The following is a 45,745-nucleotide window of genomic DNA, read 5'->3' as shown; positions in this document are numbered from 1 at the left end:
CCAGCCTGGACAATTCACGCATGACCAGGGCATTCCCGTTCTGATCCGTGATCGCTACGGGCGGCGATCGTGACCGTCCCGAGATTTCGACCAGACCCTGGTTCAGCGAACCGTCGTAGAAGAGCCGGCCGCGCTCGACGTCGAGCTGCCGGTTCCAGCCCCGGGCGGTGTTGACGTGCGCGGCGAGCACGGCCGCCTCGCGGTGGTTGCGGGCCGGGACCACCTCGACGCGGTTGCGGTCCGCGCCGAGGCGGCCCAGCTCGGCGACGACCCCGCCGGTGCTCGCGGCCCAGGCGGGCACGGCGGTCGACACCCGGAGATCGGCGATCGTCTTGTCGCCCAGCCAGAGGAGGGAGACGAGGCAGGCGAGGGCGAGGGCGGTGCGGCGGAGCCGGTGGGCTCGGCGAGCCTTGTCCGGGTGGGCGCCCGGGGCCGGGCGGGCGTCCGGGGCGGCGTCCGTCTTCATGGTGCGCTCGACGGGCCGCGCCAGGGCGGCGGCCAGCAGGACCGGCGGGCCCGCGAGGCCGAAGAGGCGCTCCACGTTGGTGCCGACGGGGGAGGCGACGAGGTCGGTGAGCACGACGCCGAGCCCGTACACGGCGGCGCCGAACCGCACGACTCGCCAGCCTCGGCCGCGCGGCGCCGCGCACGCCAGGACGACGGAGACGGCCAGTGGCATCCATACCTTGCCGAGCCACATGGGCTGTTCACCCTCGAAGGGGAAGAGCAGGGTGGTCGCCCCGACGATGACGACCGGAGGGAGCAGCAGCGCCGCCGCCTTGAGCCACCGCCGGTCGAGCGCGTACGCGGCGCCGCCGACGACGAGGAACAGCCCGGCGACGGGGCTGGCGGCGGTGGCGAGAGCGGCGGCCGCGGCTGCGAGCAGGGCTCTGAGGCGAGGGCGGCGCTCTGGTGCGAGAGCGGCGCTCTCGGCGGGTGTGTCGGGGTGCGGGCGCCGGTCCGGCTGTGGGCGCCGCCTCGCCCCGAGGGTGCTGCGCAGAGAGCCGCGCCGCTCTGGATAGAGAGCGGCGCTCTCGCCCCGGAGCGCTGCTCGCCCCCAGCCGCGCCGCGCTCCCCGCTCCACAACAAGAGCACCGCTCTCCCGCACCCACAAGCAGGCCCCGAGCCCGAACGCCACCCCCACCGCGAAGGTCGTCCGGCCGGACGCCACGTCGCACCACAGCGTGAGCGCCCCGAGCAGTGCGGGCCAGCACGGGTTGCGCACCGACTCCGCACGTACGAACAGACGGGCAAACAGCCAGGTCGAGGCGACGCCCGCCGCCACCGTCACCGCGCGCACCCCGAACCAGGACATCAACCACGGCGTGAGGAGGCTGTAGTTCGCGGTGTGGGCACCGCCGTACCAGGACAGGTTGTACGCCGACCCCGGGTGCCGCGAGGCGAAGCCGGACCAGGCGAGCTGCGCCGCCAGGTCGCCCCCGCCGGTCGCGAGGGCGGTGGCCCACCAGACGTACGCCGGGATCGTGAGAGCCGTGACGAGCGCGGGGACGGCGGCGCGGGCCCGCCACGACCCCTTCCGGATGGGGGCGGTCACCCGCGTGCCCCGCCCCCGCGACCGACCCGCCGGCTCCGGCCCGCCCTCCGCCGCCCCCTCCGCGTCGCGGATGCCGGTGCGTACGCGCTCCCCGATGCCCATCCGGTCACCCTATGAGGCGGGGCCCTGATCCCTACGGCGACCGAGCACTCCCGGATCGTGGTCGTCACTCCCGCCCGCCGGCGGCCGAGCTCTCGCGCGGGGCCGAAGTCGTCGAGCTGGTCAGGGAGTTCGGGCGGACGGTGGTCGAGGGGCAGGGACTTCCGGACGGGCCGGCGTGGCGCCGGGCCAAGCGGGGGCCGGGGGTTCCGGTGGCGGCCGGTGCAGGGCGTGCAGGCAGAGCCCGCCGACGATGAGCGCGAGGCCCGTCCAGGCGGTCGGGGACGGGGTCGCGACGCCGGTCAGCAGGGCCTCGCCCGCCAGGGTGAAGGGCACCTCGGCGGCCTGGGTCGCCTCCACCGCACCCAGCGCGGCCGGCCGGTCCCGTACGAGATCGGTGGCGCGGAAGAACAGGGTGGTCGCCACCACGCCCGACGCCAGCGCCACGATCAGGCACTGGACGACCTGGCCCCGCCCCGGCGCACCGACGCGCAGGCCCGCCGTACCGGCGAGGACCACCCACATTGGCAGCGAGCCCAGCGTCATGGCGAGGGTGCGCTGCACCCCGTCGAGACCGTCGCGGCCGAGCAGCTTCCGGTTGCCGAGCGGGTAGGCGACGGCCGCGACCAGGACCGGGACGACGACCCGGGCGATCGTGCCCGCGTCCATGCCGTGCGCGTTCTGGGTCTGCGCGAGCACGACCCCGGCGACGATGAGCAGCGACACCGCGAGGGTGTGGCGCGGCACCCGCCCGCCGATCACGATCCCGGCGACGATCACGAGCTGCCAGGTCGCCGCGAGCAGCCAGCCCGCGCCCTCCTGGCTCGCCCAGGTCAGCGGCGCGTAGAACAGCCCGAACCCTACGGTCGACCAGCCCAGCCACGGCCCCGGCCGGGCGCGCAGACTCCGTACGACCCCGGGCAGCCCGCCCCGTACCCACACGAGGAGCACGAGCGGCGGCAGCATGAACAGATAGCGCAGGCTCGCGCTCCACAGCCAGGAGCCGCCCGCCAGGCTCATCTCGCGGTTGAGCACGAAGCTGGTCGCGAAACAGGCGGCGGCGAGCACGCCGAGCGCCATGGGCGCGGCGGCCCCTCGGTTCCGGTTCACGGCCGTACCACTCCCCTCGTACTCCTCGCGGCTTCCCGCACTCGGTCACAAACTAAAATGTTAGTTGTGACCGCAGATCAGCCAGCACCCGCCCCCGCTGCCACCCCCGCCGCCGCGGCCTCCGAGCCGTCCCGCCGCCTGCTGCGCGATGTCGCGTACGAGGCGCTGCTCGCCGCGATCGTGTCGGGCGAGCTCGCCCCCGGCGCGAAACTCGGCGACGTCGAGCTCGCCGCCCGCCTCGGCCTCACCCGCGCCCCGGTCCGTGACGCCCTTGCCCGGCTCGCCACGGAACGCCTCGTCGTGTCGAAACCGCAGAGCTACACGCGGGTCGCCCCGCTGGTCGCCGAGGAGATCCGGGGCGCGCTCGCCGTGGTCGGCGCGATGCACACCCTCGCGGTGCGCGAAGCCCTGCCGCGCCTGGAGCGGGACCACCTGGCCCGCATGCGCTCGGCGAACGCGGAGTTCGTACGAGCGGTGGGCGCGGGTGACATCGCGGCGGCGATCAGCGCGGACGACGCCTTCCACGCCGTCCCGGTCGCGGCGAGCGGCAACCAGCCCCTTGCCGACACGGTGGCCCGCTACACCCCGCTGCTGCGCCGCCTGGAACACCAGCGCTTCTCCAGCACGGCGGCCCGCGCCTCGGCCGCCCGCCACGAGGACCTGATCGCGGCGTGCGAGGCGCGGGACGCGGACCGGGCGGCGGAGATCTCGTACGAGATCTGGGCGGAACTGGAATGAGCTACCCGGCCCGGGGATAGACCCGCTCGTCGGGCAACAGGGCTTGGGCTGCGCCGAGTTGACCGTCCCGCACGAGCGCGTGGACGCGGTGCGCGAGCGGGGTCACGTCTTGGATGCCGACGATCCACTCGTCCGCGTACCGCCGCACGGCCTCCCCGGCGAGGCCGAGCTGCAGCGAGCGGCACGGCAGCGGCTGAAGCCGCAGATCCCGCTCGGGGTCCCACTGCACCCGGGCGGGCGCCTGCCTCAACTCCCGCTTCCAGTCGGCCGGTTCGCCGTGCAGCTCGCGTACGTAATGCGAAAGGCAGGCGTGATCGAGCGCCCAGTCGAACCCGTCCCGCCGGATCTCGACGGCGAGCACGGTGCGCTGCCCGTCCTTCGTGCCCCACCCCGAGCGGTACATCATCCACAGGAACGACGGCTTGACCCAGGTCATCCGCTCCCGCTTCCAGGCCGCCGGAAACCGCCCCTCGCGCGCGGCGGGCAGCCCGAGCGCCGGGTCGTACGCCTGGTAGACGGTGACCGTCGACTCGGTGTGCAGCGCGCGGATCTGCTGGCGGGGCGGGGTGGGGGTGCGGTCGTGCGCGCCTTCCGTGGCTTCTGTGGCTTCCCTGGCTTCCATGGGGGAAGCGTGGCCCGGCGGGGCGGGGTGTGACCAGCGAATATCGGGCTGCCGGCCGGCGGAGGCTGGCCGGCGCTCGACGTACTCGGACGCTGCTCCACCCGGCGGCCGGCGCGGACCCGATCCTGGTCCGGCGGCCGGGCCGACCCGGGGTTCGTCGACGGGGTCAGCGCCGCCGGGCCTGATGAGGGTGGTGCCGGATCTCCACATCGGCATCGGTGACCGCCGAAAGGTCCCCCCGCGCCCGAGCCGCCCGCCGCAGCCCGGCCAACTCCGCGCACACCGCACAGCCCTGAGCGGGCTGGGGCGGCGCATGCGGCAGCGCCAGATGTACGGGGTCCCCCATGGTCGTCCTCGGATTGCTCACGCCTACCGCCTGTCAGGCCGATTGCTGATGTCCCCAGCAATTCACCCGAACCCGCACCCCCGTACGCCAGGAACCGCTCGGACTCCCCCGAACGGACCCTGGCCGACAGCCGGTCGCCTTACGAAGCGGGCCAGGAGGTGCCCGACCGTGAGACGGGAGCGGGCCCTCACCTTGCCGGAGGCCGCAGTTCGACCGACCTGCGCAGCGCAGCGGCCAACTCCTCGACACGACCGGCGTCGATCACGCCGACGTGCACCTGAGCGGTGCCCCGGTAGTGCACCTGGGGGCGGATCGCAGCCCGCACGGGCTCAGGGAATCCGAGCGCCTCCAGCACCTCCGTGAGTGCGTTACAGGCGCCCTCGGCCCGGGTCCACGCATCACGCCATGCTTGCATTTCCACTACCGCCCCCCGAGGTGCTTCTTGGGGTGCGAGGCCAACTCGACGTTGCAGTCCGAGACGGCGGACAGGTCCCCGGCGCCGTACGCCGCCGTGCGCTGCTGCGCGAGGGCGGCGCAGACACCGCAACCCGGCTCAGGTGCGGGGGGTGTGCGGGGAAGGGACAGTTGGACCGGCGGGTCCATCGTGGTGCTGGGGCTGCTCACTGGGATTCCTTCCCTCGGGTGTCGGCAGCACTGATGCTTCACCCGGTGGGCAACTCGTTCTAGGGCCTTTCCTGTTGGGGCAAGAATCTGTCCCGGACGCCCTCGACCAGGGCTCTCATGGCATCGCCGTAGACCGCCACCGCGGCGAACCGCTCGAAGGTGTCGAGGTAGAGCTCGACGTCCTTCGGGTCGCGGGTGGTGACCTCGGAGTGGAACGTTTCCACGATGACGAGCCGGTCGTCGTGCAGGCTGAAGCAGGTCATGGGGAAGTCCGGCATCCGGCGGTCGGACGGCAGGACACCGAGCGAGACGTTGGGCAACCTGGACACGGACACGAGCCGGTCCAACTGGAGCGCCATGATCACGGGCTCGCTGATACGCCACCGGAGTACGTGCTCGCAGATCAGGAAACAGAAGTGCCGGCCTGGCTCGTAGAGGACGGACTGCCGTTCGAGGCGGGCCGCCACGGTCTTGGCCCTGGTGTCCTCCGGCAGGGCCGGAGGCAGGGCGAAGACGGCAGAGGCGTACTCGGGTGTCTGGAGGAGTCCGGGGACGAGCTGGCCTTGGAAGAGTCTGAGCGTGGTGGTGCCGGCCTCGATGGCGCGGATGGTCTTCTGGTGCTTCCACGGGCCCGTGCGACGCAGCAGGCGCCAGGCGGTGGCTTCGGTGGCTTCGGCGCGGGCTGTCGCCAGGAACTCTTCCTTGACCTCCTGGCTCACGCCAATGGCGGTGAGGACCAGGTCCACGTCCTGGACGGTCGGTCGCACCTTGCCGGTCTCGATCTTCGACAGCTTCCCGGCAGACATGGAAGCCCTGCGGGCCACCGAGTCACCCGTGAGTCCGGATGCGTCGCGCAGTGCCCGCAGGGCTTTCCCGATCGAGTCGTTGGTCAGCGGTGCCGCTCCCAGTAGTCCGCGAACGCGACCGCTGCGGCCAAGGCGCGGTCCCGGTAGCCCTGGTACTCGGCAAGTCTGTGGGCAGGAAGCAGTTCGGCGCCGATGAACGCGCCATCGGGTGTGTAGTGCATCCGGTACACCTTCTGGTCGTCGAACAACCAGAAGTCGTGATCAGGCAGGTTGGTCACGTCTTGCTCGGCCCGGTCGATGATGCCGATGGTCTCGCCGGCCGTGATGTTGCCCGGGTAGGCGGCGAGTTCGTACCGCAGGTAGTCGGTCAGCGGAGAGCTCAGCACATGGACGCGCGAGACCTGCTTGCCCTTGTCGGTCATCGACCGCACCCAAGGGTTGTCGTCCCAGTCAGGGCCCATGTCCCCGTCGGCCAGGAAGCGTTCGAACTCCTCGCGCTCCTCCTCCACGCTGTAGACGGAGAGCGTCTCCAAACGGAAGGCGGTCCGCTCGAAAGTCTCGAAGAGACGGCTGAACTCCTCACCGCTGAGCACGGAAGTACTCCTCCAGCACTGCGGCCGGGACCACGACGGCGGTCTCGCCCTCTGGCAGATCGAGCTGCGCCAGCCGCTCGGGGTCGGTAATGACGTAGCCCTGGACCACGTAGTCCGTGGCGTCCTCGGTGCCCCACAGCGTCGGGCACGTTCCGTTCCTGCACTCCGGGTCACCGGACAGCTTCCGCAGCATTCTTGGCCCCCACACGTCGGTGCAGCGTGTCGCGTTCGATGCTCCCGAGCCGCTTGCGGCCAGGTCAAGCGCCGGTTCTTTCCAGAACAGGAAACGAGTCGTCCTCCGGGGCGTCGGAGGACACGACGCGCCTCGGCTCACGGCCAGGGCCGACGGCGACACCCGCCGACCCCGCAACGCGAATCAGCCGGCCTCGGCAATGCCGACCGGGCAGGACACCCCCGTCCCCCCGATCCCGCAGTACCCCGCCGGGTTCTTGTCCAGGTACTGCTGGTGATAAGGCTCCGCAGCGTAAAACGGGCGCCCCTCCGCCGGGAGTAGCTCTGTCGTGATCGTGCCGTGGCCCGAGGCCGTCAGGACCTTCTGGTAGGCCTCGCGGGAGGACTTGGCGATGGCGGCCTGGGCGGGGGTGTGGGTGTAGATCGCCGAGCGGTACTGGGTGCCCACGTCGTTGCCCTGGCGGAAGCCCTGCGTCGGGTCGTGGTTCTCCCAGAACACCTTCAGGAGCTGCTCGTAGGAGACGAGGGCGGGGTCGTACACCACCCGGACCGCCTCCGTGTGGCCCGTCAGGCCCGAGCAGACCTCCTCGTACGCCGGGTTCACCGTGCTCCCGCCCTGGTAGCCGGCCAGCGTCGTCCAGACGCCCGGGGTCTGCCAGAACTTGCGCTCGGCGCCCCAGAAACAGCCCATCCCGAAGTCCGCGACCTCAAGCCCCTCGGGGTACGGGCCCGCCAGCGGGTTGCCCAGGACCGTGTGCCGGGACGGCAGGGTGAATTCGGGCTCCGGGCGTCCCTTGAGGGCCTGCTCGGGGGTGGGCAGCTCGGGCGTGCGGCGGCCGAAGATCATCGGGGGCTCCTCGGAAAGGTGTGGTCCCTCTGTGGGTGCCTAGTGGCTCCCTCTGTGTGTGCCTCTACGGAACGTACGGCCGGGCCGAGAGATTCCGGCCCCCCCCCAATCGGCCCCCCCAATCGGCCACCCGAATCGGCCACCCGAATCGGCCTCGCGCTACGGCCGCCGCAGCGTCGCAGGGCTGCCCCCGTTCGCCTCGTAGCCCGCCACCGCCAGGGCCCGGCACAGGGTGTAGTCCGCCGCCGGGTCCTCGGAGACCGTCCAGGGGAGGGCGCCCACATAGCCGTCCAGGGCGACGAACTGGTCCATCGACTCCGCCCAGCGTTCGGCGCGCACCAGGAAGAAGACCAGGAGGTGGCGGACCTGGGGCAGGACCGGGTCGTCGGGGCGGGCCTGGTGGACGGCGTGCAGGGCGCCCTCCATGGCGCGGCTCACCACCGCCGTGCGGTAGAAGTCGCTGACCATGACGACGTCGGGGACGTGCTCGTACACCGCGAAGAGGGGGAGCGCGGAGAGGAGGGAGCCGCGCGGGGCGCGGGCCGCCGCCGACGTCGCGAACTCGTCGGCCTGCGTGCGCGAGCCGTGCCACTTCTCGCAGTGGTAGTGCAGCGCCGCGAGGTGCGCGCCCATGTGGTGCGGGGCGCGGTCCATGACCTTGGCCCACAGCTGGTCGAACTCCGGGCGGGGGTAGGCGAGTCCGCGGGCCACCGCGAGTTCGGTGATGTACGGGACGGGGTCGCCCGGCGCGAGCAGCGCGGCCTCGCCGCACACAGTGCGGGCCTCCTCCAGGATGATGCGGAAGTCGTCCTGGCCGACGGACGAGGACCGCCAGGCCTGCTGGACCAGGAACTCCGCGTGCACCTGCGCGGCCCCCGCGTCCTTCGGCGCCTCGGAGCGCCACTTGCGCAGCCAGGCCCCGCCGACGCCCGGGCGCTGGGCGAGCTCCAGGGAAGCCGCGCCCGCGAAGGCCTGGACGCGCTGCCAGCGCCGCTCGCCCTCCTTCGGGGTCTCGGCGAGGAGGCGGGCGGCCGGCTTCCAGTCCTGGGTCTGCTGCACGACGGCGAGCACGTCGAGGAGATCCTGGTCGGGCCCGGGCATGCGCACGTCGAGCTCCTCCTGGAGCGCGAAGCCGTACGCCGCCGGGTCGGCGGCATCGGGCGCACCGGGCCGGGACAACTGGATGCCGCCCCCGCCGCGGCGGAACACGAACCGGCCGATGATCGCGACGAGCATGCACAGCGCGAGCAGGGTCCACAGAATCTCCATGCCCTCCAGCGAACCAGACCGCGGCCGGATATGACGAACCCGGCGGGCCGACGAACTAGGCTCTGGACCATGAGCCACGAGCACCTCGACAAGAGCTTCGAGACCATCGCGATCCACGCCGGGAACACCGCGGATCCGCTGACCGGTGCGGTCGTACCCCCGATCTACCAGGTCTCCACCTACAAGCAGGACGGCGTGGGCGGCCTGCGCGGCGGCTACGAGTACAGCCGCAGCGCGAACCCGACGCGGACCGCCCTCGAAGAGAACCTGGCGGCCCTCGAAGGCGGCCGCCGAGGCCTCGCCTTCGCGTCCGGTCTCGCCGCCGAGGACTGCCTGCTGCGTACGCTGCTCGCCCCCGGCGACCACGTCGTGATCCCGAACGACGCCTACGGCGGCACGTTCCGCCTGTTCGCGAAGGTCGTCTCGCGCTGGGGCGTCGAGTGGTCGGTCGCCGACACCTCGGACCCGGCGTCGGTGCGGGCCGCCGTCACCGACCGTACGAAGGTCATCTGGGTGGAGACGCCCTCCAACCCGCTGCTCGGGATCACGGACATCGCGGCCGTGGCGCAGGTGGCGGCGGACGCGGGCGCCAAGCTCGTCGTCGACAACACCTTCGCGAGCCCCTACCTCCAGCAGCCGCTGTCGCTGGGCGCGGACGTCGTCGTGCACTCGCTGACCAAGTACATGGGCGGCCACTCCGACGTCGTGGGCGGCGCGCTGATCGCCAACTCGGCGGAGATCGGCGAGGAGTTGGCGTACCACCAGAACGCGATGGGCGCGGTCGCCGGGCCCTTCGACTCGTGGCTGGTGCTGCGCGGCATCAAGACCCTGCCGGTGCGCATGGACCGGCACAGCGAGAACGCGGGCAAGGTCGCCGAGATGCTGACCCGGCACGCCAAGGTCACCCAGGTCCTGTACCCGGGGCTGCCCGAGCACCCGGGGCACGACGTCGCGGCCAAGCAGATGCGTGCCTTCGGCGGCATGGTCTCCTTCCGCGTCGAGGGCGGCGAGGAGGCGGCGGTCGAGGTCTGCAACCGTACGAAGCTGTTCACGCTCGGCGAGTCCCTCGGCGGGGTCGAGTCGCTGATCGAGCACCCGGGCCGCATGACGCACGCCAGCGTCGCGGGCTCCGCGCTTGAGGTCCCGGCGGACCTCGTTCGGGTCTCGGTGGGCATCGAGAACGCGGACGATCTCCTCGCCGACCTTCAGCAGGCGCTGGGTTAAGGGGACATCCCCCTAGAGCCCTTCGACGGGTGGCGTCACCGTGGACGGCGGCGCCACCCAGGGCTGGGCGATCGACGCCCACACCAGAAAGACGATCACCGCAGCCGCGAGCAGCACCCACAGGGTGCGGCGCACCAGGCGTCGGCGGTGCAGCATGCGCAGGCCCAACTCGGTTGCCCGGGTAGCCAGTTCGGCCGGTACGGCCGGGTGCGGGCCGCCCTCCAGGAGACGGCGGACCTCGGCGGTCTTGCGGTCGGGCGTACTCATCGGACAGCCTCCCGTGCCGGGGCCCCGGTCAGGTGGACGCGGCCGCTCATGTGGCCACCCCGGGGGCCGGGGCGGCGGGCGCGGGCGGCGTCGGCGGGGTGCTGCGCATGGTGGCGATCGCCCGGGTGCAGATGGCGCGGACCCGGTCGGCCGGCAGCCCGACCAGCGCCGCCGTCTGCTCCTCGGCGACCCCTTCGTACAGCCGCAGGACGAGGATGAGCCGCTCCTGCGGGGTGAGCCGCGCGAGCAGCCCCTCGTCGGCGTGCGGCCGGGGCAGGCCGGGGACGACCGGCCGGTGGTGGCGCCAAGCCGCGCGGGCGAACCGGGCGGCGAGCTCCTGGCGGGTGCGGTCGTACGGGTCCTCACCGCGCAGCCGGTGCCAGCGGGCGTACGTTTCGGCCAGGGCGGCGGTGAGCAGGCGCCGGGCGCGCGGGTTGTCGTCCGGGAGCTCGGCGGTGAGCAGGGTGGCGGCATGCAGCAACCGGCCGCCCGCGCCCGCCACGTATGCCTCGAACTCCCGGGTGCGGCGGCGGTGTTGGCTGGAGTGCCGCTCGCGCATGAGCCTCATATGAGGGCAGGCGCGAGCCCCCGGTCAAGAGGTCGGCGCGGACGGCTCCTGAGTGGCCGACTGGCGGGCCGAGAGCGCGGAGTTGAAGCGGGTGAGCAGCGTGCAGAACGACTCCCGCTCGTGCTCCGTCCACCCGTCGGTGACCTGGGCCATCAGCTCGCGCCGTGAGGAGCGCACCTCTTCGAGGCGGGACTGGCCGCGCGGGGACAGCTGGAGCACTACCGCCCGGCCGTCCTCGGGGTGCGAAGTGCGCTTGACCAGGCCGGTGTCGACGAGCGGCGCGACCTGGCGGGTCACGGTCGACGAGTCGATCCCCATGCCCGCGGCGAGTGCCTTGACGCCCATCGGGCCTTCCAGGTCAAGCCGGTTGAGCAGCAGGTACGCGGCCCGGTCCATCGAGTTGCGGACCTGTCCGACGCCGCCGAGCCTGGTCTGCTCGGCGCGGCGGGCGAACACGGCCACCTGGTGCTGGAGGGCATCGAGGAGGCCGGGGTCAAGCGGGGGAGTCATGTCCTGAACTGGGGGCATGGCCGGGGCTCTCTCGTGCGGGTGTCGGTGTGGTGGGGGACAGAGTACGCGGCCCGACCGGCATACGTACCGGCGGTGCGCAAACCTGTGGACAACTCCCGTGCGCATGAGAATCCGGGCGGCCGGAAAGGGGCGTGAGCTGCAAGACTTGCTGTCATGAGCTTCAGTACGTCTGGCCCCTTGCACCACCTCATCCTCGATGACATCCGCGGCGCGCAGAAGATGCTGTCGGGGGTGGCCCGCACCACCGCGATGGAGGGGTCCCGCCACCTGTCGTCGCTGGTGGGAGCCCCGGTCCACCTCAAGTGCGAGAACCTCCAGCGCACCGGTTCGTTCAAGCTGCGCGGGGCGTACGTACGGATCGCGGGGCTGCGTCCCGAGGAGCGGGCGGCCGGGGTCGTCGCCGCGAGCGCGGGCAACCACGCGCAGGGCGTGGCCCTGGCCTCCTCGCTGCTCGGCGTGCACTCGACGGTGTTCATGCCCATGGGCGCCCCGCTGCCGAAGGTCGCCGCGACCCGGCACTACGGCGCGGAGGTGATCCTGCACGGCACGGTCGTGGACGAGACGCTGGCCGCCGCCGAGGCGTACGCGGCCGAGACCGGCGCGGTGTTCATCCACCCCTTCGACCACCAGGACATCATCGCCGGGCAGGGCACGGTGGGCCTGGAGATCCTGGAGCAGTGCCCCGAGGTGCGCACCATCGTCGTCGGCATCGGTGGCGGCGGTCTTGCGGCGGGCATCGCGGTCGCGGTGAAGGCGCTGCGGCCCGACGTGAAGATCGTCGGCGTGCAGGCGGCGGCCGCCGCGGCCTACCCGCCCTCGCTGGCCGTCGGGCACCCCGTTGCCATCGACCCGGCGCCGACGATGGCCGACGGGATCAAGGTGGGGCGGCCCGGGGACATACCGTTCGCGCTGGTCAGCGAGCTGGTGGACGAGGTGCGTACGGTCTCCGAGGACGAGCTCTCCAGTGCGCTGCTGCTCTGCCTGGAGCGGGCGAAGCTGGTCGTGGAGCCGGCCGGGGCGAGCCCGGTGGCCGCGCTGCTCAGCGATCCGGGGGCATTCCGGGGGCCGGTCGTCGCGGTGCTCTCCGGCGGCAATGTGGACCCGCTCCTGATGCAGCGGATCCTGCGGCACGGCATGTCGGCGGCGGGCCGCTACCTGTCGCTGCGCCTTCGCCTGACGGACCGGCCCGGGGCGCTGGCCTCGCTTCTCGGGGAATTGTCAGTGCTGGATGCCAATGTGTTGGACGTGAGCCACGTGCGGACCGACCCTCGGCTCGGACTCACGGAGGTGGAGGTCGAGTTGCAGTTGGAGACGAAGGGCCCGGAGCACTGCGCGGAGGTGTCGGCGGCGCTGCGGGAGGCGGGCTACACGGTCATGGGCTGATCCGGGACCTGTGCGTGACCAGGGGGTGAGGAAGGTCGCGCAGGACCGCTGACAGGACGCGATGTATCGCGTTATGGTGTGGCTCGACAAAGGCTCCACCGGGCACTCCATGCCCGGAAAATCTAGGATTTGTCCAGGAAGTCACACCCAACTCTGGGGGGTACCCACATGCCAGGCGCCATCTACGCCGAAGGCCTGGTGAAGACTTTCGGCGACGTAACGGCTCTGGACGGCGTGGACCTCGATGTCCCGGAAGGGACGGTCCTCGGCCTGCTCGGCCCCAACGGCGCCGGCAAGACCACCACCGTGCGCGTCCTGACCACCCTGCTCCAGCCCGACCGCGGCAAGGCGGTCGTCGCGGACATCGACGTCCTCAAGCATCCCAACGAAGTCCGCCGGTCCATCGGCCTGTCCGGCCAGTTCGCGGCCGTCGACGAATACCTCACCGGCCGCGAGAACCTCCAGATGGTCGGCCAGCTCTACCAGATGAACGGCAAGGCCGCGAAGGCGCGCGCGGGCGAACTGCTCGACCGCTTCAACCTGGCCGACGCCGCCGACCGCCCCGCCAAGACGTACTCCGGCGGCATGCGCCGGCGCCTCGACCTCGCGGCCGCCCTCGTCGTCTCGCCGCCCGTCATGTTCATGGACGAGCCGACCACCGGCCTCGACCCGCGCAACCGGCAGCAACTGTGGGAAGTCATCCAGGAGTTGGTGGCCGGCGGCACCACCCTGCTGCTCACCACCCAGTACCTCGAAGAGGCCGACCGCCTCGCGCACGACATCTGCGTCGTCGACCACGGCAAGGTCATCGCCCGCGGCAGCTCCGACCAGCTGAAGGCCCGCACCGGCGGCGAGCGCGTCGAAGTCGTTGTCCACCAGAGCGACCAGATAGCCCCGGCCCGCGAGGTCCTGGCGGGCTTCGGCAAGGGCGAGGTCAAGGTCGAGGAACACACCCGCCAGCTCACCGTCCCGGTCGCCGGCGGCGCGAAGCTGCTCGCCGAGGTCATCCGCGAACTCGACACCAGGGGCGTGGAGATCGACGACATCGGCCTGCGCCGCCCCACCCTCGACGACGTCTTCATCTCCCTGACCGGCCACGCGGCCGAGATCCCCAAGGAAGAGGAAGAAGACCCCGCCGACGCCCACGGCAGGTCCAAGGGCCACAAGGAGGCCGCGAAGTGAGTGCCATCACCGACGTCGTACCCGCACCGCGGGCTCGGGGCGGCATCGGCGGGTCCGTACGGGACTCGCTGGTCGTTGCCAAGCGGAACTTGATCCGCATGACCCGGATCCCGGAGATGGTCATCTTCGGCCTCATCCAGCCGATCATGTTCGTGGTGCTGTTCAGCTACGTCTTCGGCGGCTCGGTCAACATCGGCGGCACCACCGACGCCGGCGCCTACCGCGAGTTCCTGATGGCCGGCATCTTCGCGCAGACCGTCACCTTCGCGACCGCCGGAGCGGGCGCGGGCATCGCCGACGACATGCACAAGGGCCTCATCGACCGCTTCCGCTCGCTGCCCATGGCGCGGGGCGCGGTCCTGACCGGTCGCACGCTCGCCGACCTCGTGCAGACCACCCTGACCGTCGTCGTCCTCGCGATCGTGGCCCTCCTGGTGGGCTGGCGCATCCACAACGGCCTGCCCAAGATGCTCGGCGCCTTCGCCCTGCTGCTCCTGCTCGGGTACGCGTTCTCCTGGATCGGCGCCCTGATCGGCCTGTCCGTACGTACCCCCGAGGCGGCCACCTCGGGCGGGCTGATCTGGCTGTTCCCGGTCACCTTCGTGTCCAACGCGTTCGTGAACACCTCGGGGATGACGGCCTGGCTGCGCCACATCGCCGAGTGGAACCCCTTCAGCGCGACCGTCCAGGCCTGCCGCACGCTGTTCGGCAACCCGGGTGTGGTCGACTCCAGCGCCTGGCCGATGCAGCACCCGGTCTGGGCCTCGCTGCTCTGGTCGATCCTGATCATCGTGGTCTTCCGCACGCTGGCGGTCCGCAAGTACCGCTCGGCCACCGCCTAGCAGCACGAAGCCCCCGGCCGCTGGAAAGGCGCGGTCGGGGGCTTCGTGCTGCGTACAGCAGGGCGTGCGGGTGTCAGCCGGTGAACGGCTCGGCCGCGAGGATCTTCACCGAGGCCTTCTTGCCGTTGGGCAGCTCGTACTCGGCGTCCTCGCCGACCTTCTTGCCGTTCACGCCGGAGCCGAGCGGCGACTGCGGCGAGTACGTCTCGAAGTCGCCCGAGGCGTACTCGCGCGAGGCCATCAGGAACTGCAGGGTGTCGTCCTCGTCGCCGTCGAAGGCGATCGTGACGAGCATGCCGGGGGCCACCACGCCGTCCGCGGCGGGGGCCTCGCCGACCTTGGCGTGCTCCAGGAGCTGGGTCAGCTGGCGCACCCGGAGCTCCATCTTGCCCTGCTCCTCCTTGGCCGCGTGGTACCCGCCGTTCTCCCGGAGGTCACCCTCCTCACGGGCCGCCGCGATCTTTACGGCGATCTCCGTGCGCGCGGGACCAGACAGGTACTCCAGCTCGGCCTTGAGCTGGTTGTACGCCTCCTGGGTCAGCCAGGTGACGTTGTCGCTGGTCTGGGTCACAGGTGCTCCTCGTCGGTACTGGGAATACAAAGCATCGCCCTACCCCAAAGCATGTGCCTGGATGGGTGGGCGAAACCACGAGCCTAACAATTCAGGCGCCGTAGGGGGAGGACATAAACCGCTAGAACTTCATCAACGCAGGTCAGAGCCTGTGCGTCGTCAACCTTGATCAATAACTTGAGCAGTACGGGGCCGGGGCGGGCCGCTGCGGCTCAGTCGGACTGGCAGCTGACCAGGTCGGCGGCCGTCGCCCGCGAGGTCGTCGTGATCGTGACGACCTTGTCGACCTGTTTGACCGGCTCGTCGAACCGGAAGTCCGCCCGGCCCACGTCGTCGCCGCTGGTCTGCTGGGCGCGCAGGGTGCAGGTGCCCTTGGCGTTCTTGTCCTTGACGACTTCGAGGTGCACCTCGACCGAGGTGTCCGAGACCACCTTGAACTTGATCACCTGCGCGGAGAGCGACTGCCCGCCCACGTAGTCGTAACCGATCCAGCCGATCACGCCGAGCAGCACGATTCCGAGCACCGAGCCGACGATCTTCAGCTTGCGGTCCGCGCGCTCGTCCGCCGAACGCCCGTAGCGCCCCTGAGGGAGCTGCTCGCGAACAGCGGCCATGATCGTCCTCCTGCTGGTGGGGGTCGCCGGAATTTTCCGCCCCCCGATTCGGTCACTATAGAAGCCGCCCATTGCGCCGATCACAGAGGGCGCCGAATTCACTTACTGAGCCACCGAGGATCGAGTCTTGACTGAGCAGCTGCGACTGATGGCCGTCCACGCCCACCCCGACGACGAGTCGAGCAAGGGCGCGGCCACCATGGCGAAGTATGTGTCCGAGGGGGTGGACGTGCTGGTCGTGACCTGCACCGGAGGCGAGCGCGGCTCCATCCTCAACCCCAAGCTCCAGGGCGACAAGTACATCGAGGAGCACATCCACGAGGTCCGCAAGAGAGAGATGGACGAGGCGCGCGAGATCCTCGGCGTGAGCCAGGAGTGGCTCGGCTTCGTCGACTCGGGGCTGCCCGAGGGCGACCCGCTGCCGCCGCTGCCGGAGGGCTGCTTCGCCCTGGAGGACGTGGACGTCGCGGCCGGCCGCCTCGTGCGGTCCATCCGCAACTTCCGTCCGCAGGTCATCACGACGTACGACGAGAACGGCGGCTACCCGCACCCCGACCACATCATGACGCACAAGATCACGATGGTGGCCTTCGAGGGCGCGGCCGACACCGAGAAGTTCCCCGAGGACGAGTTCGGCCCGGCCTTCCAGCCGCAGAAGCTCTACTACAACCAGGGCTTCAACAAGCCGCGCACGGTCGCCCTGCACGAGGCGCTGCTCGCCCGCGGCATGGAGTCCCCGTACGGCGAGTGGCTGGAGCGCTGGAAGGAGTTCGAGCGCGCCGAACGCACGCTGACCACGCACGTTCCGTGCGCGGAGTTCTTCGAGATCCGGGACAAGGCGCTCATCGCGCACGCCACCCAGATCGACCCGGACGGCGGCTGGTTCCGCGTGCCGCTCGACCTCCAGAAGGATGTCTGGCCGACCGAGGAGTACGAGCTCGCGAAGTCGCTCGTGGACACTTCCCTCCCCGAGGACGACCTCTTCGCGGGCGTACGCGACAATGCCTGATATGAGCGCAAGCCTCGCAATGACGCACATGATCCCGTTGGCCGACGAGATCAACAACGACAAGGTGACGCCGGGTGTCCTCGGCTTCATCGTCTTCGCCGCCCTCGCCCTTGGCGTGTGGATGCTGATGAAGTCGATGAACCGCCACATGGGCAAGGTCGACTTCGAGGAGACCCCGGACCCGTCCGCGGCGACCCCGGCGGCCGCCCCGGGCAAGGGCGCACCGAAGAACGCCTGACCCCCCCCTCGGGGTCTGCTGAGCGCCCCCGCCGCGCCCGTTCCGGGACGCGGCGGCGGGTGCTTCCGGCTGTGGCCGGCGGCGTCAGCGCCCCGCCCTCACCGGCACCCCCATGACCTCCCGGGCGTGCCGGTCCGGGACCATGCCCAGGTGCCAGGCCTGCCAGCCCGCCTCCAGGGAGATGCCGCGCTCCAGCACGAGCGCGAAGGCCTCCGCGCAGTCCTCCAGCTTGCCGTCGCGGGAGTCGTGGGTGGCGCGCAGGAGCTGGGCCACCTCCTCCTGGGCGACCGCCGTGCCGACGTCCACGCCGCCCGCGCCCGCGTACGGCAGCAGCGTGCAGCGAAGGAAGCGGGACCAGTCGCCGCCGCGCCGGTCGTCGTACGAGGCGAACAGCGCGGTCGCCTCGTCGCACAGCGCGAGCGCCGGCCCCGGGCGGTTGTTGCCCGCGTCGATCAAGGCGAGCTCCAGACACGTCCAGGCCTCGCCGTGCGCCACCCCGATGCGGTGGAAGTCGGCGCGCGCGTCGACCAGGAGCTGGCGGGCGAAGCCGGAGTTGCGCAGGTTGCCGGTCTGGGCGGCGCGCTGGTCGCGGGTGACCCGGCCCGAGTGGTGGCGGGTGCAGGCGAGCCCGTACACGTCGCGCATGCGGGAGAACATCGTGCGGGCCCGCTCCAGCTCGCGCACCGCCTGGTCGCGGTCGCCGCGCTCCTCCAGGGCCTGGCCCAGGTAGTACAGCGTCCAGGCCTCGCCGCGCGCGTCCTCCTGCTCGCGGTGGCGCGACAGGGCCTGGCGGAGCTGGTCGACGGCGGCCGACGCGTCGCCGTCGACGAGCCGGGCGCGGGCCAGCTGGGTCATCGCCCAGGCCTCGCCGCGGCCGTCGCGCGTGCGCCCGTACATGTCGAGCGCGGTGCGCAACTCCTCCTCGGCGCGCGGGACTTCGCCCATCCGCAGATACAGCTGGCCGAGCTGGAAGTGCGTCCAGGCCTCGCCGTGCAGCGACTCGTTCTCGCGGTGCAGGGCGAGCGCGGTGGCGAGCAGGGTCAGTGCGCCGGACAGGTTGGCGCGGTCGCGCTCGACCGCCGCAAGGGCGTGCAGCGACCAGGCGCGGTCGCCGGACAGCTCCTCGCCGGCCTGGAGGTCGATCGCCTCGCGCAGGCGGGTCGCGGCCTCGGCGAGGTTGCCCTGGTGGTGCAGGGTGATGCCGAGCGAGCACAGCGCGAGGGCCTGGCCCGCCTCGTGCTGGGCCTCGCGGTAGAGGTTGACCACGGACGACAGCGTCGTACGCGCCGTGTCGAGCTCGCCGAGCTGGCGGGCCGCGATGCCGGTGCGCCACTGCACGGAACGGACGAGCAGGCCCTGGTCGACGGCCTGGGTCAGCTCGCTGATCTCGCCCAGGCGGTAGAGGTCGCCGCGCAGCAGGCAGTAGTCGCACAGCGCGCCGAGCAGGCTGAGCACGGCCTCCTGGTCGACGCCCTCGGCCTGGCGCAGGGCGGCCGTGATGAAGCTCGACTCGTCGTCCAGCCAGCGCAGCGCCGCGTCCAGGGAGGGGAAGCCGTGCCCGCCGAACTGGCCGGCCCGCGTCGACATCTTGCCGTCGACCATGCGGCCCACCGCGTCCGCGAGCTCCGCGTAGTTGCGGATGAGGCGTTCTTGCGCGGCCACCCGCTCGGCCTGTTCCTCCTCGTCGGCGAGGCGGGCCTCGGCGAAGGACCTTACGACGTCGTGCAACCGGTAGCGGCTGCCGCGCACGTGGTCGATGAGCCCGGCCGCGGCAAGGGCCGCGAGCTGGCGCTGGGCCTCCTGCTCGTCGACGGCGAGCAGCGACGCCGCGGCCGCCGCGCCGAGCGAGGCCCGGCCCGCGAGCGCCAGGCGGCGCAGGAGGCGGCGGGCCGGCTCGGACTGGTCGGTGTAGCGCAGCCACAGGGCCCGCTCGGCGGGCGCCACCGGACCGTACGCCGCCAGGTCCGCGGCGAGGGCCCGCGCCGAACGCGGCCCGAGCGAGGACCCGGCGATGCGCAGCGCCAGCGGGAGCCCACCGCACAACTGCCGTACGAGCTCGGTCGATTCGGCGTCGTAGGGGCCGGGCTCCTTCTCCTCGGCGGACTCGCGAAGGAGTTCCTCCGCGCCCGCCGCGTCCAGTGGTTCGACGGCCAGCTGGTGCACCCACGCCGGGAAGTCGGCTGGCAGGTCGAGCGGTTGGGAGGAGGTCACGAGCACCAGGCCCTCGGAGCGCTGCGGCACCAGGGTGCGGACCTGCTCGGCGTCGTCGGTGTCGTCCAGTACGACGGTGACCGCGAGGCCCGTCAGGTGCTGGTGGTAGAGCTCGGCGAGGCGGCGCACCTGCTGTTCGGGGGAGGACCTCTCGCGGAACAGGAGCTGCTCGCGGGGCGCGCCGAGCCGGTTGAGCAGGTGAAGGAGCGCGTCCCTGGTCGGCAGCGGGCTCTCGCCCGACAGGCCGCCGCCGCGCATGTCGACCAGGCACGCGCCGCGGAACTGGTCGCGCAGCCCGTGCGCCGCCCGCACCGCGAGGGTGCTGCGGCCCGAACCCGGCGCGCCGTGCAGGACGACGACCACCGGGCGGGTCTCCGTCGAGGCCCGGGCCGCCTGCACCCACTGGCCGATCCGCGCCAGCTCGGAGCGCCGCCCCGCGAACGGGCCCTGGGGATCGGGCAGATGGCCGAACGACTGCTCAAGCACCGACCTGCGGCGGGCCGCCGCGCTCTTGTCCGTGCCGCGCAGCTGGGTGGGCACCTTCTTCTGCGGCGGCTTGGGGCTCACCGCGCGCTGCTGGTCCAGGAACGGCCGGATGCCCCGCACCTCAAGCGCCGTCAGCCACTGGAGCCGCAACTGCTCCAGGCCACCCGGCTGGCCGAGCGCCCCGGCCCGGCGGTGCGCGGCCGGCACGTGCGACGCCGTCACCTTGGCGACCGTCCCCGCGGCCCCGGCCACCGCCACGGCCGCCCCGGTGCCCACCGCGCCGCCCGCGCCGACCCCGAGCGCGATGTCGACGACCACGGCGGCGATCGCGCCAACTCCCGTGGCCAGTAAGCCGGTTGAGCCGCCGTCACGCTTGAATCGCTCGCCGAACGACAGCTGCCCGGCCGCCGCCTCGTCCAGGGCGTGGGTGTAGGCCGCGTACTCCTCCGCGGCGCTCTGGGCCAGCGCGTCGAGCGCGCCCCGGCCCCGGGAGAGCAGGGCGCTCCCGTCGGACCGTCCGCCGGAGCGCCGTACCTCTTCCTCCACGGCGCGTACCAACAGCCGCTCGGCCTCGGCCCGATGGCTGTCCCGCATGTGCGTCCCCCTCCGAGAGCCCGTCGCCCGCCTACGTCTCCAAGTGTCCAGCGTGACGCGCGTCGGCGCGAGGGAGTCGGCGGATCATCTCCCGTGTGGGGGAGTATGGGGTCATGCCGAACCGCCTCGCCCATGAGACGTCCCCCTATCTCCTGCAGCACGCCGACAACCCGGTCGACTGGTGGCCCTGGTCGCCCGAGGCCTTCGAGGAGGCCCGCGAACGCGGGGTTCCGGTGCTGCTCAGCGTCGGGTACAGCAGCTGCCACTGGTGTCACGTCCTCGCGCACGAATCGTTCGAGGACGAGGTCACGGCGGCCTTCATGAACGAGCACTTCGTGAACGTGAAGGTGGACCGCGAGGAGCGGCCCGACGTCGACGCCGTCTACATGGAGGCGGTGCAGGCGGCGACCGGGCAGGGCGGCTGGCCCATGTCCGTGTTCATGACCCCGGACGGCGAGCCGTTCTACTTCGGTACGTACTTCCCGCCCGAGCCCCGGCACGGCATGCCGTCCTTCCGGCAGGTCCTCGAAGGAGTCCAGGGCGCGTGGGCCAACCGGCGCGACGAAGTCGCGGACGTCGCCGGGAAGATCACCCGCGATCTGGCGGCCCGCGAACTGGATCACGGCGCGGGCGGAATGCCCGGCGAGGAGGAGCTCACCCAGGCGCTGCTCGGGATCGTCCGCGAGTACGACCCGGCGAGCGGCTGGCTCGGCAGCGGCGACACCAAGTTCCCGCCGAGCATGGTGATCGAGTTCCTGCTGCGCCACCACGTCCGGACCGGGTCCGAGGGCGCCCTGGAGATGGCCGAGGGCATGTGCGAGGCCATGGCCCGCTCCAGCCTGTACGACCAGCTGGGCGGCGGCTTCCACCGCTACGTACTGCGCCCGCGCCCGGGGGCCGCCCTGGTGCCGCACTTCGAGAAGATGCTGTACGACAACGCCCTGCTGTGCCGGGTGTACGCGCACCTGTGGCGGGTCACCGGCTCCGAGCTGGCACGCCGGGTCGCCCTGGAGACCGCCGACTTCATGGTGCGCGAGCTGCGCACCAACGAGGGCGGATACGCCTCCGCGCTGGACGCCGACAGCGACGATGGTGCCGGGCACCATGTGGAGGGCGCGTTCTATGTGTGGACGCCCGCGCAGCTCGCCGAGGTCCTGGGCGAGCGGGACGGCGAGGCGGCGGCCCGGCACTTCGGGGTGACGGAGGAGGGCACGTTCGAGGAAGGCGCGTCGGTACTCCAACTCCCTTGTGAGGGAGGCGAGTTGGCTGCATCCCTGGCGGATCAACTGCTGGCGGCGCGTGAGCTGCGGGAGCGGCCCGGCCGGGACGACAAGCTGGTGGCCGCCTGGAACGGCCTGGCGATCGCGGCGCTCGCCGAGGTGGGCGCGCTCTTCGACCGCCCGGACCTGGTGGAGCGCGCGACCGAGGCCGCGGACGTTCTCGTACGGGTCCACATGGACGGCCACGCCCGGCTCGCCCGGACCTCCAAGGACGGTCAAGTGGGCGCGAACAGCGGGGTGTTGGAGGACTACGCGGACGTCGCCGAGGGCTTCCTCGCGCTGGCCGGGGTGACGGGGGAGGGGGTCTGGCTGGAGTTCGCGGGGTTCCTGCTCGACATCGTCCTGGACCAGTTCGTCGGCGAGGAGGGCGTCCTTTACGACACGGCGCACGACGCGGAGAAGCTGATCCGGCGGCCCCAGGACCCGACGGACAACGCGACGCCCTCGGGGTGGACGGCCGCGGCTTCGGCCCTGCTGTCCTATGCGGCGCACACCGGGTCCTCGGCGCATCGGGAGGCGGCGGAGGGGGCGTTGGGGGTGGTCCGGACGCTCGGGCCGCGGGCGCCGCGGTTCATCGGGTGGGGTCTTGCGGCGGCTTCCGCGGCGCTGGACGGGCCGCGGGAGGTCGCGGTGGTGGGCCCGCCCAACGACCCGCGGACGGGGGCGTTGCACCGTACGGCGCTGCTGGCTTCCGCGCCGGGGGCGGTGGTGGCGGTGGGGATGCCGGGGGACGGGGAGTTCCCGCTCCTCGCGGACCGGCCGCTGGTGGACGGCTCTCCGGCGGCGTACGTGTGCCGGCGGTTCACTTGCGAGGCGCCGGTCACTTCGGCGGACGCGCTGGCTGAGGCCCTGAGTTAGCCCCCACCCCGCCCCTTCCCGCTGTAACACTCTGCGGCTCCGCCGCGTGGCCTCCGGGGGAGTGGGGTTGGCTGCGGCCAGGTGGGTGGCGCTGGGGGCGCTGCCCCCAGACCCCGCTCCTCAAACGCCGGAGAGGCTGGATTTTGCCGTGCGGCGGGTGCGGGCCGATGGGTGGCGCTGGGGCTCTGCCCCCGCCCCCCCGTTCGCGCCTTAAGGGCGCTCGTCCTCAATCGCCGGACGGGCTGAAAACGCTCGACCCTGCCAGGATCCATCCTGCTAGGGGCGCGGGGAACTGCGCGAGCAACCACGCACGGTCCGTAAGCCGAAAGGCACGGGGTCTGGGGCGGAGCCCCAGGCAACGGACCTCAGCCCATTCCCACCCCCGGAGGGTCCAGGGAAGGGGCGGGGAGGGGCAAACCGGGGTCTGGGGCGGAGGCCCCAGCGCACCCCGGCCTACTTCGTACCCAAGGTCAAGCCCTCGCTCAGCGTGTTCATCGTTCGGGCGATCAGGTCCAGGAAGTCGTCCTCGTGGTGGTGCTCCGCCCAGTACACCATCGCCTCGTGGAGCGCCCCGAGCACCGCCATCGCGAAGACCCGGACCTCCAGGTCCACCCCCTCCCGACCCGTCCGCTCCGCCAGCACCTCGCACAACAGCCGGCTCGTCGCAGCCACGGATTCCATCATGCGGGCCCGCAGCGCGGGGATCTCCGCGATCAGGCTGGTGCGCTGCAGGGTCTCCTCGCGGTCGTGCACCAGGGAGAGCCGGACCGCCTCGGTGATGATGGCCCGCAGCGATTCCAGCGGGGGTTCCCCGGCGGGCCGGGACCGCAACTCCCGCAGCATGATCGGGTCGAACTCGTCGGTCAGGACGATGTCTTCCTTGGTCGGGAAGTAGCGGAACACCGTCGAGGGCGAGACCTCCGCCGCCTCCGCGATCTGCTCGACCGTGGTTGCCTCGTACCCCTGCTCCGCGATCAGCCGGTACGTGGCCCGGCGGATCGCGGAGCGGGTCTTGATCTTCTTGCGTTCGCGCAGGCTCAGTTGAGGCTGGAGGCTCTCCGCGACCGAGTCGACCCGGTCGGCCGGGTCGACCGACTCGGCCGAGGTGACGGAGCCGGCGGCGGGGCTGGTGCGAGAGGTGGCGGCCATGTGGTCATTGTCCTGCATCGGGTGCGGCCGGAGCGACGCCGCCGGGCGCCGGACCTGCGGATTCGGTCTTCGGGAGCAGGGCCGCGGCGAGCAGCGCGGTCACCGCGGCGGCCGCGCAGCAGACGAGCAGGACGACGCCCATGCCGCGCACGTACGAGGAGCCGGCGGCCGGCAGGCGAGGGAGGTCGCCCGTCTTCGCGGACACTATGTGCGCCGCCACCACCGAATCCCCGGCCGCATGTGGTGCCCAGGCCGGCGGGCCGTCCGCGTACACCCCGGCGAGCGGTGAGCCGAGCAGGGCGATGCCGACGGCGCTGCCCACCTGACGCACCGTCATGAGGATCCCGGAGCCGCTGCCCGCGCGGTCCGGGGGCAGGGTGTCGAGGGCCGCCGTCATCGCGGGCACCATCGCGAAGCCGAACCCGAGTCCGGCCGGCGCGAGCCGGCTTGAGGTCCAGCATCGGGCGCGCGGCCCGCCGCTCCCGTACGAAAGGGTTGTGAGTGTCAACGGCTCGGGGAACGCGAAAGGGGCCCCCGGCGCCGATGCGCCGGGGGCCCTCAGGGGTCGAAGTCCGGGTTATCCGTGCTGGTAGGCGACGAGCGAGATGCCCACGTAGTGCACGACGAACGCGGCGAGCGTCAGCGAGTGGAAGACCTCGTGGAAGCCGAAGAAGCGCGGCGACGGGTTCGGGCGCTTGATGCCGTAGATGACGCCGCCCGCGCTGTAGAGGAGCCCGCCGACGATGACCAGGACGAGCACCGCGATGCCGCCGGCCCGCATGAAGTCCGGCAGGAAGAACACGGCCGCCCAGCCCATCGCCAGGTAGCAGGGCGTGTAGAGCCAGCGCGGGGCGCCGATCCAGAACACCCGGAAGGCGATGCCGGCCGCCGCGGCCGCCCACACCGCCCACAGCAGGACCCGGCCGGTGGAGTCCGGCAGCAGGAGCAGGGTGAGCGGGGTGTAGGTGCCCGCGATGATGAGGAAGATGTTGGCGTGGTCGAGGCGGCGCAGGATCGCCTCGCCGCGCGGGCCCCAGTTGCCCCGGTGGTAGAGACCGCTCACCCCGAACAGCAGGCAGGCGGTCAGGACGTAGATCCCGCAGGCGATCCGTGCCTTGGTGGAGTCCGCGAGCGCGGTCAGCACCAGGCCCGAGATCAGTACGGCCGGGAACATCCCGGCGTGCAGCCAGCCGCGCATCTTCGGCTTCACCTGTTGGGTCACCGGGTCGATCGCGGGGGCCATCACCTGATCAGTCATGGTCCGCATGCTACCTACGGCCCCGTAGGTTACGGATAGGTACGGCCCGTCACTGAGCGTCCTTCAGTGGTCGGGTAAGTGAACGGCAAATGGCAGTTAAGAAGGCGGTAAGTGGTGATGCTCACGTGAGAGGCCCCCTGGACATATGGGCGAACGACGCGGAAGATCAGATGAGTGCGGTCGGCACCGGATGAGCGCCAAGAGGATCCACGGGGTCAAGCATCCGGGTCGCAGCCCCCACGGGGCGGCAATGAAGTAGTACGTCAACCCCTCCAAAGACCCTCATCAAGGAGCGATCGTGGCGCGCGATATCGCGGCTCCCCTCTCTGTCCCCACCAAGCACCAGGAACTGATCTCGTGGGTCAACGAGATCGCGGAACTGACCCAGCCGGACAGTGTGGTCTGGTGCGACGGATCCGAGGCAGAGTACGAGCGCCTGTGCGGGGAGCTCGTCGCCAAGGGCACCTTCAAGAAGCTCGACGAGGCCAAGCGCCCCAACTCGTACTACGCCGCCTCCGACCCCCGTGACGTCGCCCGGGTCGAGGACCGTACCTTCATCTGCTCCGAGAAGGAGGAGGACGCGGGCCCGACCAACCACTGGAAGGCCCCCGCCGAGATGAAGGACGTCTTCGCGGGCGAGAAGGGCATCTTCCGCGGCTCGATGCGCGGGCGCACGATGTACGTCGTCCCCTTCTGCATGGGCCCGGTCGGCTCGCCGCTCTCCGCGATCGGCGTCGAGATCACCGACTCCGCCTACGTCGCCGTGTCGATGCGCACCATGACCCGCATGGGACAGCGCGTCCTGGACGAGCTCGGCATGGACGGTTTCTTCGTGAAGGCCGTCCACACCCTCGGCGCCCCACTGGCCGAGGGCGAGGCGGACGTGCCGTGGCCGTGCAACACCACCAAGTACATCTCGCACTTCCCCGAGTCGCGCGAGATCTGGTCGTACGGTTCGGGCTACGGCGGCAACGCCCTGCTCGGCAAGAAGTGCTACGCGCTGCGCATCGCCTCCGTCATGGCGCGCGACGAGGGCTGGCTCGCCGAGCACATGCTCGTCCTCAAGCTGACCCCGCCGAGCGGCGAGCCCAAGTACGTCACCGCGGCCTTCCCGAGCGCCTGCGGCAAGACCAACCTCGCCATGCTGGAGCCGACCATTCCCGGCTGGAAGGTCGAGACCATCGGCGACGACATCGCCTGGATGCGCTTCGGCGAGGACGGCCAGCTGTACGCGATCAACCCCGAGGCCGGCTTCTTCGGCGTCGCGCCCGGCACCGGCGAGCACACCAACGCCAACGCCATGAAGACGATGTGGGGCAACTCCGTCTTCACCAACGTCGCGCTCACCGACGACGGCGACGTGTGGTGGGAGGGCATGACCGAGACGGCGCCCGCGCACCTCACGGACTGGAAGGGCAACGACTGGACGCCCGCCTCCGACACCCCGGCCGCGCACCCCAACGCCCGCTTCACCGTGCCGGCCGGCCAGTGCCCGATCATCGCGCCCGAGTGGGAGGACCCCAAGGGCGTGCCGATCTCGGCGATCCTGTTCGGTGGCCGTCGCGCCTCCGCGGTGCCGCTGGTCACCGAGTCCTTCGACTGGAACCACGGTGTCTTCCTCGGTGCGAACGTCGCCTCCGAGAAGACCGCCGCCGCCGAGGGCAAGGTCGGCGAGCTGCGCCGCGACCCGTTCGCGATGCTGCCGTTCTGCGGCTACAACATGGGCGACTACATGGCCCACTGGGTCAAGGTCGGCGCCAACGCCGATGCCGCCAAGCTGCCGAAGATCTACTACGTGAACTGGTTCCGCAAGAACGACGCGGGCAAGTTCGTGTGGCCCGGCTTCGGCGAGAACAGCCGCGTCCTGAAGTGGATCGTGGAGCGCCTCGAAGGCAAGGCCGAGGGCGTCGAGACCCCCATCGGCATCCTGCCGACGAAGGAGTCCCTGGACACCGACGGCCTGGACCTGCCCGACGCCGACCTCGACTTCCTGCTCAAGGTCGACAAGGAGGTCTGGCGCGAGGAGGCGGCGCTGGTGCCCGAGCACCTCAACACCTTCGGCGACCACGCGCCTAAGGAGCTGTGGGACGAGTACCGCGCCCTGGTGTCCCGCCTCGGCTGACCGCCCCGAAACCCCCTCCGGTCACGGCCGCCTGTCCTGGCCCGGCCGGAGGTGTTCGCGGCGGGTCGGTTCGACATCCGCCCTGACCTGTGGGGTCACTCGTGACCCGCCGCGTATACAGGCCGACCCCCGGAGTTCCCTCACGGCTCCGGGGGTCGGCCTTTTTCGCGTACGTCTCGCCATCGACGTGCGCGCATACGTCACGTCAATCGATGCGTACGTCACCTCAATTGGCGCGTACGGAACGGGAGTTGGGGATGTGTGGCACCCGGTCCGCAGACCTCCGCGGCTCGCGGACCGGGGCCGAACGGGGGCCGCTCAGGAGGCGGCGGTGAGGGCGCGGGCCGCCGCGTGGGCATCCATGCGCTCCGCCGCCAGGATCGCGGCGGCGGTGTCGGCGCGCGAGGCGGCGACGAGAAGGGCGCGGCCCGCGAGCGCGTGGGCGCGCGTGTGCAGGGTGTCCGTGTCGGCCCGGCTGAGCCCCGCGTGGCGGACCGGCGGCAGACCGCCGCGCAGCCGGGCGACCTGCCGGGCGATGGCGTCCCCGGCCTCAGTGAGCCCGAGTTCGTCGGTGACGGCGAGCAGGGCGGAGAGGTGTCCGGCGAGCTGGATGTCCAGCTCGTCCTCGCGGGAGCGGTGCGGAATGGGGGCGTCGTCGGCGGCCATCGTGCTGTGGACCGACTTGGTGCGGATCGGTTCGTACATGGGAATGGCCTCCTGAGTGTTTCAGGAAGCCATCCTAGCTTAGATCCTGTCTAAAGTTGAGCCGGGCCCAATCGGAGGCCGGGGAGCCGGGGGGCTACACCTGGCTGTAGCCGTCCAGGAACGTGCCGATCCGCGTCACCGCGTCCGCCAGGTCCTTCGCGGACGGCAGCGTCACGATCCGGAAGTGGTCGGGCTCGTGCCAGTTGAACCCGGTCCCGTGCACCACCATGATCTTCTCGGCGCGCAGCAGGTCGAGCACCATCTGCCGGTCGTCCTTGATCTTGTAGACGTTCGGGTCCAGGCGCGGGAAGAGGTAGAGCGCACCCTTCGGCTTCACACAGGTGACGCCGGGGATCTGCGTGAGCAGGTCGTACGCCGTGTCCCGCTGCTCCAGGAGCCGTCCGCCCGGCAGCACCAGCTGCTCGATCGACTGGCGCCCGCCGAGCGCGGTGGCCACCGCGTGCTGGGACGGCATGTTCGCGCACAGGCGCATGTTCGCGAGGATGGTCAGGCCCTCGATGTACGAGGACGCGTGGGCCTTCGGCCCGCACACCGCCAGCCAGCCGGAGCGGTAGCCGGCCACCCGGTAGTTCTTCGAGAGCCCGTTGAACGTGAGGACCATCAGGTCCGGGGCGATCACGGCGGTCGGGGTGTGGGTGGCGCCGTCGTACAGGATGCGGTCGTAGATCTCGTCCGAGCAGACGACCAGGTTGTGGCGGCGGGCGATCTCGGTGAGACCGCGCAGCATCTCGTCGTCGTACACCGCACCCGTCGGATTGTTCGGGTTGATGATGACGATGGCCTTGGTGCGGTCGGTGATCTTGCGCTCGATGTCGGCGAGGTCCGGCATCCAGTCGGCCTGCTCGTCGCAGCGGTAGTGCACGGCGGTGCCGCCCGCGAGCGAGACCGAGGCGGTCCACAGCGGGTAGTCCGGCGAGGGGACGAGCACCTCGTCGCCGTCGTCGAGCAGCGCCTGCATCGACATCTGGATGAGCTCGGAGACGCCGTTGCCGAGGTAGACGTCCTCGACGCCCAGCTCGATGCCCTTGGTCTGGTAGTGCTGCATCACCGCGCGGCGCGCGGACAGCAGGCCCTTCGCGTCGCCGTAGCCGTGCGCGCCCGCCAGATTGCGGAGGATGTCCTCCAGGATCTCGGGCGGGCACTCGAAGCCGAAGGCTGCCGGGTTGCCGGTGTTCAGCTTGAGGATGCGGTGGCCCTGCGCCTCAAGACGCATCGCCTCCTCAAGGACCGGGCCCCGGATCTCGTAACAGACATTGGCGAGCTTCGTCGACTGGATCACCTGCATGACGGCCACCTTACGGGCGTGTTTCGCGGGGTGCCTCGTGATTTGGGGCCGCTTGGGCGTGATCCCGCCGGGGCGGGCTTTCATCGCAATGTGCGGGTTGGCTTCGGGCCGGGGGAAGCGCGGTTGTTCGGGGTGGCGGGGCTTGGAATGCGGGTGCGGCCGGGGTGGGTGAGATCTTCCCCACCCCGCCCCTCCCCGAGACCCTCCGGGGGCTGGAGGGCGGGGAAGGGCGGGTTTCCTGGGGCTGTGCCCCAGAACCCCCTTTCGGGGGCTCCGCCCCCGGACCCCCGTTCGCGCCTTAAGGGCGCTCGTCCTCAAGCGCCGGACGGGCTGCGGGTGGGCTGGTGTCCGTGGTCACCTGACGGGCTGCGGGTGGGCTGACGTCCTTGGTCGCCGCGTTCGCCGGACCGGCCGGAGGCGCCTGCGCGGGCCGCACGCAGAGCGTCGCCGCCGCCCCCGGCAGCCAGCCCAGTCCCAACCCCCACACCGCTCCGAACGCCGCCCCCGCCGCCCCGTACAGCAGCCAGCCCGCCGGGCCCGCCTCGACCATTCGGGCTGTTACCAGGCCGCGCCACCCCCCGGCCGTCGCCGCGCCCGTGATCAGCGCGGTCCAGCCTGCGAGGAGGCGGCGGGGGCGGGTTGCCTCAGGGCGTCGGCGCAGATGGCGGCGCATGCGCAGGACCGCCGCCGCCACCAGGACCGCCGACGCGAAGTCCTCGCACAGGAGCTGGGGCCAGCCCGTGCTCCCGAGTGGCACCGCACGGAGCGAGGGCAGCGCGAACGGCGCCCCGAGGGCGCTCGGGACCAGGGTCATTCCCTCGTGCGCGGTGAGCGCGGTCAGGGCTGGGGTCAGGCCCAGGAGCAGCACGAGCAGCAGGCAGACCCCGGCGACGGCGGCCACCGCCGGCTCGGCTCCGGGCAGACGCATGAGCTGACGCATGGGCGGACCTTAGGGCACGGAGCGGCCGATGAGAAGATGCTGAACAATTCTCAACTACGGCCGTGAACAGGGGTGTTGGCGGCGCGGCGGAGCCTTTAGAGTCCCGCCATGCGGTTACGGGCGATCAGGTGGGCGGCGGCGGGCGCGGCGGCGGCGGTGGCCGCCGCTCTCCTGGTGGCGGTCGGTCCCGCCGACGCGGGACCCGCGCACACCGCCACCGGGCACCGCTGGATCACCGACGACCAGGGCCGCGCCCTCGTCCTGACCGGCCTCAACACCGCGAGCAGCGCCAAGTCCCGGCCCGACGGCCTCCCCTGGATCAGGGAGGCCGACGTACAGCGCGAATCGGATGCGCTCGGCTCCGACTTCGTACGGTTCCTCATCCAGTGGCGGAACGTCGAGCCGAGGCCGGGCGAGTACGACGACGGCTACCTCGCGCAGGTCGCCGAGCGCGTGCGCTGGTACGGGGCGCGCGGCTACCGCGTGATGCTCGACCTGCACCAGGACGTGTACGGGCCGAAGGTGAAGGGCAACGGCGCGCCGACGTGGGCGACCGAGAACGAAGGGCTGCCGGTCGCCGAGCAGGGCCAGTGGGAGCTCAAGTACATCGAGCCGGGGACGGTGCGGGCCTTCGACAACTTCTGGGGGACGCGCAAGGCGAGCCGGGATCTGCGCGCGCACTACGCGGCCGCCTGGGCGCACGTCGCCGCACGGTTCGCCGACGACCCGGCCGTCCTCGGCTACGACCTGATGAACGAGCCCTTCGGCGGCAGCGTCCAGGGCCCGGCCTTCGAGGCGGGCCCGCTCGCCGCCCTCTACCGTCAGACCATAGGCGCGATCCGCAAGGTCGACCACGACTCCTGGATCTTCGTCGAACCCGAGGCCGTCAGCGCCAACTGGGGCCTGCCGAGCGGACTCCCGTACCTGAAGGACCCGCGAGGCGACGGGCAGGACGCCCGCATCGCGTACGCGCCCCACCTCTACCCCCTCCCCATGGACCTCGGCGGCGGCTACACCGGCGACGCCGGGAAGTGGGTGGACCGCACGCTCACCTCCTGGCGCGAGCAGACCGAGAAGACCGCCAAGCGGCTCGGGGCTCCCGTCCTCATCGGCGAGTACGGCCTCGACACCACCCTCCCCGGCGCCCTGCCCTACGTCGCCAAGGTGCGGTCCATGGCCGACGCCATGGGCGCGGGCACGGCGTACTGGTCCAACGACCCCGGATCCTGGGCCCCTTGGGACCAGAGCCTGAAGCCCACCCCGCTGCTCCCAGTTCTCGACCGTCCGCAACCGAGGGCGATCGCGGGCGACCCGGTCGCGTACGCCTGGGACGAGCCGAGCCGCACGCTGTCGGTGAGCTGGCGGAAGGGGGAGGGGGTGCGCGGTGACACGGAGGTCTACCTGCCGGCCCGGTTCTTCCCCGGGGGCGGTGTGGTCACGGGTGACGGGGTGGCGGGGGCCTGGGACCCCAAGTCCCGTATTTTGCACGTCACTTCGCGGAGTGGGGATGCGGGCGAGGTCTCGGTGCGGGTCCGGCCGAAGGCGTGACGGGGCCGGGGGCGGATTGAGCCACGTCCGGTGCGGCGGTGTTGTGCCGGGCGCGGGGGTGTTCCTAGCGTCCTGGATGCGTCCGTACGTGTTCGTGACGTGTCCGTACGTCTCCGTACGTCCTTCGCCCCGCATGTATGTCGCCCCGCATGTATCAGGAGGCAGTGGCCATGACCGATCGGTTCCGTGGGCGGCTGCGGTGGCGGGGGCTGCTTGCCGCCGCGCAGCGGGAGTACGATGCGCCGACTCCCCGCTACGACAAGGTGATCGAGCTCCTCGACCAGGTGGTCGGGGCCGCCGTGCCGGTGGCCGCCCGGCGCAGCGCGAAGGCGCTGCAGGCCCTCGCGCTCACCCAGCTCGCCTACTCGGCCGACTACGGCCCCCTGCGCACCGTCTACCTGACGGCGGCGCGCGAACTGTCGACCGGCATGCTCACCGCACCCCGGGCGTCCGCCGCACCGAGCGGCCCGCCAGCACGTCGGTCCGCCTGCCGTCCTCGATGACGAACTTCCCGTCGATGAGAACGTACGGGATGCCGACGGGCAGTGTGCGCGGGGCCTCGAAGGTGGAGCCCGCCGCGACGGTGTCCGGGTCGAACAGGACGAGGTCCGCGCGGTAGCCCTCGCGGACCAGACCCCGGTCGGGCAGCCGCAGCCGGGCGGCGGGCCGGGAGGTGAGATGGGCGACGGTCTCCTCGATCGTGAGGATGCCCAATTCCCTTGCGTAGTGGCCGAGATAGTGCGGGAACGTGCCGTAGGCGCGGGGGTGCGGTTTCTCCCCCTGGAGGATGCCGTCACTGCCCCCGGTGTGCACGGGGTGCCGCATGATGGCCCGCACGTTCTCCTCGTGGCCGACGTGCTGGAGGATGGTGGACCCGAGCCCGTCGTCGATGAGCAGCCGCCGAGCCGTGGTCCAGGGAGCCTCGCCGCGCTGGGCGGAGGCTTCGGCGACGGTCTTCCCGACGCAGTCGGTGAGCTCCGGGTCGCTCACGCCCGAGATCTCGATGGTGCCCCAGTCGATGGGCACGCCGTGGCAGCCGTCCGCGCCGACGACCTCCATGTGGTGCCGGACGCGTTCGGCGGTGTCGTCGTCGCGGAGCCGCGCGAGAATGGCCTCGGGCCCGCCCTCGCTGGCCCAACTGGGCAGCATCGCCACGAGAGTTGTGCACCCGGGCGTGTAGGGGTAGGTGTCGAGGCTGATGTCGGCCCCGGAGGCGAGGGCGTCGTCGAGCAGAGTGAGCAGTTCAGGAGCCCGGCCCTTGTTCACGCCGAAGTTCATGGTGGCGTGGGCGAGGTGGAGGGAGCACCCGGCGTCCCGGGTGAGCCGCACCATCTCCTCGTACGCTTCGAGGGCGCCGGCGCCGTAGGAGCGGTGGTGGGGGCAGTAGTAGCCGTCGTAGCGCGCGACGACGCGGCAGAGCTCGGTGAGCTCGGAGTCGGTGGCGTACATGCCGGGGGTGTAGGTGAGCCCGGAGGACATCCCGACGGCGCCCTGTTCCATGCCTTCAGCCACCAACTGGCGCATGTGGTCGAGCTGTTGTGGTGTGGCGGGCCGGTCGTCCCAGCCGACGGCGTACATCCGGACCGTGCCCTGCGGGATGAGGTAGGCGGCGTTGACGGCGATGCCGCGGTCGAGCCGGTCGAGGTACTCGCCGACGGTGCGCCAGTCGAAGTCGATGTCGCTGCCGTCGCCGTTCCACCCGGTGATGGCCCGGCGCACTTCGCCGAGCGTGCGGTCGTCGACGGGTGCGTACGAGAGCCCGTCCTGCCCGAGCACCTCCAGGGTGACGCCCTGGGCGGCCTTGGCGCTGTGGTCCGGGTCGCGGAGCAGGGCGAGGTCGGAGTGGGCGTGCATGTCGATGAACCCGGGGCTCAGGGCCAGGCCGTGGGCATCGAGGGTGCGGGTGCGGGGGCCGGCGTCGCTGAGCGGGGGTTCGCCGGATTTTCTGATCGCGGCGATCCGGCCGTCCGCGATGCCGACGTCGGCGGGGTAGGAGGGGGTGCCGGTGCCGTCGATGACGCGGGCGTTGCGGATTACCAGGTCCATGAGTGCCTCTCGTGTACGTCTCTGGGTGTGCCGGCGTGTTCCCCCGGGTGCCGCGCGGGCAGGCGGTCCTGCCGGGACCCGGAGCCCCGGGGCTCAGCCTTCCCAACTCCCGTCATGGGCGGGCGGTGGGAAAGCTCCCCGGGGTCTGGGGCGGAGCCCCAGGGGGGCCGGGCTGTCCAGTCCTGCGCGTACGGGTGGGTGGGTGGGCAACACCCCCGCCCTCAGAAGTACGTCCGGATGTAATCCGACACCCCCCCGTCCCGCTCGACCACCGGAATCAACCCCCACTTGTCGAACACCGTGCACGGATGCGAAAGCCCCATCCCCACCCAGTCCCCGACGGACAGCGAAACCCCCTCCGCCGTGCGCAGCCACCCGTGCTGATCGGACAGCCCCGTCACCGAGATGCCCGACGCGGGTCGCACCTCCCCGGTCGCCGCATCCCGCACCACCTCCGCCGAGGGCAGATCGAGGTCGTACGCCGCGTCCCGCTTCCCCGCGTTCACGAACGCCTGCTCCGGCGAGGGCCGCGAGACGACCTGGGCCCAGAGGCGGAAGGCCGGCTGGAGGGCGCCTTCCGAGGGCACCCGGTTGAACGGGGTCAGCTTCCGGTAGTGCCCCGAGTCGTGCGAGACGTACGCCCCGGAACGGAGCAACTTCAGTACGGGGAGGGTGAGTTCGGGGATTCCGGCGAAGGCCTCGGCGACCGAGTCGAACCACGCCGATCCCCCCGCGCTGACCACGATCTCGTCAAGGCCCGAGAACCGCCCCGCCTTGTCGAAGTCCACCGCCAGCGAGACGAGCCGCTCCAGATAGGCCCGTACCCGCGCGGGGTCGGCCCGCGGCACCTCGCCCTCGTACCCCGCGACCCCGACGAGCCGCAGCGTCCCGACGCGGGCCACCGCGTCGGCGACGTCCGCGCACTCCGCCTCCGTACGCACCCCCGTCCGCGCGCCCTCGCCCGCGGCGAGCTCGACCACCACGTCCACCGGCCGGGCGGAGCCCCGCAGCGCCTCGTCCATCAGCTCGACCCCGCGTACCGAGTCGACGTAACAGATGAAGCGGAAGGACGGGTCCCGCGAGAGCTCGCCGGCGATCCAGCGCAGCGCGGCCGCGTCCACGAGCTCGTTCGCGAGGAAGATCCGCTCGGTCCCGAACGCCCTTGCCACGCGCACCTGGTGGGGCATCGCGAGCGTGATCCCCCAGGCGCCCCGCTCGACCTGGCGGGCGAAGAGCTGCGGGGCCATGGACGTCTTGCCGTGCGGCGCGAAGGCCAGGCCGTGGCGTTCCGCGTACGTCTCCAGGAGGGCGAGGTTGTGCTCGACGGACTCCGCGGACAGCGTCAGGACGGGTGTGCTGAAGCCGCCGGTGAAGAGGTCGCGGCGCTGGGCGGCGAGTTCGGCGACGGTGAGCCCCTCCGCGTCCGGCGGCAGCCCCTTGAAGCGGTGGTCGACGCGTTCGGCGCCCAGCGCCGCAAGCCTGTCTTCGCGATCGGTGGCTGCCACGGAAACTCCACTCTCCTCGGGTGCGTTGCATCATCTGCAACACCCATTGCGTATATCGCTCAATGCTGTCTAACATCCGGGCCAACGCCGGGTCAATGACCAGCCTGGCCGCCCATCAGCGAGGAGCCAGCAGTGACCACCGGATCCCCAGCCGCCGCGGACGACGCCGACACCCCCGTCGACGTCGTCTGCCTCGGCGAGTCCATGGTCACCTTCCTGCCGGCCCGGCCGGGCCGCCTCGCCGATGTTCCCGCCTTCGAACGGACGATAGGCGGCGCCGAGTCCAACGTGGCCTGCGCGCTCGCGGCCACCGGGCACACCGCGAAGTGGGTCAGCCGGGTCGGCGCGGACGGCTTCGGCGACCACCTGGTCGAGGCGATCGGCTCGTACGGGGTCGATGTGCGGGCCGTACGCCGCGACCCGGTGCGGCCCACCGGGATCTACTTCCGCACCGCCGACGACCGGGCGGCCGACGGTCACGAGGTGCTCTACTACCGCGCCGGGTCGGCGGCCTCCGCGATGTCGCCGGCGACCGTGCCGTACCGCGATCTGTGGACGGGCCGGATCCTGCACCTGTCCGGCATCACCGCGGCCCTCTCCGACGACTGCCTCGCCCTGATGCGGGACCTCGTTGTGCGCCGCCCCGGCCGCCCCCTGGTCTCCTTCGACGTCAACTACCGGCCCGGCCTCTGGCGGGACGCGGCCGGTCCGCGCGTCCTGCTCGACCTCGCCCGGGGCGCGGACATCGTGTTCGTCGGCGAGGACGAGGCGGAGGCGGCGTGGGGGCTGCGCGGTGCGGCGGCGGTACGGGCCGCCCTCCCCGAGCCGGCGGTACTCGTCGTCAAGCGGGGCGCGGCCGGGGCGACCGTGTTCGACCGCGAGGATTCCCCCGCTTCCGGCGAAGCCGGCTGTTCCGCGCCCTCCGCTCGCGTCGACGTGGTCGCCCCCGTAGGCGCGGGCGACGCCTTCGCCGCCGGGTTCCTCAGCGCCACCCTCCGCGGCCTCCCCGTACGCGACCGCATCCGGCACGGGCACCTGATGGCGGCCGCCGTGCTCACCGTGCCCGGCGACCTCACCCAGCCCCCGGCGCGCGCACACGCCGACCGGCTCGTGGCCCTGGACGACACCGACTGGGGGAGACTTCGTCTCGGCCCCGGGTGGACGGGGGACGACCAGGAGGTACGTACGCCATGAGTCAGACCGTCGACCGGGCGCTGAGCATCCTGCCGCTGCTCGCGCAGGGCCCCGCCGACCTCGGGCAGGTCGCCGACCGGCTCGGGGTGCACAAGTCCACCGCGCTGCGGCTCCTGCGCACCCTGCACGAGCACGGCCTCGTCTACCGCCAGGAGGACCAGCGCTACCGGCTCGGCGCCCGGCTCTTCGCCCTCGCCCAGGAGGCGGTCGAGAACCTGGACGTGCGCGAGATCGCCCACCCCCACCTCGTCGCGCTCAACGAGCGGATCGGGCACACCGTCCACCTCGCCGTGCACGAGGAGGGCGAGGTCCTCTACATCGACAAGGTCGAGAGCCGCTACCCCGTGCGGATGTACTCGCGGATCGGGAAGCCGGTCGCGATCACCGTCGCCGCCGTCGCCAAGCTGCTGCTCGCCGACCTGCCGGAGGCCGAGCGCCGCGCCATCGCGGAGAAGCTCGACTACCCCACCTACACGTCCCGTTCGACACCCAACGCCGCCGCCTTCCTCAAGGAGCTGGCGACGGTGCGCGAACAGGGCTGGGCCACCGACCTCGGTGGCCACGAGGAGTCCATCAACTGCATCGGGGCCCCCATCCGCGGTGCGGACGGCCGGGTCGTCGCCGCCATGTCGGTCTCCGCGCCGAACGTCGTCGTCACCGCCGAGGAACTCCTCACCCTGCTTCCCCAGGTGCGCCGCACCGCGGAAGCCATCAGCCGCGAGTACTCCGGCACCGCCCCCAACACCCCACCCGCACAAGGAAGTTCCGATGACCGATAAGACCGCCATCACCCCGGCCACGCACACCACCCCGCCCGCCAAGTTCTCGCACGGCGTGCGGAAGGGGAACATCCTCCAGGTCGCCGGCCAGGTCGGCTTCCTGCCGGCAGTCGAGGGCCAGGCGCCCACCCCGGCCGGGCCCACCCTGCGCGAGCAGACCCTTCAGACCTTCGCCAACGTCAAGGCGATCCTGGAGGAGGGCGGTGCGAGCTGGGACGACGTGATGATGATGCGCGTCTACCTGACGGACGTCGGCCACTTCGCGGAGATGAACGAGATCTACAACGCCTACTTCGAGGAGCAGGGGCTGAAGGCGCCCGCCGCCGCCCGGACGACCGTGTACGTCGGTCTCCCCGCGGGCCTGCTCATCGAGATCGACGCCCTCGCCGTACTGGACGCGTAGTCCCAGCGGAACCCGTGAAGGAAATCCTGCCGCAGTGCCCTTAGCCCCACCGCTCGACCCGCCGCACGGCGCGGCGCCCCGGACCGCCGGGGTGCCGTGCCGCGGTCCCCCCTGCCCTGGAACCCCCCTGCTGTACAACGGAGTTGGCACATGTTGTTCCAAGCTGTCGCGGCCGCCACCCCACCACCACCCGTCCACACGGGCGGCATCCTCCCCGTCATCGGCGGCACCGCCGGTCTCCTGACCGTCGCCGTCCTGGGCATGGCCCTCCTGCTCTTCCTGATCATCAAGGTCAGGCTCCAGCCGTTCGTCGCCCTGCTCGCGGTGTCGATAGCCGTCGGCCTCGGCGCGGGCCTGTCGGTCACCGAGCTCTTCGGCACGGTCCAGAAGTCCGCCGCCGTCTCGGTCGTCGAGTCCGGCATGGGCGGCATCCTCGGACACGTGGCGATCATCATCGGGCTCGGCACGATGCTGGGCGCGATCCTCGAAGTCAGCGGCGGTGCCGAGGTGTTGAGCACCCGCCTTCTCACTCTCTTCGGCGAGAAGCGCGCCCCGCTCGCGATGGGCCTGACCGGCCTGATCTTCGGCATCCCGGTCTTCTTCGACGTCGGCATCTTCGTCCTCGCGCCGATCGTGTACGCCGCCGCCAAGCGGTCCGGCAAGTCGATCCTGCTGTACTGCATGCCGCTGCTCGCGGGCCTGTCCATGACCCACGCCTTCCTGCCGCCGCACCCCGGCCCGGTGGCCGCGGCCGGCCTGTTCCACGTCTCGCTCGGCTGGGTCATCCTGATGGGCGCCCTGGTCGGCGTCCCGTCCGTGCTCGCCGCGTGGGGCTACGCCGCCTGGATCGGCAAGCGCATCTTCGTCGAGGTCCCGCAGGACATGCTGGAGGCCGCCGAGGAGGCGAAGGCCGCCGTCGCCGCCGAACAGCAGGCCGCCGGGGTCACCCCGCGCGAGGAGCCGGCGCCGCTGGGCGCGGTCCTCGCCATCATCGGTACGCCGCTGCTCCTGATCCTGGCCGCCACGTTCTCCTCGATCGCCCTGGACCCTTCCACCCTCCGCTCGGTCCTGGAGTTCTTCGGCAACCCGTTCGTGGCCCTGACGATCGCCCTGGTCCTCGCCTACTACCTGCTCGGCATCCGGCGCGGCTGGTCCCGCAAGTCCCTGGAAACGGTGTCGACTTCGTCCCTGAAGCCGGTCGGCAACATCCTGCTGGTGGTCGGCGCGGGCGGCATCTTCGGCGCGGTCCTGAAGGCCTCGGGCATCGCGGACGCCCTGGCCACCACCTTCAACAACGTAGGCCTCCCGGTCATCCTCCTGGCCTGGCTGATCTCGGTCGTCCTGCGCGTCGCCCAGGGCTCGGCCACGGTGGCGATCGTGACGACGGCCGGCATCGTGGTCCCCCTGGTGGAGGGCGCCGGCCACTCCCAGGCCCACCTGGCCCTGATCATCATGGCGATCTCGGCGGGCTCGATCTTCGCCTCGCACGTCAACGACGGCGGCTTCTGGATGGTGGCCAAGTACTTCGGCATCACCGAACGCGACACCCTGAAGTCCTGGACGGTCCTGGAATCGGTCCTGTCGGTAGCGGGCTTCGCGGTGGCGGCGCTGCTCAGCCTGGTGATCTAAGGAGGCGAGGGGGTGGCCGGTGGGGGTTGCCTTCTACCGGCTGCTTCGGCCATCCCCCTTCCCTCTATCAACTCCTTTTGTCCACTTGCCCGTTGACCAGTGGACCCTCAACAATGCGCATGACAAAACCGCACTCCTTCGTCACCGCACTCCTTCATCATCCGAGCACCCTCAAAAAGGGAACCCCCACATGAAGAAGTCCTACGTCGGCGCACTCGGCGCCGTCTGTGCCCTGCTGCTCGCCACCGCGGGCGCGATGCCCGCCGCGGCCGCCCAGCCCTCCGACAGCAAGGCTCCCGCCAAGGCCGCCCCCGCCCAACCCGCCGTCAAGGCGGTCAACTTCGCCGGGACCGTGGCGCTGAGCAACTGTTCGGGCTCCGTGATCCGTACGCCCAGTTCACAGCCGAACGACCCCGCGCTCGTGCTCTCCAACGGGCACTGCCTCGAAAGCGGATTCCCCGCCGCCGGCGAGGTCATCACCGACCAGCCCTCGTCCCGCTCGTTCTCGCTGCTGAACGCCGCGGGGTCCAAGGTCGCCACCCTGCGCGCCACCAAGGTCTCGTACGCCACGATGACCGACACCGACATATCGATCTACCAGCTCAACACGACGTACGCCAAGATCCAGAGCAGCTACGGGATCAGCGCGCTCACCCTCAACGACGCGCACCCGACGCAGGGTTCGGCGATCAAGGTCGTCTCCGGGTACTGGAAGCGGACCTACAGCTGCAACGTGGACGGCTTCGTCTACCGGCTGAAGGAGGGCGACTGGACCTGGAAGGACTCGGTCCGTTACACCTCGTCCTGCAACACCATCGGCGGCACCTCCGGCTCCCCGGTGATCGACACGGCCACCGGCAAGGTCGTCGCGGTCAACAACACCGGGAACGAGGACGGTGAGCAGTGCACGGAGAACAACCCGTGCGAGGTCGACGAGAACGGCAACGTCACCGTCCGCCAGGGCATCAACTACGCCGAGGAGACGTACATCATCGTTCCCTGCATCGGGGCCGGTAGCAAGATCGATCTGACCCGGGCCGGTTGCACGCTGCCCAAGCCGTGACGTTGTAGGCACAACGTGACAGCAGCGCCGCCCGGCCCCCGGACGGCGCTGCTGAAACGTGCTGCGTTACGGCAGGGCGTGGACGTGCGGGCCCACCGCGTTCGACCAGGCGTTGCCCGAGGACGCGTCCCAGTTGGTTGACCAGGTCATCGCGCCGCGCAGGCCCGGGTACGTCTTCGACGGCTTGAACGAGCCGCAGTTCGTGCCCTGGGTCAGGCAGTCGAGCGCCGCGTTCACCACCGACGGGGAGACGTAGCCGCTGCCCGCGCCGGACGTCGACGCCGGCAGGCCGAGGCCGACCTGCGACGGGTCGAGGCCGCCCTGGAGCTGGATGCAGGCAAGCGCGGTCAGGAAGTCCACCGAGCCCTGCGAGTACACCTTGCCGTCGCAGCCGTTCATCGAGCCGCTGTTGTAGTACTGCATGTTGACGACGGTCAGGATGTCCTTGATGTTGAGCGCCGTCTTGAAGTACTCGTTCGACGGGGACTGCATGTCGATGGTCTGCGGGGCCATCGTGATCACGAGCTTGCTGCCCGCCTTGGCGGAGAGCGACTTCAACGCCTGCGTCATGTACGTCGAGTTGAGGCCGTTCTCCAGGTCGATGTCGACGCCGTCGAAGCCGTACGTCTGCATCAGCGAGTAGACGGAGTTGGCGAAGTTGCTGGCCGAGGTGGAGTCGCTGACCGAGATCGTGCCGTTCTGGCCGCCGATCGAGATGATCACCGACTTGCCCGCCGCGTGCTTGGCCGCGATGTCCGCCTTGAACTGGTCGACGGTGTAGCCGCCCAGCCCGTTGGTGTCGAGCGTGAAGCTCACCGCGCCCGGCGTCGTCGTGGCGTCCGCGAAGGCGACCGCGATGATGTCGTAGTTCGCTGGCACGTCGCTGATCTTCTGCACGGTCGCGCCGTTGTTGAAGTTCTGCCAGTAGCCGGTCACCGCGTGCTTGGGTACGGTCCCGCTGCCGCCCGGGTTGCCGCCGCCGGCCGACGTCGTGCCGGTCACCGCCGCCGACTTCGGGGACTCGCCCGCCGCGTTGGTCGCGGTCACCTGGAACTGGTACGAGGTCGACGCGCTCAGCCCGGTCACGGTCGCCGAACTGCCCGTAACCGACTGCACCTTGGTGCCGCCCTGGTAGACGTTGTACCCGGTGGCGTTGGACACCGCGCCCCACGACAGGTCCACCGAGGACGAGCCGACCGAGCCGACCGCGAGGCCGCCCGGAGCCGCCGGAATCGTCGGCGCGGGGTCGCCGCCACCGCCGCCGTCGGGCCCGTACACCGAGATGTCGTCGGCGTAGTACGCGGGCTGGCCGTACCAGCCGTGCGTGTAGACCTGCACCGAGGTGGTCGAGGAGCCGGTGGTGAAGGTCGTGGACAGCTGGCTGTAGCCGCTGCCGGTGCCCGGCGTCCAGGTCGAGACGTCGGTAGTGCCGGTGCCGCTCGCGCCGAGATAGACGTAACTGCCCTGCACCCAGGCGCTCAGCGTGTACGTCGAGTTGGGCTTGACGGCGACGGTCTGCGAACACTGGCCGGTGTCGGACCCGGACGGCGTCGCCTTGAGCGCGGCGGTTCCGCCGTGCACCGGGGACGAGACGACCGAGCCGCTGCCGGCCGAGCAGCTCCAGCCGCCGAGGCCCGACTCGAACCCGGCGTTCTTGGCGTTGTTGACGTCGGCCGCCGACGCGACGCCGGTGAGGCCGGCTATGGAGAGCGCGCCGGCCGCGGCCACGGCAAGACCGAATCTTGCACGGTTCACTTGCTGCCTCCGGGAGGGGAGTTGGGAGGAGAGGAGGACATGGGGAGTGGGGGTGGGGAAGTGGGGGTGGGGCGTCCTGGTCGCACAACATGGTCCAGACCAATTGGGTTGTCAAGACCTCTGGCGACGACCCGTATACGGTCCTGTGCCCCGGCTCCCCATGGCGTCCGCCCCGTGGCCGCCGTCGAGCGGCTCCAGGAGCGAAGGATCAATTCCGGCCGCAGGGTCGGCCGGCTTTCAACGCAACTCCCGTCCCACGCGCACCAAAACCGGCCGCGGAAGCACACGGGAAAGGAGAAGACGGTTCTCCGGCCGGTAGGTCGTGGATAAAGTGCTGAGGCAGGTGGGAATTGCAGTGATCAGTTGCGGTCGTGGGGGCTCGCACACGCTCGCGCGTCCGAAGGGAACGGGGGCCGCAAGGTGGCGACCGCGATCAGTGAACGGGGGCCCGCGACGTGCCGACCGCGATAGCCGTCACCAGCCCCGACCTGGTGCTGCCGCCGACCGATCCGCAGACGCCGCTCGCGGCGCTGCTCCAGTCGCCGCACGCCCAGCCCCTCGATGCCGCGCTCGTCGACATGCACCGTCTTCTGGAACAGCACGGCTACGTCGTCGCCTTCTATCCGGCATCAATTGACGCCGCCCATGAACACCGGCTGCACACCGTTCGGTCTCTCCTGGAAACCGATCGGATCACCCTGATCAAATCCGATCTGCCGCCGCTCGGACTCGCCATCTTGGTACGGCAGTTGAGGCAACTCTCGGTCTGCGACTTCAGCCCCGGCGTCATCGCATCGGCGGCCCGGCTGCTCTCCCACTACATCCACGCGGGCGCCGTCCTGAACTCCGTGACCCGCCTGGAGCGCATCCCGGTCGGCCTCACTTCGCACGCCAAGTCCTGGATGCCGGGCAGCCAGTTCGCCGTCCTCGCCAACCCGGAGCCGCAACTCGCCAAGGTCGGCCCGGCCGGCGCCCTCGCCGGGCCGGACTTCGCCTGCCACCTCCTGCTGGCCCGCGGCACCGCCAACGCCGACTGGATCACGGGAACCCTCGCCCCCGCCTGGCAGGTCAAGGCCGTGCAGGAGACCACCCTGCCCGCCGACTCGGCCACCTGGTGGGGCACCGGCAAACTGACCGAGTTCGCCGCCTACCTGCCCGACATCTCGGTCCTCTACCAACTCGTCGCCTCCGTACGCCGCGAACAGTGCCGCTGGTGCGCCATGGAGCTCATCGGCGACCGCTGCGGATTCTGCGCCTCGCGACAGCCACCCGAGGAGGAGCCCGCCGCCCCGTACGGCGCCGCCGCCCTCGGCCCCGTCCCCGCCTCCGCCTACCGCGCCCGGCCCCTCACCCGGGCCGAACGCCGCCGCGCCATCGCCCCGGGCCCCTGACCTCAACTCGCGTCAGCCACCCGCCACTTGCCCGCTCTGCCCCACGTCAGCGAACGAGGTCGTACGGTCAATGAACTCCCGCCAGCGCCGCGGCATCATCCTTCTCCTCCTCTCGGTCCTGTGCGCCCTCGGCGCGTTCGCCGGGGTGCTCACGGTGATCAGCGACGTGAACTCCAAGGTGGGGCCGGAGGTGACGGCGTACAAACTGAAAGACGACATCCCCGCCTACACACCGCTCAAGGCCGACCTGTTCGTGAAGACGAGCATGCCCAAGCGGTGGCTCTCGCAGGGCGCCGTGACCGACATCTCCGACGTCAACGGCAAGATGGCCGCCACCCGTCTCACCCGCGGCTCGCTGCTCCAGGACGGCATGTTCACCGACCGGCCCCAACTCAAGCCGGGTGAACAGGAGATCGCCATCATGATCGACGCGTCGACCGGCGTCGCCGGGAAGATCAACGCGAGCGACACGGTCAACATCTTCGCCACCTTCGCCGCCACCAAGCAGGGCGATACCCCCGAGTCCAAGCTCATCGTCGCGGGTGCCCGGGTCATCCAGGTCGGCGCCGTCCAGGCCCTCACCCCGAGCGCGTCCGACAAGAACCAGACCACCCAGGCCGTCCCGATCACCTTCGCCCTCAGCACCCTCGACGCCCAACGGGTCGCGTACGCCGAGTCGTTCGCCACCCATGTCCGCCTCGCGCTCGTCGGCCGCGGCAACGGCGACAGCACGATCCCGCCCGGTGACCGTACGTACCGGCTCGAAAAGGACCAGTGAGGTGCGGATGACCACCAGAATCCTTCCGGCCGTCGCCGACGCGGACGCCGCGCGCTCCGTCACCACCCTGCTCAGCCAGCTCCCCGACGCCGAACCCGCCGTGCCCGTCGGCGACTCCACCCACCTCCTCGACACCCTGGCCAGGCTCGCCGGCGAGTCCCTGGACGAGCTCCCCGAGGTCGTCCTCGTCCACGAACGCATCGGCCCCGTCCCGGCCCTGGAGCTGATCCGCGAGGTCGCCCTGCGCTTCCCGGCGGTCGGCGTCGTCCTGATCTCCTCCGACGCCGGGCCCGCGGTCTTCTCCGCCGCCATGGACTCCGGCGCCCGCGGCCTGGTCGCGCTGCCGCTGTCGTACGAGGAGCTGGCGGTACGCGTCCAGGCGGCGGCCCAGTGGTCCGCGGGCGTACGCCGCCACCTGGGTGCCAGCCTCGACGTCTTCACCGGGCCAGGAGGCACCGTCACCACCGTGACCGGGGCCAAGGGCGGCGTCGGCACCACCCTCGTCGCCGTCCAACTAGCTCTCGCGGCAAGGGCGTCGGGCCGCACCACCGTGCTGCTCGACATGGACCTCCAGGCGGGCGACGTCGCTTCCTACCTCGACGTCCAGTTCCGGCGCTCCATCGCCGACCTCGCGGCGATCACCGACATCACGCCCCGGGTCCTCGCCGATGCGGTCTTCAACCACGAGAGCGGGCTCGCCCTGCTGCTCGCCCCCGGCGAGGGCGAACGCGGCGAGGAGGTCACCGACCGGGCCGCCCGCCAGATCATCGGCGCCCTGCGCACCCGCTACGAGGCCGTCGTCGTGGACTGCGGCACCCAGATGAACGCGGCCAACGCCGCCGCCGTCGAAATGGCCGACGTGGCCCTGCTGGTCACCACCCCGGACGTGGTGTCCGTACGGGGTGCCAAGCGGACCGTACGGATGTGGGACCGGCTCCAGATCCGCAAGGCCGAGGAGACCACCACGCTGGTCAACCGGCACACCCGGCACACCGAGATCCAGCCCCCGCTCGTCCAGAAGATCACCGGCACTCGGGTCGCCCAGACCGCGATCCCGGCTCACTTCAAGGAGCTCCAGGCCGCCGTCGACGCCGGGCGCCTCCACGACCTCGACAACAAGAGCACGGTGAAGCAGGCCCTGTGGGCGCTGGCCGGCGAACTCGGCCTCCTCAAAGCCCCGGAGGGCCGAGCGAAGGCTCGGGCCGCGCGGGGCTCGGGCCTGGTGCTCAGGCGCAGGGGCAGCTGATGCGGATGAATCGGCTGGTGCGGCCGATGCGTCTCGTTCGCCTGATGCGTGTGGCGCGGGTCCGTGCGGGCGAGCGGGACCGGGGGCAGACCGTCATCGAGTTCGTCGGCGTGGTCCCGCTGATCCTGCTGCTTCTGGTCGCGCTGTGGCAGTGCGCCCTGGTCGGCTACACCTTCGTCCTCGCGGGCAACGCGGCTGACAAGGGGGCGCGGGCGGGGGCGGCGGCGGAGCAGGGTGGGGACGGGGCGTGTGCGAGTGCCGCGCGCAAG

45 protein-coding genes and 1 pseudogene (1 of these 46 cut by a window edge) are annotated in these 45,745 nt (G+C 71.3%); 20 read left to right on the top strand and 26 right to left on the bottom strand.

The window, feature by feature from the left end; all coding sequences use genetic code 11:
• The coding region (locus ADK54_RS16210; protein ID WP_053726339.1) for a hypothetical protein at positions 1-1,657 on the bottom strand (1,657 nt) is incomplete at its 3' end.
• 120 nt (positions 1,658-1,777) lie between these two features.
• Positions 1,778-2,764: a multidrug resistance efflux transporter family protein gene (locus tag ADK54_RS16205; protein WP_199826979.1), complete on the bottom strand. Its 987-nt coding sequence runs from the start codon at positions 2,762-2,764 to the stop codon at positions 1,778-1,780.
• A 66-nt stretch (positions 2,765-2,830) separates the two neighbouring features.
• Here ADK54_RS16205 and ADK54_RS16200 point away from each other — a divergent pair, with 66 nt between their 5' ends.
• Positions 2,831-3,502, top strand: a complete 672-nt coding sequence (locus tag ADK54_RS16200; protein ID WP_234392091.1) for a GntR family transcriptional regulator — start codon at positions 2,831-2,833, stop codon at positions 3,500-3,502.
• A 1-nt stretch (position 3,503) separates the two neighbouring features.
• On the opposite strand, the gene ADK54_RS16195 is transcribed toward ADK54_RS16200, so the two are convergent.
• The 9 genes from ADK54_RS16195 to ADK54_RS16160 all read right to left on the bottom strand — a co-directional run bounded on the left by ADK54_RS16195 (position 3,504) and on the right by ADK54_RS16160 (position 8,801).
• Positions 3,504-4,124, bottom strand: coding sequence for a DUF4291 domain-containing protein (locus ADK54_RS16195; RefSeq protein ID WP_053726338.1), 621 nt, complete (start codon positions 4,122-4,124; stop codon positions 3,504-3,506).
• 166 nt (positions 4,125-4,290) lie between these two features.
• Positions 4,291-4,470, bottom strand: a complete 180-nt coding sequence (locus ADK54_RS43440) for a hypothetical protein (protein ID WP_107090545.1) — start codon at positions 4,468-4,470, stop codon at positions 4,291-4,293.
• Positions 4,471-4,657: 187 nt separating this feature from the next.
• Positions 4,658-4,795: a hypothetical protein gene (locus tag ADK54_RS45990; protein WP_159047778.1), complete on the bottom strand. Its 138-nt coding sequence runs from the start codon at positions 4,793-4,795 to the stop codon at positions 4,658-4,660.
• Between the two features lie 95 nt (positions 4,796-4,890).
• On the bottom strand, positions 4,891-5,094 hold the full coding sequence (locus ADK54_RS16185) for a hypothetical protein (RefSeq protein ID WP_063801987.1): 204 nt from the start codon (positions 5,092-5,094) through the stop codon (positions 4,891-4,893).
• A 59-nt stretch (positions 5,095-5,153) separates the two neighbouring features.
• Positions 5,154-5,960, bottom strand: coding sequence for a helix-turn-helix domain-containing protein (locus ADK54_RS16180; protein ID WP_267887015.1), 807 nt, complete (start codon positions 5,958-5,960; stop codon positions 5,154-5,156).
• A gap of 23 nt (positions 5,961-5,983) precedes the next feature.
• Positions 5,984-6,493 carry a DUF6879 family protein gene (locus tag ADK54_RS16175; protein WP_053726335.1) on the bottom strand — a complete coding sequence of 170 codons (510 nt, stop codon included), beginning with the start codon at positions 6,491-6,493 and terminating at the stop codon, positions 5,984-5,986.
• Positions 6,480-6,686 (bottom strand): hypothetical protein, encoded by a 207-nt coding sequence (locus tag ADK54_RS16170; RefSeq protein ID WP_053726334.1) that lies wholly within the window; start codon positions 6,684-6,686, stop codon positions 6,480-6,482. Before ADK54_RS16170 ends, ADK54_RS16175 begins: the two co-directional genes overlap by 14 nt.
• A 183-nt stretch (positions 6,687-6,869) precedes the next feature.
• Positions 6,870-7,532: a peptide-methionine (S)-S-oxide reductase MsrA gene (gene msrA / locus ADK54_RS16165; protein ID WP_053726333.1), complete on the bottom strand. Its 663-nt coding sequence runs from the start codon at positions 7,530-7,532 to the stop codon at positions 6,870-6,872.
• A gap of 159 nt (positions 7,533-7,691) precedes the next feature.
• A complete protein-coding gene (locus tag ADK54_RS16160) occupies positions 7,692-8,801 on the bottom strand; it encodes a hypothetical protein (RefSeq protein ID WP_053726332.1) in 1,110 nt (369 codons plus the stop codon).
• 69 nt (positions 8,802-8,870) lie between these two features.
• On the opposite strand from ADK54_RS16160, the gene ADK54_RS16155 reads away from it, so the two are divergent.
• Entirely contained in the window at positions 8,871-10,025 is a 1,155-nt protein-coding gene (locus tag ADK54_RS16155; protein WP_053726331.1) for a cystathionine gamma-synthase, read from the top strand.
• A gap of 12 nt (positions 10,026-10,037) precedes the next feature.
• Here ADK54_RS16155 and ADK54_RS16150 read toward each other — a convergent pair whose 3' ends face one another.
• Genes ADK54_RS16150 through ADK54_RS16140 form a run of 3 tightly spaced genes read right to left on the bottom strand, consistent with a single transcriptional unit; the run spans position 10,038 to position 11,388 of the window.
• On the bottom strand, positions 10,038-10,292 hold the full coding sequence (locus ADK54_RS16150; RefSeq protein WP_053726330.1) for a hypothetical protein: 255 nt from the start codon (positions 10,290-10,292) through the stop codon (positions 10,038-10,040).
• Positions 10,293-10,338: 46 nt separating this feature from the next.
• Positions 10,339-10,851, bottom strand: coding sequence for a sigma factor-like helix-turn-helix DNA-binding protein (locus tag ADK54_RS16145; RefSeq protein WP_053726329.1), 513 nt, complete (start codon positions 10,849-10,851; stop codon positions 10,339-10,341).
• A gap of 33 nt (positions 10,852-10,884) precedes the next feature.
• The gene (locus ADK54_RS16140) at positions 10,885-11,388 is read right to left on the bottom strand and encodes a MarR family winged helix-turn-helix transcriptional regulator (protein WP_053726328.1); all 504 of its coding nucleotides are present in this window, start codon (positions 11,386-11,388) and stop codon (positions 10,885-10,887) included.
• Positions 11,389-11,544: 156 nt separating this feature from the next.
• Here ADK54_RS16140 and ilvA point away from each other — a divergent pair, with 156 nt between their 5' ends.
• From ilvA to ADK54_RS16125, 3 genes are all read left to right on the top strand, one after another.
• A complete protein-coding gene (ilvA, locus tag ADK54_RS16135) occupies positions 11,545-12,774 on the top strand; it encodes a threonine ammonia-lyase (RefSeq protein WP_053726327.1) in 1,230 nt (409 codons plus the stop codon).
• Positions 12,775-12,942: 168 nt separating this feature from the next.
• Positions 12,943-13,956, top strand: coding sequence for an ATP-binding cassette domain-containing protein (locus ADK54_RS16130; RefSeq protein ID WP_053726326.1), 1,014 nt, complete (start codon positions 12,943-12,945; stop codon positions 13,954-13,956).
• Positions 13,953-14,798 (top strand): ABC transporter permease, encoded by an 846-nt coding sequence (locus ADK54_RS16125; protein ID WP_053726325.1) that lies wholly within the window; start codon positions 13,953-13,955, stop codon positions 14,796-14,798. Before ADK54_RS16130 ends, ADK54_RS16125 begins: the two co-directional genes overlap by 4 nt.
• A 73-nt stretch (positions 14,799-14,871) precedes the next feature.
• Here the strand turns inward: ADK54_RS16125 and greA are convergent, their stop codons facing one another.
• On the bottom strand, positions 14,872-15,369 hold the full coding sequence (gene greA, locus ADK54_RS16120; RefSeq protein WP_053726324.1) for a transcription elongation factor GreA: 498 nt from the start codon (positions 15,367-15,369) through the stop codon (positions 14,872-14,874).
• 212 nt (positions 15,370-15,581) lie between these two features.
• A complete protein-coding gene (locus tag ADK54_RS16115) occupies positions 15,582-15,983 on the bottom strand; it encodes a DUF4307 domain-containing protein (RefSeq protein WP_053726323.1) in 402 nt (133 codons plus the stop codon).
• A 127-nt stretch (positions 15,984-16,110) separates the two neighbouring features.
• Here ADK54_RS16115 and mca point away from each other — a divergent pair, with 127 nt between their 5' ends.
• Both mca and ADK54_RS16105 read left to right on the top strand, forming a co-directional pair.
• Entirely contained in the window at positions 16,111-16,992 is an 882-nt protein-coding gene (gene mca, locus ADK54_RS16110; RefSeq protein WP_053726322.1) for a mycothiol conjugate amidase Mca, read from the top strand.
• The gene (locus tag ADK54_RS16105) at positions 16,985-17,230 is read left to right on the top strand and encodes a hypothetical protein (RefSeq protein WP_398876522.1); all 246 of its coding nucleotides are present in this window, start codon (positions 16,985-16,987) and stop codon (positions 17,228-17,230) included. Before mca ends, ADK54_RS16105 begins: the two co-directional genes overlap by 8 nt.
• 84 nt (positions 17,231-17,314) lie before the next feature.
• On the opposite strand, the gene ADK54_RS16100 is transcribed toward ADK54_RS16105, so the two are convergent.
• A complete protein-coding gene (locus ADK54_RS16100; protein WP_053726320.1) occupies positions 17,315-20,521 on the bottom strand; it encodes a tetratricopeptide repeat protein in 3,207 nt (1,068 codons plus the stop codon).
• Positions 20,522-20,634: 113 nt separating this feature from the next.
• On the opposite strand from ADK54_RS16100, the gene ADK54_RS16095 reads away from it, so the two are divergent.
• Positions 20,635-22,659, top strand: coding sequence for a thioredoxin domain-containing protein (locus ADK54_RS16095; protein ID WP_053726319.1), 2,025 nt, complete (start codon positions 20,635-20,637; stop codon positions 22,657-22,659).
• Positions 22,660-23,112: 453 nt separating this feature from the next.
• On the opposite strand, the gene ADK54_RS16090 is transcribed toward ADK54_RS16095, so the two are convergent.
• The 3 genes from ADK54_RS16090 to trhA all read right to left on the bottom strand — a co-directional run bounded on the left by ADK54_RS16090 (position 23,113) and on the right by trhA (position 25,075).
• Positions 23,113-23,808 carry a TetR/AcrR family transcriptional regulator gene (locus tag ADK54_RS16090; protein WP_053726318.1) on the bottom strand — a complete coding sequence of 232 codons (696 nt, stop codon included), beginning with the start codon at positions 23,806-23,808 and terminating at the stop codon, positions 23,113-23,115.
• A 4-nt stretch (positions 23,809-23,812) separates the two neighbouring features.
• Positions 23,813-24,316, bottom strand: coding sequence for a hypothetical protein (locus ADK54_RS16085; protein ID WP_199826978.1), 504 nt, complete (start codon positions 24,314-24,316; stop codon positions 23,813-23,815).
• Between the two features lie 69 nt (positions 24,317-24,385).
• On the bottom strand, positions 24,386-25,075 hold the full coding sequence (gene trhA, locus ADK54_RS16080) for a PAQR family membrane homeostasis protein TrhA (RefSeq protein WP_078966418.1): 690 nt from the start codon (positions 25,073-25,075) through the stop codon (positions 24,386-24,388).
• Between the two features lie 289 nt (positions 25,076-25,364).
• Here trhA and ADK54_RS16075 point away from each other — a divergent pair, with 289 nt between their 5' ends.
• The gene (locus tag ADK54_RS16075) at positions 25,365-27,188 is read left to right on the top strand and encodes a phosphoenolpyruvate carboxykinase (GTP) (protein ID WP_053726316.1); all 1,824 of its coding nucleotides are present in this window, start codon (positions 25,365-25,367) and stop codon (positions 27,186-27,188) included.
• A gap of 318 nt (positions 27,189-27,506) precedes the next feature.
• On the opposite strand, the gene ADK54_RS16070 is transcribed toward ADK54_RS16075, so the two are convergent.
• The 3 genes from ADK54_RS16070 to ADK54_RS16060 form a co-directional block, all read right to left on the bottom strand.
• Positions 27,507-27,893: a hypothetical protein gene (locus tag ADK54_RS16070; RefSeq protein ID WP_053726315.1), complete on the bottom strand. Its 387-nt coding sequence runs from the start codon at positions 27,891-27,893 to the stop codon at positions 27,507-27,509.
• 94 nt (positions 27,894-27,987) lie between these two features.
• Positions 27,988-29,199 carry a pyridoxal phosphate-dependent aminotransferase gene (locus ADK54_RS16065; RefSeq protein ID WP_053726314.1) on the bottom strand — a complete coding sequence of 404 codons (1,212 nt, stop codon included), beginning with the start codon at positions 29,197-29,199 and terminating at the stop codon, positions 27,988-27,990.
• Positions 29,200-29,497: 298 nt separating this feature from the next.
• Positions 29,498-30,139 (bottom strand): hypothetical protein, encoded by a 642-nt coding sequence (locus ADK54_RS16060; RefSeq protein ID WP_053726313.1) that lies wholly within the window; start codon positions 30,137-30,139, stop codon positions 29,498-29,500.
• 108 nt (positions 30,140-30,247) lie between these two features.
• Here ADK54_RS16060 and ADK54_RS16055 point away from each other — a divergent pair, with 108 nt between their 5' ends.
• Together ADK54_RS16055 and ADK54_RS16050 are read left to right on the top strand one after the other, a co-directional pair.
• The gene (locus ADK54_RS16055) at positions 30,248-31,687 is read left to right on the top strand and encodes a cellulase family glycosylhydrolase (RefSeq protein ID WP_053726312.1); all 1,440 of its coding nucleotides are present in this window, start codon (positions 30,248-30,250) and stop codon (positions 31,685-31,687) included.
• 170 nt (positions 31,688-31,857) lie between these two features.
• On the top strand, positions 31,858-32,190 hold the full coding sequence (locus ADK54_RS16050; protein ID WP_053726311.1) for an alkyl sulfatase dimerization domain-containing protein: 333 nt from the start codon (positions 31,858-31,860) through the stop codon (positions 32,188-32,190).
• On the opposite strand, the pseudogene ADK54_RS16045 reads toward ADK54_RS16050, so the two are convergent.
• Together ADK54_RS16045 and ADK54_RS16040 are read right to left on the bottom strand one after the other, a co-directional pair.
• Positions 32,120-33,748: pseudogene (locus ADK54_RS16045) on the bottom strand (N-acyl-D-amino-acid deacylase family protein); the annotation flags it as partial. The gene ADK54_RS16050 and the pseudogene ADK54_RS16045 overlap by 71 nt on opposite strands.
• Before the next feature lie 206 nt (positions 33,749-33,954).
• Positions 33,955-35,238, bottom strand: a complete 1,284-nt coding sequence (locus ADK54_RS16040) for an amino acid deaminase (RefSeq protein ID WP_053726309.1) — start codon at positions 35,236-35,238, stop codon at positions 33,955-33,957.
• A 132-nt stretch (positions 35,239-35,370) separates the two neighbouring features.
• On the opposite strand from ADK54_RS16040, the gene ADK54_RS16035 reads away from it, so the two are divergent.
• From ADK54_RS16035 to ADK54_RS16015, 5 genes are all read left to right on the top strand, one after another.
• Positions 35,371-36,432 carry a sugar kinase gene (locus tag ADK54_RS16035; RefSeq protein WP_078966417.1) on the top strand — a complete coding sequence of 354 codons (1,062 nt, stop codon included), beginning with the start codon at positions 35,371-35,373 and terminating at the stop codon, positions 36,430-36,432.
• Positions 36,429-37,211 (top strand): IclR family transcriptional regulator, encoded by a 783-nt coding sequence (locus tag ADK54_RS16030; RefSeq protein ID WP_053726308.1) that lies wholly within the window; start codon positions 36,429-36,431, stop codon positions 37,209-37,211. Before ADK54_RS16035 ends, ADK54_RS16030 begins: the two co-directional genes overlap by 4 nt.
• Entirely contained in the window at positions 37,201-37,614 is a 414-nt protein-coding gene (locus ADK54_RS16025) for a RidA family protein (RefSeq protein WP_053726307.1), read from the top strand. The genes ADK54_RS16030 and ADK54_RS16025 overlap by 11 nt, the downstream gene beginning before the upstream one ends.
• 150 nt (positions 37,615-37,764) lie before the next feature.
• A complete protein-coding gene (locus ADK54_RS16020; RefSeq protein ID WP_053726306.1) occupies positions 37,765-39,243 on the top strand; it encodes a GntP family permease in 1,479 nt (492 codons plus the stop codon).
• A 190-nt stretch (positions 39,244-39,433) separates the two neighbouring features.
• The gene (locus ADK54_RS16015; RefSeq protein WP_053726305.1) at positions 39,434-40,306 is read left to right on the top strand and encodes a S1 family peptidase; all 873 of its coding nucleotides are present in this window, start codon (positions 39,434-39,436) and stop codon (positions 40,304-40,306) included.
• Positions 40,307-40,372: 66 nt separating this feature from the next.
• Here ADK54_RS16015 and ADK54_RS16010 read toward each other — a convergent pair whose 3' ends face one another.
• Positions 40,373-42,061 (bottom strand): chitinase, encoded by a 1,689-nt coding sequence (locus ADK54_RS16010; RefSeq protein WP_053726304.1) that lies wholly within the window; start codon positions 42,059-42,061, stop codon positions 40,373-40,375.
• Between the two features lie 455 nt (positions 42,062-42,516).
• Between ADK54_RS16010 and ADK54_RS16005 the strand changes: the two genes are divergently transcribed.
• From ADK54_RS16005 to ADK54_RS15990, 4 genes are all read left to right on the top strand, one after another.
• A complete protein-coding gene (locus ADK54_RS16005) occupies positions 42,517-43,452 on the top strand; it encodes a hypothetical protein (RefSeq protein ID WP_078966416.1) in 936 nt (311 codons plus the stop codon).
• Positions 43,453-43,522: 70 nt separating this feature from the next.
• On the top strand, positions 43,523-44,230 hold the full coding sequence (gene cpaB / locus ADK54_RS16000; RefSeq protein ID WP_053726303.1) for a Flp pilus assembly protein CpaB: 708 nt from the start codon (positions 43,523-43,525) through the stop codon (positions 44,228-44,230).
• 7 nt (positions 44,231-44,237) lie between these two features.
• Entirely contained in the window at positions 44,238-45,476 is a 1,239-nt protein-coding gene (locus tag ADK54_RS15995) for an AAA family ATPase (protein WP_053726347.1), read from the top strand.
• A 26-nt stretch (positions 45,477-45,502) separates the two neighbouring features.
• Positions 45,503-45,745: the 5' portion of a TadE/TadG family type IV pilus assembly protein gene (locus ADK54_RS15990; protein ID WP_234392090.1), read on the top strand. 156 nt of this gene lie beyond the right edge of the window; the window shows 243 of its 399 coding nt (coding positions 1-243); the start codon lies at positions 45,503-45,505; the stop codon falls past the right edge of the window.

The sequence above is a fragment of the Streptomyces sp. WM6378 genome, from assembly GCF_001279695.1.
In the GTDB taxonomy this organism is placed as follows: Bacteria; Actinomycetota; Actinomycetes; order Streptomycetales; family Streptomycetaceae; genus Streptomyces.
Note: the sequence above shows the minus strand (reverse complement) of the source record. Positions and strands in the feature narration are given on the sequence as shown.

Coding starts and splice junctions, on each gene's coding strand:
- ADK54_RS16195 (WP_053726338.1), bottom strand. CDS start 4,124: ATGGAAGCCAGGGAAGCCACAGAAGCCACGGAAGGCGCGCACGACCGC.
- ADK54_RS43440 (WP_107090545.1), bottom strand. CDS start 4,470: ATGGGGGACCCCGTACATCTGGCGCTGCCGCATGCGCCGCCCCAGCCC.
- ADK54_RS16170 (WP_053726334.1), bottom strand. CDS start 6,686: ATGCTGCGGAAGCTGTCCGGTGACCCGGAGTGCAGGAACGGAACGTGC.
- msrA (WP_053726333.1), bottom strand. CDS start 7,532: ATGATCTTCGGCCGCCGCACGCCCGAGCTGCCCACCCCCGAGCAGGCC.
- ADK54_RS16160 (WP_053726332.1), bottom strand. CDS start 8,801: ATGGAGATTCTGTGGACCCTGCTCGCGCTGTGCATGCTCGTCGCGATC.
- ADK54_RS16155 (WP_053726331.1), top strand. CDS start 8,871: ATGAGCCACGAGCACCTCGACAAGAGCTTCGAGACCATCGCGATCCAC.
- ADK54_RS16150 (WP_053726330.1), bottom strand. CDS start 10,292: ATGAGTACGCCCGACCGCAAGACCGCCGAGGTCCGCCGTCTCCTGGAG.
- ADK54_RS16145 (WP_053726329.1), bottom strand. CDS start 10,851: ATGCGCGAGCGGCACTCCAGCCAACACCGCCGCCGCACCCGGGAGTTC.
- ADK54_RS16140 (WP_053726328.1), bottom strand. CDS start 11,388: ATGCCCCCAGTTCAGGACATGACTCCCCCGCTTGACCCCGGCCTCCTC.
- ilvA (WP_053726327.1), top strand. CDS start 11,545: ATGAGCTTCAGTACGTCTGGCCCCTTGCACCACCTCATCCTCGATGAC.
- ADK54_RS16130 (WP_053726326.1), top strand. CDS start 12,943: ATGCCAGGCGCCATCTACGCCGAAGGCCTGGTGAAGACTTTCGGCGAC.
- ADK54_RS16115 (WP_053726323.1), bottom strand. CDS start 15,983: ATGGCCGCTGTTCGCGAGCAGCTCCCTCAGGGGCGCTACGGGCGTTCG.
- ADK54_RS16105 (WP_398876522.1), top strand. CDS start 16,985: ATGCCTGATATGAGCGCAAGCCTCGCAATGACGCACATGATCCCGTTG.
- ADK54_RS16100 (WP_053726320.1), bottom strand. CDS start 20,521: ATGCGGGACAGCCATCGGGCCGAGGCCGAGCGGCTGTTGGTACGCGCC.
- ADK54_RS16095 (WP_053726319.1), top strand. CDS start 20,635: ATGCCGAACCGCCTCGCCCATGAGACGTCCCCCTATCTCCTGCAGCAC.
- ADK54_RS16090 (WP_053726318.1), bottom strand. CDS start 23,808: ATGGCCGCCACCTCTCGCACCAGCCCCGCCGCCGGCTCCGTCACCTCG.
- trhA (WP_078966418.1), bottom strand. CDS start 25,075: ATGCGGACCATGACTGATCAGGTGATGGCCCCCGCGATCGACCCGGTG.
- ADK54_RS16070 (WP_053726315.1), bottom strand. CDS start 27,893: ATGTACGAACCGATCCGCACCAAGTCGGTCCACAGCACGATGGCCGCC.
- ADK54_RS16065 (WP_053726314.1), bottom strand. CDS start 29,199: ATGCAGGTGATCCAGTCGACGAAGCTCGCCAATGTCTGTTACGAGATC.
- ADK54_RS16060 (WP_053726313.1), bottom strand. CDS start 30,139: ATGCGTCAGCTCATGCGTCTGCCCGGAGCCGAGCCGGCGGTGGCCGCC.
- ADK54_RS16055 (WP_053726312.1), top strand. CDS start 30,248: ATGCGGTTACGGGCGATCAGGTGGGCGGCGGCGGGCGCGGCGGCGGCG.
- ADK54_RS16050 (WP_053726311.1), top strand. CDS start 31,858: ATGACCGATCGGTTCCGTGGGCGGCTGCGGTGGCGGGGGCTGCTTGCC.
- ADK54_RS16030 (WP_053726308.1), top strand. CDS start 36,429: ATGAGTCAGACCGTCGACCGGGCGCTGAGCATCCTGCCGCTGCTCGCG.
- ADK54_RS16025 (WP_053726307.1), top strand. CDS start 37,201: ATGACCGATAAGACCGCCATCACCCCGGCCACGCACACCACCCCGCCC.
- ADK54_RS16020 (WP_053726306.1), top strand. CDS start 37,765: ATGTTGTTCCAAGCTGTCGCGGCCGCCACCCCACCACCACCCGTCCAC.
- ADK54_RS16015 (WP_053726305.1), top strand. CDS start 39,434: ATGAAGAAGTCCTACGTCGGCGCACTCGGCGCCGTCTGTGCCCTGCTG.
- cpaB (WP_053726303.1), top strand. CDS start 43,523: ATGAACTCCCGCCAGCGCCGCGGCATCATCCTTCTCCTCCTCTCGGTC.
- ADK54_RS15995 (WP_053726347.1), top strand. CDS start 44,238: ATGACCACCAGAATCCTTCCGGCCGTCGCCGACGCGGACGCCGCGCGC.